Raw genomic sequence first — 57,671 nt, 5'->3', positions numbered from 1 at the left:
TGCGCACCGAGACCGAGGTCACCGAGGTACGGCGCCAGGCCATCCCGGCCGACACCTTCACCGTGCCCGAGGGCTATCAGCTCAAGGAGATCGGCATGGGGATGGCCCCCCCTGCCGAGCAGCCACAGGCGCAATGAGGCGTGCCCCGCGGCCGGCGACAGCCGGCTGCGGGGTCATGGCCTTCACCCCGTCCGAGCCAGCGAGGCAATCGCCACACGATCGTACTTACCCGAATCGAGCAGCGGCAGCGCCGCCACCCGCAGCCAGGTCCGCGGTCGCTCCGAGCCGGACAGGGGGCCGGCACACCACACCGCCAGCTCCTCGGCGCTCGCCTCACCACTGTAGACGGCCACCAAGCGATGTCCCCACACCGGCTCCTCGAGCGCGACCACGGCCAGCGCCCTGACCCCGGGCGCCCCGGCGAGCACCGCTTCGACCCGGGCGAGCGAGACATTGTTGCCGGCGATCACCCGCAGATCATCGGCGCGCCCCTGTACCCAGAGCACCCCATCATCGGCGACCCAGCCGAGGTCGGAGGTCTCGAACCAGCCATCGCGCAGCCCCTCGCCGGGGCGACGCTCGGGGTTGGCATAGCCCTGCATCAGCACTGGCCCACGCAGCCACAGCCGCGCCGGCGCCTCGGCCTTGCCGCCGCGCACTGCACAACCGGGTAGCAACGGCCCGATCCGTCCGGGCGACGGCGCCGCGCGCAGCCGCGCCGAGGTGGCGATCTGCGAGCCGGTCTCGGTCATCCCGTAGGTCACATACAGCGGCCAGCCGGCCTCGAGCGCGCGCGCGGCGAGCGCCGGGCTCAACGCCTGACCACCAACCATCACCACCCGCAGCGAGGCCGGCGGCCGCACGTCCTGATCGAGCAGACGCGCCAGCATCGGCGGCACCAGCGAGAGATGGGTGATGGCGTGCGCGTCGAGGTCGTGCGCCACCCGCTCGACGGCGAAACCCTGGTGCAGCACCAGGGCCGCACCGGCTAGGGCGCAACGATAGGCGATGGCAATGCCGCCGACATGACTGGTGCGCAGACAACACAGCCAGCGATCACCGCTCCCGAGCCCGAGGCTGCGGTTGCAACCGAGCGCCGAGGCAAGCAGGGCGTCGGCGCCGAGCATCGCCGCCTTGATGCGCCCACCGCTGCTACCGCTGGTGCGGATCAGCAGCGCCGGGGGACTCGCCGGGCGCCTCCCGGGCCCCAGACCGAGCCGTTCGAGCCGAGCGCCGAGCGGATCCCAGTGCCACTCGGCGGCGGCCAGCCGCGCCAGTTCGGCGCGGACCTCGGGGTCGAGCCCAGCACGATAGGGAAAGAGTGCGGCACCGAGACGCGCCAGGGCGTGCTGCATCAGTAGCAGGTCGAGTGCCGGGGCGTCGGCGGCGAGCACCAGCTCGCCGGCCTTCAGCCCCTGTGCGGCGAGCTGCCGGGCGCGGGCCCCGACCTCGACGTCGAGCCGATCGTAGTCCCAGCGTTGATCACCATGGACCAGCGCCAGCCCGGTGCCAGAGCACCAGGGGGCGGCAGAGAAGTCGGGGGCGGAGACGCGCGCCGGCACGCCCTGAGGGGCATGCGAGAGGGCGTCGGACATCGGCCTACCAGCGCACCTCGAAGACGCAGGCCTCGGCGCCCTTGGCCTGACAGGCGGTCTCGGTGACCTGCGCCTGACGCTGCACCAGCTTGCGATAGAGACGCTCGAAGGTACCGGTATAGAAGTCACAGAGTGGATGCTCGGCACGGGCGCCGGCGCAGAGCGGGCCGTCCTCGATGACGAAACGCGGCGGATAGGCGGGATGGATCTCGAAACGACCGGAGCCGGCAAAGGTCCAGGCATTGCGCTGGATCGCGGCCATCAGCACGCGGCTGGCCAAGGGAGCGGGCAGGATCTTGAGCAACCGCTGCGCCGGGCGCGGGATGCGGCGGGCAAGCAGATAATCGCCGGTACGGGCACCGGCATCGCGCGAGACCGCCTTGGCGCCCTCGACCCCGATCAGCTCGCGCAGTGCCACGTGGAGTCGGGTCACCTCGCGCTCGTCGACCATGGTCTCGGGCATGGCATCGAGATAGTGCGCCAGCCCCGCGGCCTCGAGCAGCGCCTCGACCCGCTCGCGTCCCTCGAAGGACTCGAGCGCCTCGGCGACACGGATGATGGCATTGGGGCCGACCCGTCCTGGGGCCGGAGCGGTGGTGTTGACTGGTTGATTCATTGAATTAGGATCGATCGCCACTGCGTACTAGCCCAGCCGCTCGTCCCCCCCCGCTCGACACAGAGCCCGTGGAGCAGATAGCGCCCCTCCGGGGTGACCCGGATACCGTCTTCGCCGACCTCGACCAGCCCCTGGCCGCCGTCGCGCAACAGACGATCCTGGCCCTCCTCCAGCGCGGTGGCCGAGGCGGCGGACAGCCGCATATTACACATCAGGGAGACCAACGCATCACGGCGCCGACGCTCCCGCTCACCCAGTCGCCGTCCAGCGGCGACTGGTAGTTGACCGGCCGCGACCCGCCCCAGCCAGGCGCGCAGATCGGGTTCGTTCTGCACCAGCACCTGCCCGAGCTCACCCACCCCACTGGGGCCGAAGGCGAGCACCTGCGCCGCCGGCAGCGGGGTATAGCCGATAGCGGTACGGTGGAGCTGGCCGGCGTGCTGGGCCACGGCCAGCTCATCGCCCTCGCGCACGAACAGGTCGAGCCCGATCCAGCGATAGCCGGCCTTGGTAAAGACCTCGACGGCCTGGCGAAACAGCGCGAGCTTGGCCGCGGCGCTCGGCAGCATGGCCGCGTCGATGGCGTGCTGATGGGGACGGTGCGCCGGATCGTGATTGTAACTGAAGCAGGAGATGCGGTCGGGGGCGAGTTCGACGACCTGGGCGAGGGTGGTGCGGAAGCCCTCGGCGGTCTGGAAGGGCAGCCCGTAGATCAGGTCGAAGCTGACGTTTTCGAAACCAGTGTCGCGGGCAGTGTGATAAACGTCGCGCACCATCCCCAACGACTGCAACCGACCGATGGCGCGCTGCACCTCGGTGTTGAGGTCCTGAACCCCGAAGCTGATGCGCTTGAAGCCGAGACCATGGATCAGATCGAGCTGTCCGGCCGAGGTCCGCCTGGGATTACACTCGATCGAGGTACAGGCGTCGGGGGCGAGGTTGAAATAACGCTCGACGATCTCCATCAACCGAGCAAGCTGTGGCTCATTGAGATGATTGGGGGTCCCGCCACCGACATGGAGCTGCACCACCCGCCGACCACGCCCGATCAGCCCGCTGACCTGCTCGAACTCACGTTCCAGGGCATCGAGATAACCGTCGACCTTCTCCTCACTGTGGGTGATGGTGGTATCGCAGGCGCAGTAGAGACAGCGGACGTGACAGAAAGGGACGTGGACGTAGATCGCCAGGTCGTCGTCCGGGGCGCCGGCCAGCTCGGCGAGCGCCTCCCGGTACAGGGTTTCGCAAAAGGATCGGTCGGAGACCAGACCCGAAGGGGAGAACGGACATCCGCTCGAGGATTGGCCATACCGATCGAGCAACTCGAACGGCACACTGGTAGAGAGAGGCGCCATGTGTCAAACCTGTTGTCAGGTTGCACTGCGAACATCCCGGGCGTCGACGCGACGGACCAGGCCGTAGCCACCCCAGTGTGCCGCAGTCTCGAATCCATCCATATCCGAACTCGGGATGTCCGGCGAATCCACGGCACCCTGAAAACAGGGCCCGCGAGCGCTGGACGGCCAACACGACTCGATGACATCCGCCCGAGGACCGGCAGCACTGGAGTCGTTCGCTACCCTAACATGGGGCTTGGCGAACACCGCAACCGCTTGTCCTGGCGTGATCTATCGGATGGATGAGAGGCACAGGCGAGCGGCCTGAAATGCCTCGATGTCCACACGACCGCGCCGCGCTCGCCATGGCTGGCACGGGGATTATACGTCGAGCGCCAAGGAAGCTCTACCTTGTCCCCAAGTCAGTCGAAAAAGTTCCCCACCACGGCGGGGCACGACCGCGCAACCGGGCTCACAGTCCCGAGGCCAGGCGCTCTCTACGATCGACATCGCCGCGCGTGACCGGCGGACGATGGCGGAGCAGGACCGAGAACAGCCCGCCCGAGCCGGCGTCCGAGCCCTGTTCACCCGCACTGTCGTCATGATGCCGGTTGGGCAATGCCCAAGACCACAACGCCTCATCCGGCAACGGCAGCACCAACAGCCAGTGCTCGAGCAGCGCCAGCGCCAGCAGCGTGGTCGCCAGAGTCAGGCGCACCGCCGCGGCGCCGGCCGAGTGCGGCGCAACCGCCTCGAGCACCATCAGCACCACCACCACGGTGGAGACGGTGATCGAGATCGGGAACAGCAGGTTCATGCCACGCTTGGGCATGTAGCTCTTGAGATAACGCAGATGTTCTGGCAGCCAGTCCTCGTTGAGGTTGGGCACGCCGAAGAAGAGGTTGAGCTTGGCGCTCCAGCGCATCAGCCACAGCACCGCGAAGGTCCAGACCCCGACCTGGTTGGGCTGCTCCCAGGCGACCAGGATCAGGAACACCGCAGTGGCGACGATCGCCAGCTCATGATAGAGGCTGGTGAGCACCGCCAGCCAGAAGCGCCGCCAGCCACGACAGTCCTGTGGACAGGCATGCTTGCGCGGTCCGGTGAGGAAGCCGGTGAAGTAACTCATCTCCAGCACCCCCCAGATCACCAGACCGCAGGTGAAGCCCACATAGGCAGCGAACCGCCCCTCGTGCAGGCTGCTCAGGGCGAAGCCGAAGATCGCCACCGCCAACACCACGATGCCGCCGAGCATGGTCCAGCGGAAGGTGCGACGCGGCAGGTTGTCCAGATAGAGCACCACGCCGGTGCCCAACCACCACAGCCCGAGCGCGTACAGGAGTGGGAAACCGAAGTCGGTCATGCGATGCGACCCATTCTGCTGCTGAGGCAGACCACGCCGTGGCCCGCCGATATCACCGAGGGCATCCGCTGTCGCGGCGTATCGCGCGATACACACACGCAGACGCGCCCCCTCGGCAGGGGCGCGTCACGAATGGACTCACTGGGAGACCGGGGCGGCGTCGAGGAGTTCGGCAAACACACCTTCGTTGCTCTCGCCGAAGGCGCGTAGCCGGATCAGGATCTCGGTTTCCGGATCCTCCAGGGTGATCGCACCGTCGGCACGACGCGCCACCTGGTAGGGAGCGTCCGCGTCGGCCTGATGCAGCATGCGCTCACGCCCCATGCTGCGCAGCACCCCACGTACGAATCCACCCTCGGCCGGTTCAAAGGTCTCGATCAACTCGCCGCTACCGGCGTCGTAGACGGCGAGTACCTCCTCGGGCTGGGACTCGAAACGCAGATCACGGGTCTCCACCGCCGGGGCCGCCGGGATCTGCTCGGGCGACATCCCGGTGAGGCGGGCGATGCTGATCATCAAGATGATCGAGCCGAGCAGGATCGCGACCGCGATCAGCACGCCCCGCGGAAACGGGCGTTCACCAAATGGATCACTCAAGATGAGACCTCGTCAGGAAGCGGCTGCGGGACTGGACTCGGCCTCGTCGTCGCGCGCGCCATCTTGGTCTTCACCGGTTTCGGCAAAGGCCTTGAGGGCATCGGCGAGCACCCCGGCGACCCGGTCGACGTCGGGGATCGCCCGCAGCATCGGCCGCGGCGGCGAGAAGGTCCAGGGGCGGACATGGGGCCAGAAGAGCACGTAGGAAGGACGCGCCGACTCGGCCAGCAGCAAGGGGATGTCCCCCGTGCCATCGGCGTAGCGACGCAGATCGACCGAGCGGATCTGGGCGAAGGGCAGATTCATCATCATCGGCAAGGCGACACCGATACGCATCACCAGCCGACGCGAGGTGATGGTATAGACGGTGGTCCGCGCCATCCCCCAGGCCAGCAGCGCCAGGGCGCCGATGGCCAACGCCGCCAGCAGGGCGATCCAGAGCGTCCCCTGAACCACGGCGGCAACGCCGCCCTGCTCCGCCCACCCGAATGCCAGCACGACGGCCAGCAACAGGAAATAAACGGCGATCTTCCTGACGTGGAAGGCGCGCCGCGCCAAAGTAGTCCAGCGCGGCGCTCCCTGCCAGAGCAGCTCCTCACCAGGAGGCAGCTGCTCGGGCAAACCCCGAATAGGCTCGAAGTCGTATTCCTTCACAGCAGAGGCTCGGCACGCTCTTCGGTGGCGTAGAGCTTACCTGCGGCATAGAAGGCGCAGACCTTGTCCTCTTCGTAGAGGGTGACCTGATCGGGGTTGGCGAGGGTCGGCACCTTGGCGAAGTGCTCGGCACGCAGCGACAGCACCTTGACCTTGCCTTCCTTCTTGTTGAAGCGGCAGAAGTTGATCGGCAGCAGCACCTGCTTGCCACCCTGAGCGGTCTTGATCTCGAGATAACGGATCTGCGGCTCGGCGCGATCGACCCAGACGTCGCTGATAGTCCCGCCGACGGCATTGTCGAGACCGACCACGGTCATGCCACGCGGATCCGGATCCTTGCTGGAGATGGAGAAGTCGGTGGCCACACGCATCGGCACGATCTTCGGACGGCCGTCCTCGGTGAGGTCGGGGTGCTTCTCACGGTTGGGCGAGGAGCCCGGACCGACACCAGCGGTCATCGGGTCGCCGACCGGCTCGAGCGGAGCGCCGAGGAAGGGGGCGATCGGCTTGGCCTTGAGATTGGTCTCCGGGGCCTTCGGGTTGGGCACCTGCACGGTACCGCCGTTGTGCGGCAGGATGAAGGTCTTGGGCGCGGGCAGGCCGGGGAAACCGACCACCTTGACGCGACCGCCGGAACGTTCGGTGCGATCGGAGTCGAGCGGATACCCCTCACGCTTGTCCTCCTGGCGCAGGTAGTAGATCAACCCGGCGAAGAAGAACCAGAATGCCCAGATCGTGAGCTGGGCGACATCGATGTATTCAGTGATGGCTGCAGACATGTTGTGACCTCCGTAGGACAAATGGCCAGCCGGCTAACCGGCCAGACCGAAGCGCGATGACCGCCTTGGACCAGGTCGATGGGCCAGACCCGCAAGCGGACCAGTGACGACCAACGTGGCAGATGAAAAAACGAACTCGCGTAGTGTGACGACTCCATAGCCGGTGGCTGAACCGGTCTTGACCGGACCCCTCCCCGCCCCTCGGCGCGGCCCGAGCACGCCGACACCCGTTGTAACGGACGCCGACGGTGCGCACTGCACCCCGGGGCGGGCACTCATGCCGGCACCAGCTCCAGGGCCTGAGAGGTGTAGAAGCCGACCATCACCCGATGAGTGCGTCCAGGCTTCCAGCCGCTGAGCCGAGGCTCGGCGGCGATCAGCGCCTGCAGCCGCTCCAGGGTCACCGGCACAATCGCCGGCGAACGGTCGCTGCGTGGGAACCACTTGCCGACGGCATGCATCAGTGCCAGCAAGGGGGTTCGCGGCGCGAAGGTGAACAGGATCGACCCACTGGTGCGCTCAGCGATCCCGGCGAGCACCTCCACCACGTCCTCGGGGCTGTAGTGGATCAGCGAGTCCATGGCCACCACGTGATCGAAGCGACCATGGGCCGGATCGAGCATGTCACCGGCCTCGAAGTGGACCGAGCCCGGCCCCAGGTCGGCCGGCAGACGCTCGCGCGCGACCTCGATCAGGGTCGGTGCCACATCGATGGCACAGACCTCGGCACCACGGCGTGCCGCCTCGACCGAGAGCATCCCGGTGCCGCACCCGGCATCGAGCAGGCGCGACCCGGCGAGATCGGCCGGCAGCCAGCTGAGCAAAGTGTTGCGCATGTCGTCGCGCCCGGCACGCACCGTCTCGCGGATGCGCGAGACCTTGGCATCCGAGGTCAGCTTCGACCAGGCCTCGGCGGCGGTGCGATCGAAGTAGGTCTTGATCTGACCGCGGCGCTGTTGATAGGAACCCTCGGTCATCAGTCAAACCCCAGAAAATCGAAGATGTCGCGATCGCGCATCGGCTGCGCCTCGAGCGGCTCGACCCCGTCCCAGAGCTGCTGGGCGAGCTGCAGATACTGCTGCTGCGCGGCCTCCAGCCCAGAGTCGGGCTCCGGCTGCATCTCGAACACGGTCGACTTCTTCAGCCGACTACGACGGATGATGTCGAGGTCGGGCAGATGTGCCAAGCGCTTGAGACCGACGGCGTCGATGAAACGATCGATCTCGTCGGTCTGACGACTGCGGTTGGCCACCACGCCGCCGAGACGCACCTTGTAGTGTTTGGCCTTGGCCTGGATCGCCGCGGCGATGCGATTCATCGCGAAGATCGAGTCGAAGTCGTTGGCGGTGACGATCAGCGCGCGGTCGGCATGCTGCAACGGCGCGGCGAAACCGCCGCAGACCACGTCGCCGAGCACGTCGAAGACCACCACATCGGTGTCCTCGAGCAGATGATGCTGCTTGAGCAGCTTCACCGTCTGACCGACCACGTAGCCGCCACAGCCGGTGCCTGCGGGCGGGCCACCGGCCTCGACGCACATCACCCCGTTGTAACCCTCGTAGACGTAGTCGGAGGGACGCAGCTCCTCGGCGTGGAAATCGACCGACTCAAGCACGTCGATGACCGTCGGCACCAGGCACTTGGTGAGGGTGAAGGTCGAGTCGTGCTTGGGGTCGCAGCCGATCTGCAGCACCCGCTTACCGAGCTTCGAGAAGGCGACCGACAGGTTCGACGAGGTGGTGCTCTTGCCGATCCCGCCCTTGCCGTAGACGGCAAAGACCTTGGCCGATTCGATCTGCAGGTTGGGATCGAGCTGCACCTGCATGCTGCCCTCTCCGTCCAGGTACTTCGTCACGCGGCAGCCTCCTCGACGACGCCTTCAAGCCGATCTTCAAGCTCTTCGCCCGCCTTGCGCAGGGCCTCGAGCGTCGCCTCGTCGGGCGACCAGTAGTTACGTTCGTGCGCCTCGATGAGTCGGTTGGCGACCTTCGCCGAGGCAGTGGGGTTCAACTGGGCCAGGCGGTTGCGCATCTCCTCATCGAGCACGAAGGTCTCGGTGAGCTGCTGGTAGACCCAGGGCGCGACCTGACCGGTGGTGGCCGACCAGCCCATGGTGTTGGTCACATGGACCTCGATCTGGCGCACGCCCTCGTAGCCGTGCTTGAGCATACCCTCGTACCACTTGGGGTTGAGCATGCGGGTGCGGGTCTCGAGCGCGACCTGCTCGGCCAGGGTCCGCACCACGCCGTCGCCACGGGTCTGGTCACCGATGTAAACCGGCACCTCGTCGCCCTTGAACTGGCCGACGCTCTTGGCGATGCCGCCGAGGGTGTCGAAGTAGTGATCGACGGTGGTGACGCCAAGCTCGACCGAGTCGAGGTTCTGATAGGCCAGCTGCACCTTGCCGAGCACGTCCTTGAGCAGCTCGGTCTGCTGCACCGGCTTGCCGGAACGGCCGTAGGCAAAGCTCTTGCGCCGGGTGTAGGTCTCGGCGAGCTCGCCGTCCTCGTCCCAGCTGCTGCTGTCGATGAGGTTGTTGACGTTGGCGCCATAGGCCCCGTCGGCGTTACTGAACACCCGCAGTGCCGCGGTCTCGAGGTCGCAGTCATGGGTCTCCATGTACTCGAGCACGTGCTTACGGATGAAGTTCTGCTCGACCGGCTCGTCGGCCTCGGCGGCGAGGAAGGCGGCCTCGGCAAGGAGCTTGGTCTGCAGCGGCAGCAGGTCGCGGAAGATGCCCGAGAGGGTCATCACCACGTCGATACGCGGGCGTCCCAGCTCCTCGAGCGGGATCAACTCCGCCGCGCACAAGCGGCCGTAGTTGTCGAAGCGCGGACGTGCGCCCATCAACGCCAGGGCCTGACCGATCGGACCACCCTCGGTCTTGAGGTTATCGGTCCCCCAGAGCACCAGCGCGATGCTCTCCGGGAAACCGTTGCCCTCGGCCTGGTGGCGTTCGATCAGCAGCTTGGCCTGCAACGCGCCGTCGCGCTGGGCAAAGCGGCTGGGCATACGGAAGGGATCAAAGCCGTGCAGGTTGCGCCCGGTGGGCAGGATCTCCGGAGTGCGCAGCAGATCGCCGCCGGGCGCCGGCGGGATGAAGTGACCGTCGAGCGCGGCGAGGATCGCCGGGGTCTCGGTGTCCTGCTGCAACTGCTGGTTGATCTTGGCCAGCTCGCGGAACAGCTCGACGTGCGCCTCGGAGGTCGCCATCTTGCCGGCCTTGAGCGCCTTCTCCGGCGACTTGCCAGCGACCAGGGCCGCGACCGCGTCACGCTCGGGGCGGATATCGCGGGTCGACTCGGCCACCGCCACCAGGGTGTCGATGCGTTCGTCGTCGGTCGGCGCCTCGCCGACCACGTGCAGACCGTGCGGGATCAAGGTGTACTCGAGTTCGAGCACCTCGTCGTTGAGACGGGTGATACGCGCGTCGATCTCGGTACCGGCCCACTGCGGCTCGAGGTCGGCGAGTTCGAGCTCGGCGGCCTGGGCCTGGATCAGCTCGGCGAGCTGAGCACGCTCGTCGGTCTCGCTCGGCGGCAGCGAACGCCACCGCTCCATCGATGCCTTGAGATCGACCAGCCCCTTGTAGAGGCCAGCGTGCGCGATCGGCGGGGTGAGATAGCTCACCAGGGTCGCGGCCGCGCGGCGCTTGGCGATGACCCCCTCGGAGGGGTTGTTCGAGGCGTAGAGATAGACGTTGGGCAGATCGTTGATGAGCCGATCCGGCCAGCAGGCGCCGGACAGGCCGGCCTGCTTGCCCGGCATGAACTCAAGCGCGCCATGGGTACCGAAGTGCAGCACCGCGTGGGCGCCAAAGTCCTCGCGGATGTAGCGATAGAAGGCCGAGAAGGCGTGGGTCGGGGCAAAGCCCTTCTCGAACAGCAACCGCATCGGGTCACCCTCGTAACCGAACGAGGGCTGGATGCCGACGAAGACGTTGCCGAACTGGACCCCGAGCACGAAGATCGAGGCGCCGTCGCTTTGCTGCTTACCCGGGGCCGGCCCCCAGTGCGCCTCGATCTCAGCGAGATAGGGCTCGCGACGGACGTGGTCGTCGGTGGCGATACGGGTGTGGACGTTGGCATGGGCACCGAAGCGCGCGGCGTTACCATTGACCACGCGCTCGCGCAGGTCGTCGACACTCTCGGGCAGCTCGACCGAGTAGCCGGCCTCCTTCATCGACACCAGGGTGTGATAGAGCGAGGAGAACACCGACAGATAGGCGGCGGTACCGGTGTTACCGGCGTTCGGCGGGAAGTTGAACAGCACCACCGCGACCTTGCGCTCGGCACGCTCGGCGCGACGCAGCCGCACCAGCTTGGCGACACGGGCGGCGAGCATCGCGGCGCGGTCGTCCTTGACGTGCATGTCACGGTTGGCATCCCCGCTGCCGTCGCCGGTGCGACCACCGAAGACCATCGGGTTGGCAGCACCGTCGAGTTCGGGGATGGCCACCATCATGGTCGACTCGACCGGCATCAGCCCCTGCTCGGAGCCTTCCCATTGATCGAGGGTCTGGAACTCCACGGCCAGGGTCGACATGTAGGGCACGTCGAGCTTCTTGAGCATCTCCTCGGCGGCCTTGGAGTCGTTGTAGGCGGGACCGCCGACCAACGAGAAGCCGGTGAGCGAGACCACCGCATCGACGGTCGCCTTGCCCTCCTTCATGAAGAACTTCTCGATCGCCGGGCGGGCGTCGAGACCGCTGGCAAAGGCCGGCACCACCTGCAGCCCGTGGGCCTCGATCGCCTTGATCACGCCCTCGTAGTGCCCGGAGTTGCCGGCGAGCACGTAGGAGCGCATCAGCAACAGGCCGACACGCCCCTTGAACCCGCCCTTACCGGGATTGGGGAGCTGGGCGAGCTGTTCGGTGATACGCCCCTTGACGGCGGGGTGGAAGAGCCCGACCTCGGGGTATTCGATGGGATCGCCGACCTTGAGGGTGCCGCGCAGATGGCGACGCTCGCCGTCGGCATAGCGATCGACCAGGAAGCGGACCATGTTGCCGAGGTTGTCGGCGGAACCGGCGAGCCAGTACTGCAGGGTGAGGAAGTAGGCACGCACGTCTTGCGCGGTACCGGGGATGAAACGCAGCAGCTTGGGGATGCGACGCAGCATCGACATCTGCTGGGCACCGGCGCTCTGCTGCTTGCGCTCCTTGTTGCCGCGCAGACGCTTGAGCAGCGCCATCGGGCCACCCTGGGCACTGCCGTCCATGGTGAAGCCGCCGAGCTTGGTCAGGCGCATCAGCTCGCTGGCCGACATGCACACGATCATCGCGTCGCAGTCGTCACGGCGCGCCTGCAGCGCCGGCAGGATCGGCCGGAAGTGCTCCTCCATCACCAGCATGGTGACCATGATGATGTCGCCCCGGGCGATATCGGCCTGGCAGCGTTCGAGCGAGGCCGGGTCGGCGGCCCAGTCGGTGGCCGCGTGCAGGCACAGCTCCAGACCAGGGAGGTCACGCTGCACCTCGGGTAGCGCACGCTCGGTGGTTCCCGCCAGATGCCCGTCGAGATTGATGATAACGACGCGAACCGGGGTCTGATCGGAGTTCTTGGCGCGCTGGTCAGCGGCCGAAATGCGCTTTGGCATCGTAGAGCGTCTCCACAGTAATGGTCTGGATCCCGCGTTCCGTGGCATAGCGCTCGGTGTTACGCCTGGCCTTGCCGCGCACGAAGAAGGGGATCTTTTTCAGTTCCTGCTCGGCCTCCGGTGCCCAAGTCGTTGCGGACGCGTCATCGCCCTCAGCGGGGGACGTCTCCTGCGGCTGCGCCGACACGGTGGTCTCGGGCACGCGCCCGGGGCTCGTGCCGTGGCCCAGATGCGATGGGGTCGATGCGTCGTTGAACTCGAAGTCCTCCCTGAACATGGTGATCAGGTGTTCCTCGAGGCCCATCATCAACGGATGGACCCAGGTATCGAAGAGGACGTTCGCACCCTCATAGCCCATCTGCGGTGCATAGCGCGCCGGGAAGTCCTGCACGTGCACCGGCGCTGAGATCACCGCGCACGGGACCCCCAGACGCTTGGCGATGTGGCGTTCCATCTGGGTGCCGAGCACCAGTTCCGGGTGCGCCTCGGCCACCCGCGCCTCGACCTCGAGATAATCGTCCGTGATCAGCGGCTCGACACCATACTGCTTGGCCGCCGCGCGAACCTCGCGGGCGAACTCGCGCGCATAGGTGCCGAGCCCAACCACGGTGAACCCCAGCTCCTCGCTGGCCACCCGCGCTGCGGCCACCGCATGGGTGGCGTCGCCGAAGATGAACACCCGCTTACCGGTCAGATAGGTCGAGTCGACCGAGCGTGAGTACCACGGCATTCTAGACCAGTCGGGCATCGCAATGCCGCTCGTATCGATCCCGGCGACCCGACCGACCTCGGCGATGAAGTCGCGGGTAGCGCCGATGCCGAGCGGCACCGTCTTGACCGTCGGCTGGCCGAACATGCGCTCGAGCCAGAGACAGGTCTGATCAGCGGTCTCGGGGTAGAGACAGATGTTGAAGTCGGCCTCGGGCAGACGCAGCAGGTCGGCCGGCGAGGCGCCGAGCGGTGCCACCACATGGACATCGACACCGATCATGTCGAGTAGGCGGGTGATCTCGGTGACGTCGTCACGACAGCGGAAGCCGAGCGAGATCGGGCCGAGCAGGTTGGCACGCGGACGCTGCCCCTCAGGGCGCGGCGGACGCGACTCACCGGGTGCCGGGCGGCGCTCGTGCAGCAGGCCACGGACCAGCTGATAGAAGGTCTCGTTGGCGCCCCACGACTCCTTGCGGGTATAGGCCGGCAACTCCAGCGGCAACACCGGGATCGGCAGTCCCATGCCCTGGGCGAGCGCGCCGGGCTGATCCTGGATCAACTCGGCGGTGCAGGACTCACCGATCAGCAACACCTCAGGCGAGAAGCGGTCGTAGCAGGACTGGATGGTGTCCTTGACCAGCTCGGCGGTATCGGCACCGAGCTCACGGGCCTGGAAGGTGGTGTAGGTCACCGGCGGACGCGAATCGCGCCGCTCGATCATGGTGAACAGGAGATCGGAATAGGTATCCCCCTGGGGTGCGTGCAGCACCAGGTGCACGCCCTGCATCGAGGCGGCGACGCGCATCGCGCCGATATGAGGCGGCCCTTCGTAGGACCAGAGCGTCAGCTGCATGATGTCAAACCTGTAACAGCGCACCGCGGGTGAGCGGGCGCGCGAACAATTCTGCGAGATCCGCCGCCTGGTCGAAACCGTGCACCGGCGAGAACACCAGCTCGATCGACCACTTGGTGCGCAACCCCTCGGCCTCGAGCGGGTTGGCCAGCCCCAGCCCACAGACGGTGAGATCGGGACGCGCGGCGCGCACCCGGTCGAGCTGGGTGTCGACGTCCTGCCCCTCGGTCAGGCGCACCCCCTCGGGCAGCAGCGCCAGCTCGTGCTCCATCAACTGGCGATCGATGAAGGGCGAGGCGACCTCGACCAGCTCCACCCCCAGCTCGCGCTGCAGGAAGCGCGCGAGCGGGATCTCGAGCTGGGAGTCGGGCATGAAGTAGATGCGCTTGCCGGCAAGCTGCTCACGATAGCGCGCGAGCCCACGGCGGGCACGGGCCACCGCCGGCGCGGCGACCTCGTCGACGCGCTCGGGGGCCACGCCCCAGGCCGCGGCGGCGGCCTTGAGCCAGGCCAGCGTCCCCTCGACCCCGAAGGGATAGGGGGCGGTGAGCAGGGTCGCGCCGCGCTTGTGCAAGGCGCGCGCGGTCTCGCCGAGGAAGGGTTGGGCGAGCAGCACCGAGGTACCGGGACCGACCGGGGGCAGCTCGCTGGCCTGACGCGGCGGCAGGAAGTGCACCGGGCCGATCTCGAGGGCATCGAACAGCCGTCGGAACTGATCCTCGACCACGTCGGGCAGGGTACCGAGCACCAGCAGCGAGCGCTCAATGCTGGGCAGTGCGGGCAGGCGCGGCACCAAGGCGCCGAGACAGGTGTCCTCGCCCTGGGTAAAGGTGGTCTCGAGCCCACTGGCCGAGTAGTCGATGACCTGCACCCGACCGCTGTAGTGCTCGGAGAGACGCTCGGCGGCCTTGCCCAGATCGAGCTTGATCACCTCGGAGGGACAGGAGCCGACCAGGAACAGGGTCTTGATGTCGGGACGACGCTCGAGCACGTCGGCGACCACCCGGTCGAGTTCCTGGTTGCAATCGGCCATACCGGCGAGATCGCGCTCCTGGAGGATGGCCGTGGCAAAGCGCGGCTCGGCGAAGATCATCACCCCGGCGGCCGACTGCAGCAGGTGCGCACAGGTGCGCGAACCCACCACCAGGAAGAAGGCGTCCTGAATCTTGCGATGCAGCCAGACGATACCGGCCAGGCCGCAGAAGACCTGGCGCTGGCCGCGCTCGCGGGCGATCTCGGGCAGCGCACACCCACCCTGCTTGGGTTCGCTCACCAGGCTCATTCGGCCACCTCGGCGAGCGCCGCCCGATTGCCCTCGAGCCGCGCCGCGCGCAGCTTGATCAGGAACTGTCCGGCATTGATCACATAGGCGGCATAGGCAGCAAGCGCGATCCACATCTGCCCGGTGGTGTCCACCCAACCGGTGGCGAGGGTGACGAGATAGGCGGTGTGCAACGCCAGCACCAACATGCTGAAGACGTCTTCCCAGAAGAAGGCGTGGGCGAACAGATAACGCCCGAACACGACCTTCTCCCAGATCGCGCCGGTGATCATGATGGTGTAGAGGATCAGGGTCTTGATAACGATGGAGACCGTCGCGGCCAGCTCACCCTCACCGGTTGACAGGTAGTGCAGCACTAAGTACAGACTAACCAGAAAGACCGCGAACTGAACGGGCGCAAGGATACCCTGAACCAGCGTCCAAGGCGATTCGTCCCGCCGCCTGCGCTCTTCTGGGGTATAAAGCGGCGGGCGCGGGATTTGCTTTGATTGACGGAGACTCATCGTTAGCCGGGCTCGCTCTCGATCCTTAGTCGTTATTTCATGCATGAGGAATCTAGTCCGCTTTCCAGGATGCGTCAACCAAACTTTACGTAAACCTGACTTGACAACCCGACACAAGCCACCACAATAGGGTTGCGAGCCCAACGAGGGTGCTCGCGGCGCCTCGGCGTCGGCGCGCACGGTGTGCCCGGGATGGCCCGTCCGGACCGGTTGATCACACCAACTCAGGGCTTGTGGATATATAAAGAGGGCGGGCCTCGATCCAGCGGTATCGATCTTACGGAACCGAGCCCGCGCGTCGCGCCCTGGCATTGGTTTCCGTCGAAACACCTGATTTCGGCAGCGAGCATCGCGCATCCGCCCCCGACTTGTCACCCCCTGCGTGCGCGCATCGGGGTGAAGGACGAGGCGGGAGTACGGTAGACGGGCCTCTCGCCCGCCCTGCCGAGAGGCTCGTCATTCAACTTGGGGATCTCGTTCGGTGAGCCTGCCACTGCGGCCCTGACGTGGAACCTGCTAATCGCGCCCATCGGCAGTGGAGGGTCTGGTCGCCGTGAGTCCGTTCAGAGACCCAAGGGAATCCCTGGGCGTCCTCAACGCCGAAACAGCGGCGCTGTTAATCGAAGGCACAGCGGACATCGCCATCGTGATCGACGACCAAGGCGTAGTGAGCGATATCGCATACGGGAGCGACGATCTCTCCTCGGAATTCAGCGACGACTGGATCGGGCAACCGTGGTTGGCCACCGTCGTCCCGGAGAGTCGCCCCAACCTCGAGGCGCTGCTCGCCGAGGCCGAGCACGACGCCATCACCCACTGGCGTCAGGTCACCCACCCGACCGCGCGCGGGACCGACATCCCGGTGCAGTACCGGGCGATGCGCCTAAGCGAGGGTGGCTCGGTGGTAGCGCTTGGGCGCAACCTGCAGGGCATCGCGGCGTTGCAACAGCAGCTCGTCGACGCCCAACAGGCACTCGAACGCGACTACTGGCGCTTCCGCCAGGTCGAGACCCGCTACCGACTGCTGTTTCGCATGGTCGCCGAGGCCATCCTCATCATCGACGCACCGACCCAACGCGTGGTCGAGGCCAATCCGGCCTCGGGGCAGCTGCTCGGCGAATCCCCGGCGCGGGTGATCGGACGCCCCTTCCCCGAGGGCTTCGATGCCGATAGCACCCAGGCGATCAACGGCCTGCTCGCCGGCGTGCGCGCCGCCGGACGTGCCGACGACGTGCGCGCCCGACTGCTCGACAGCGGCCAGGAGTTCCTGGTCTCGGCCTCGTTGCTGCGCCAGGAGAACGTCTCCTTCCTGCTCGTCAGGCTCTCGCCGCTGCCGGCCGACAGCAACTCGAGCATCACCCACCCGGAGACCAGCTCGCGCTACCTGCGGGTGCTCGAGAACGCCCCCGACTGCGTGGTCATCACCGATGGCGATGGGCGCATCCTCACCGCCAACGCCACCTTCCTCAACCTCGCCGAGGTGGCCACCGAGCAACAGGCCCGCGGCGAGTCGCTCGATCGCTGGCTAGGCCGCCCCGGGGTCGACCTCAACGTGCTGATGGCCAATCTGCGCCAGCACGGCACGGTGCGGCTATTCGCCACCACCCTGTGCGGCGAATACGGCTCGACCACCGATGTCGAGATCTCGGCGGCGGCCATCCGCAACGGCGAGCGGCCCTATTTCGGTTTCTTCATCCGCGACGTCGGGCGCCGGCTCGGTGCTGAACCGGCACCCACCCCGGAACAGCCGCGCTGGCTCGAGCAGCTCACCGAGCGGGTCGGTCGGGTGCCGCTCAAGGAGTTGGTGCGCGAATCGACCGACACCATCGAGCGACTCTGCATCGAGGCGGCACTCAAGTTGACCGGCGATAACCGCGCCTCGGCCGCCGAGCTACTGGGCTTGAGCCGGCAGAGTCTGTACGTCAAAATCGATCGCTACGGTATCACCGACCAAGCGTCCGAGGCCCCGGTGCCGGACAAGAAATAACGCCGACCTCGACACCCATGCAGCCCGACCCGATCAGCACCGCGCACATCGCCGGCGCCTCCCGGCATCGTCCCCATCCCGCCCCGGGTCAAGGCACGCACCCCGTTTTACCAACGACCGCATGGTGGCGCCCCGGCCGGGTCGTCGCCGCGCCCCCTGATAGGCTTTAGGTTTTCGGCATGAATCAATCGACGCTGTCCGCCACCCCCAAGCGCCCCGCCTTGCCCGCGGTACTCGAGGTCCTCCACCCCATCACCTGGTTCCCACCGATGTGGGCCTTCGCCTGCGGCGTGGTCTCCTCCGGTGCGCCGATCCTCGACCAGCTGCTGGTAGTGTTCGCCGGTATCCTCCTCGCCGGGCCGCTGATGTGTGGCACCAGCCAGGTGGTCAACGACTGGTACGATCGTCATGTCGACGCCATCAACGAGCCCGATCGCCCCATCCCCTCCGGACGCATCCCCGGCAACTGGGGCTTTTATCTGTCGCTGATCTGGACCGCCGTCTCGCTGCTGCTGGCCTATGCGCTCGGCCCATGGGTGTTCGGCGCCTCGCTGGTCGGCATGGCGCTGGCCTGGGCCTACAGCGCCCCGCCCTTGCGCCTCAAGGGGAACGGTTGGTGGGGTAACCTCGCCGTCGGCATCTCCTACGAGGGCCTGGCCTGGGTGACCGGCGCGGCGGTGATGATCGGCGGGGCCATGCCCGACTGGCAGATCCTCGTACTCGCCCTGCTCTACAGCATCGGCGCCCACGGCATCATGACCCTCAACGACTTCAAGGCGATCGAGGGTGACATCAAGATGAACGTACGCACCCTGCCGGTCCAGCTCGGCGTCGATCGCGCCGCCCAGCTCGCCTGCGTGGTCATGGGCCTGCCGCAGGCGATCGTGATCGCCCTGCTGTTCTCCTGGGATAAGCCCGCGCACGCCATCGCCGTCGGCGTGGTGCTGCTGATCCAGGTGGGGCTGATGGTCCGCTTCCTCGCTGATCCGCGCGCCCGCGCCACCTGGTTCAGCGGCCTCGGTGTCAGCGTCTATGTCACCGGGATGATGATCAGCGCCTTCGCGGTGCGGGCGCTGGCCGGCTGACCCGAGGACCCCGCGCCCCGCGCACCAACCTCAACCCGGGGCGCCGGTGCACCGCGAGTGGCGGGCACGGACGCCTCCCAACCAGGGTAGGACCCTCATGACTGAGCTCGAAACCTTCGACGTGGTGGTGATCGGCGGCGGCCCCGCCGGCGCCACCGCCGCCACCGACTTGGCCAAGCGTGGCCGTTCCGTGCTACTGCTCGACCGTCCCGGGCGAATCAAGCCTTGCGGCGGCGCCATCCCGCCGCAGGCGATGCGTGAGTTCGACATCCCCGAGGCACAGCTGGCCACCCGGGTCTACTCGGCACGCATGGTCGCCCCCTCCAATCGCAGCGTCGACATGCCGATCGACGGCGGCTATGTCGGCATGGTCGACCGCAAGGACTTCGACGAGTGGCTGCGCGAGCGCGCCGCCGAGCACGGCGCCACTCGGCTCGACGCCACCTTCGAGGCGATCGAGCGCGACGCCGACGGCACCGCCCTGGTGCGCTACCGTCCCGGCCAGGGCCGCAACTCGGGCGAACCGCTGCGGGTGCGGGCGCGCACGGTGATCGGCGCCGACGGCGCCCACTCGGCGGTGGCCAAGCAGTGCGTGCCCGGCGCCGAGAAGATGAAGTACGTCGCCGCCTATCACGAGATCGTGCGCACCCCTGAGGGGTTCGACGGCACCCGCTGTGACGTCTACTACCAGGGCGATATCTCCCCCGACTTCTACGGCTGGGTCTTCCCCCACGGCGACACCATCAGCATCGGTGTCGGCACCGAGGTCAGCGGCTTCTCGCTGCGCTCGGCCTGCACCGAGCTGCGCAAGCGCGCCGGACTGGCCGAGGTCGAGACGCTGCGCTGCGAGGGCGCGCCGATCCCGCTCGAGCCGCTGCGCTGCTGGGACAACGGTCGCGACGTGGTGCTCGCCGGCGATGCCGCGGGCGTGGTCGCGCCGGCCTCCGGCGAGGGCATCTACTACGCCCTGCTCGGCGGTCGCCTGGCCGGCGAGGCGGTCGAGGAGGTCCTGGCCACCGGCAAGGCCTCGGCGCTCAAGCTCGCACGCAAGCGCTTCATGAAGGATCACGGCAAGGTGTTCTGGATCCTCGGCATCATGCAGCGCTTCTGGTACGCCAACGACAAGCGTCGCGAGCGCTTCGTCAGCATCTGCGCCGACCCCGACGTGCAGTACCTGACCTGGGAGGCGTACATGAACAAGCGCCTGGTGCGCGCCAAGCCGACGGCGCACATCCGCATCTTCTTCAAGGACCTCGCCCACCTGCTCGGCGTCGTCTCGCCGCGCTGAGCACCGCAGCAAGCGCCGTGGCCTCACTATTCGACAATGCCCTGGTGATCGACCTGATCCTGGGGCTGGTCGCGCTTGAGGCACTCGCGCTCCTGCTCATCCACCGCTGGTTCGGCAAGGGACTGCCGCCAGCGGCGGTGATCGGCTTCCTGCTCTCGGGGGCCTTCCTGCTGCTGGCGCTGCGCGCCGCCCTCACCGACGCCTGGTGGGGCTGGATCGGCCTCTGGCTGACCGCCTCACTGTTCGCCCACCTCTTCGACCTGATCCGCCGCTGGCGCGACTGAGACCGACCGGCTCAATGCCGGCGCACGCCCTCGCCACCGCCTCCGGGCTCCTCAGCACCCTGGCGCTGGGCGGCATACCACAACAAGCGCTCGAGCAGCGTAGTGGTATGGCTGACCGAGTGCTCGACCCCCTCGACCATGGCCGGCACCCGCTCGAGATCGACACCATCGGCCAGCTCCAGCGCCGCCACCCGGGCATTGCCGATGATTGCCGCGAACAACTCGCGATAGCGCTCACCATGACCACCACAGGACGGGGCCTCGGCATGGCGCTGACGCGCGGCGATCCCGGCGTGGAAACGCTGGCGCGCATCCTCGGCGGCCTTGAGACCGGTCAGGTCGGTGAACAGGAACATGAAACCGAGCACCCGCCCCGGCGCCGAGAACACCGGGTCGCCACGCACCAGTACCGGGGTCTCGCCCCCATCGACGCCACGCACCTGGATCTCGGCGTGCCAGGGTTGATAGGCCTCGCGCAGTGCGTTCAGCGCCACCTGCACCGACTCGGGGTCGAGCACCAGGGCGGGCAGGGCATCGAGCGAGCCCAATCGCCCCTCGCCGAACAGTCGTTCGAGCGAGGCGGTGGCTAGCACCAGCCGCCCCTCGGGGTCGGTGATCAGCATCGGTTGATCGGAGATCCGCACCCGCGCCTGGGCCTCGGCGAGCTGCGCCTGGGCGATCAGTAATCGCACCGAGCGGAACTGTTGCAACACGTCGGCCACCGACTCGCCCAACAACCGCGCGGTAGCCGTCTGCCCCGAACTCCAGGGCAACGCCCGACCGCGCACCTCGCGCGGCCCACAGGCCAGGGTCGGGACCCGACTGAGTTCAGCACCATCGGCACAGAGCAGTGGACTGGCACCAAAGATCAGCGTACGCACCCGTTCAGGCCGGAACCACACCAGGTATTCACCACAACCACTCGACAGCGCCACCGCCAACACCCCGCTGGCGGTCTCCTTGAGCGCGGCGAAGCGGGCGTCCTCGCGCATCAACGAGGAGGTGGTGATTACCGCTGCGCGCGGTTGGCGATCGAGCCAGGCCCGGATACGCAGCAAGGCCCCCTGCTCGGGCACCTGCCCGAGCGTCTGCAGCTCACCGTCGCAGAACAACACCGCACCGCTCGCCCCCAGGGCCGAGAGCAGCACCTCACCATCCTCGACCAGGGCCGAGCGCCAGTCGCCCGTGCGCGAGATCGCCTCGATCATACCCTGCTCGAGCCGGCGCACCACCAGCTCGGCCTGCTCCTGGACGAAGCTCTCGAGCGCGGCGATGCGGGTGGAGACGGTCTCGGCGAGCAGCTCGCAGAGGGCGCGGATCTCGTAATGGACGAAACGGGGGCTGCGATGGTGACAGGCGATCAGCCCCCACAACCGCCCCCCGACCACCAGGGAGACGACCAGGGTAGCGCGCACGTCCATCATCTTGAGAATCTGGATGTGCAGCGGCGAGACACTACGCAGGGTACAGAGTGACATATCGAGCGGCGCGTCCAGGGGCTGCACCGGCTGCAGCGGCACCGGTACGCTGTCGACGTCGACCAGCAGTCGCACCCGCGGGCGCCGCCCCGGCTGGCGCGCCATCCGCGGCACGCAGGCCTCGGGATAGCACTGACCGAGATAGGGCGGCAGCGTCGGTTCGCGCGCCTCGGCGCAGACCTCACCGTGTCCGGCCTCGTCGAGGCGGTAGAGCATCACCCGATCATAACCGGTGAGCCGCTTGAGCACCCCCACCAGCTCGTCACCGAGCGCCGCCACCGAGGGCGCGGAGATGATGCGCTGCAGCACCTCCTCGACCCGCCCTGAGAACGCCAACGGCGGCCCGGCGGGTTCGAACTCCACCACCAGCAACCCGCCATTGGGTCGATGCACGACCACATCGAATTCGGTCGCCGCCGGTCCCAACCGGCACCGCAACGCCAATGGCACCGGGTTGAGCGGCGCACTGAGGTGCGGGCGCAGCCGTCTGACCAGGTCTGCTCCCAGCCAGGACAACGCCCGCCCCGGCAGGGGCCCATCGACTCCCAACATCCGTCGCGCATTGGTGCTCGCCTGGAGGATCTCGAGATCCGACTCGCGCACGGTGATCAGGGCGCCGTGGGGCTGAATGGCCTGGATCGAATGCAGGGATTCGGGATCACGACCCTCAGACCCGGCGATCGTGAACCTGGTCAAGGCGGAGAAACTGACACTCACAGACGGTAAACCTCCGTGCTCGGTCCCACGCGCCGCTGGCAACAAGCCATGACCGAGGACCTGCAGGCAGGCGTCGCGGGAGGGGGCGGGGAAAAACCACACCACCCCGAACGTCCGCCCGACGTCGGCGCCAAGGACGCGCGACCGGGATTCGCGCCCGGAGGACCTTCCCCTGTCAGGGGGCCCCGGGCCCGGGCATGATCGACGATGGTACGTGAGGGCGCGCGGGCATACCAGCCAGGGCGCGGCTGACGTGACCCCTCGCCGTGGGTTGGGTTACCATAGCTCCCCTTCTACGCCCTCGTAGCTCAGCCGGATAGAGCAATCGCCTCCTAAGCGATAGGTCACAGGTTCGAATCCTGTCGAGGGCACCATCCTCGCGCGCCCAGGACTCAGCCCGACCGCGCCGCCCCAGTATACCAGCCCATCCCCAGCGACCGGCGCAAGTGCCACCGACGCCCAAACCGCGCTAGTGTGTCCCACCGACCCGCGCCAGACCGCGCAGCACCAGATCGGGCACAGCCTCCCAGGGGCGCTCGAGCAGTGGCCCCAGGCGGGGTGCATCGCCCCCGGTCAACAGCAATCGCGGCGCGGTCCCGATCCGTGCGGCGAACTGGTCATAGAGCCGGGTCGCCACCCCCAACACCGCCTGCAGGCTGCCGGCGGCGACCGCCGTGCCGGTATCGCGCGCCCAGGGCTCCCCTACGGGCTCGGCGGTGATCCGCGGGATGGCGGTGCCGGCGAGCAGGCTCGCGCGCATCATCTCGATCCCCGGCAGGATCACCCCGCCGAGATGCTCGCCATCGGCGGCGAGCAGATCGAAGGTCACCGCGGTGCCGGCATCGAGGATGAGCTTGGCGCCCTCCCCCTCGGCCTCGGCCGCGACCAGCCCCAGCCAACGATCGACCCCGAGCCGACTGGGCTCGTCATAGGCGATCCGCAATCGCCCCCAGCGCGCTCGGGTGGCAGCGAACTCGGGCTCGATCCCCCAGTAGGCACGACTCACCCGGGTCAAGGCCGCGGCCACCGCCGCGCCCCCGACGTTGCTCACCAGCAACCGCCGGGGGCGCGGCGCCAGCCCCTCCCAGCTCGCCAGCAGATCGAGCGGGATACCGCCGTCGTGACGCACCACCCCGATCTCGCCGAAGCCCTGCTCGGTCCAGGGTGTCCAACGCAGATTGGTATTGCCGATATCGAGCAGCAGCATCATCGCCCCTCCTCCACGAGCGGACGCAGACTGACCTCACCGGCCTGGAAGCGTCGCAGCCCATCGGCGGTCTCCAGACGCAATGAACCATCGCTCTCGATGCCGTCATAGCGACCGCTGATCACCCGCTCACCAAAGTGCAACCCGACCGCTCGCCCGAGAAAGGCATCGAAGCGCGACCAGCGCTCGAGGAAGGGGTCGAGCCCAGCACGTTCGTAGTCGGCGAGCGCGGCGAGCAATGCCTCGGCAAGTCGTCCGGCCAAGACATTGCGCATCCCCTCGATCCCGTCGGGCAGCGCCTCGACGAGCGCCGCCCAGGGCTGGTCGATCGCCGTCCCCTGGGCCGCAGCCATGCGCAGATTGATCCCGATACCGACCACCAGATGGCTCGGACCCTGCGACTCACCAGCCACCTCGAGCAACAGCCCGGCGAGCTTGCGCCGCTCCCAGAGCACATCGTTGGGCCACTTCAACGCCACCCCCTCGACCCCGAGCGCGGCGAGCTGCTCGGCCACCACCACCCCGGCGACCAGGCTCGAGGCTCCGAGCGCGGCCGGGGCCAGCGGCGAGCGCCACAGCAGCGAGCCGTAGAGATTGACCCCGAAGGGCGAGACCCAGGTCCGCCCCCGCCGCCCACGCCCGGCGCTCTGCTGCTCGGCCAGACACAGGGTCGCCGAGTGTGCCCCGACGGCGGCCTCGCGCATCAGCCAGGCATTGGTCGAGTCGATCTGGTCGTGGATCTCAAGCCGAGCGAGCGCCGCGCGCCCCTGCTCGGACATCGCCGCGAGCAGGCGCTCACGCTCGAGCAACTCCAGCGGCTGAGCGAGGCGGTAGCCGCGCCCGCGCACCGACTCGAGCGCCAGACCGAAGCGCTCGGCGGCCTTGCGCAACGCCTTCCACACCGCCGCGCGGGTGATGCCGAGGTGCGCAGCGATGGCCTCGCCCGAGTGCACCTCACCGTCGGCGAGCAGCCGGATCAACGCGATCTGACGATCCATCCCCGCCCCCTCAGACACGGCTGGCCAGCCAGGCCGCGCGCGCGGCCTGCGCAGCGGCATCGGCCTCGGGCAGCAGGCACAGCTCGCAGGTGTCGGCCGGCGCCGGCTGCGGACGCACGGCCAGCTCGAGCAGTTCGTCGTCGCGGAAGACGTGCAGCGACACCGGCGCGTCCAGCGCACCGAGCGCGGCCACCGCGCAATCGAGGTCGTCGGCGCCGACCCGCAGCCCATCGAGCGCGACCAGCCGGTCGCCGGGGGCGAGCCCGGCGCGCTCGCCCGGCGAGCCGGCGAGGACATGACGCACCACCCCCTCGGGCACACCCGGCACCAGACGCACCCCGAGTGTGGCCGGGGCCTCGACCGGGTCGAAGCGCTCGACACAACCGCCGAGATCCTTGCCATCGCGCGCCGGGCGCAGCCGCATCTCGATCCCCAGGGAGGCGAACAGCGGCGCTAGCTCAAGCTCATCGGTGGAATCGAGCGCGGAGGTGAAGAAGTCCCCCAGGTCGAGCCCGCTGACCTCCTCGGCCAGGGCCTCGATACCGCGCTCGGCGACACCAACCCCGGTCCGCCCGTGGCGGGTCCAGAGCGCGCGCATCACCGTATCGAGCGAACAGCCCCCAGCACTGCGCTGGCGCAACGTCAGATCGAGTGCCAACGCCACCAGCGCGCCCTTGAGGTAGTAGCTGACGATGACGTTGGGCGCACTCTCGTCCTGCTTGTAGAAGCGAGTCCAGGCATCGAAGCTCGACGCGGCCAGGGTCTGCAGACGCCGCCCCGGGTTGCGCTGCAAGCGGGTGATGGCGTTGGCGAGCAGGCCGAGATAGGTCGCGGTGTCGATACGACCGCTGCGCACCAGCGCCAGCTCATCGTAGTAAGAGGTGATGCCCTCGAAGGCCCACAGCAGCCGGGTGTGGACCTCGCGCTCCAGACCGCCGTCGATCAGCGCCTGGGGGCGGATGCGCTTGACGTTCCAGAGATGAAAATACTCGTGACTGCACAGCCCGAGGAAGCGGACATAGCCCTCGCGCGGCGGGCGGCCACGCTCGGCGCGCCGCGGCAGGTCGGCGCGGGCGCACATCAGGCTGGTGGAGAAGCGGTGTTCGAGCCCCCCATAACCGGCGCCGGTGACACTGGTGAGGAACAGATAGCGGTCGAGCGGTAGCTCGCCGAACAGCGCCGCATGCTCGCGGCAGATGTGCTCAAGGTCCTCGGCCAGCCGCTCGCCGTCGGCGCGATGCTGGCCGCTGAGCACCATGCGATGGGGCACGCCGTCGACATCGAAGGGGATCTCGGTGAACCGGCCCATCTCCACCGGGTGATCGATCAGGTCGGCGTAGTCATCGGCCAGATAGCGCCCGAAGCCACACGCATCGACCGATTCGGGCCGGCAGGCACAGGCCAGGCGCCAGTCGGCACGCGCCACGCCCGGCGGCGGCAGCAGCTCGAGCGCGCAAGGGCGGTCATCGGCCCCGTCGACCTGCAGCAACAGCCCCGAGCCATTGAAGTAAGCGTGGTTGGCGTCGAGGTGGCAGCCGCGCACCGAGCGATCCCAGGCATGGACCCGATAGCGCACCTGCGCCGTGGCAACCGGCCGATCGGCAAGCCAGGTCTGCTTGTCGAGCTTCTCCAGGACCAGCGGCTCACCCTCGCCATCAGTGGCAGCGATCTCGACGAGATGGCGCGCGAAATCACGGATCATGTAGCTGCCCGGGATCCACGCCGGCAGGCTCAGGCGCAGCGGCATAGGCGCGGCCCGGCGCAACAGCAACTCGACCTCGAAGCGGTGGGCCTCGGGCTCGACGGGGCATACACGATAGGTCAATTCGACCGATTGGTTAGGGGTTTCTGGCATGGTGCGAAGGACAGCAGCGAATAAAGACGCCGCTACGGTAGCAGATGCTCAGGGTGTACGCAGCGCCCTGGTAGCGCGGGCGTGACGACGGCGAGAGAGCACCACCATCGGCAGATGCGTGCGGCGCGGTCGGCGAAGGAGCGGGCCTGGCCCGGGGATGCGTGCGAGGGGTGGGCGAACGGCCCGATTCGAGCAACGGATTAGGGGATGATCCGTCAGGCGCCTCACCAAGGGCGGTGAGACGCGCCGGGGGCGCTGCGCGAACGCAGCGCCCCCTTGGTAGCGCTTACCAGCGCGGCCCGCGGGAGGGACGCTCACCGCGCGGCTTGGCCTGATTGACCTTCATGTTACGCCCCTTCAGCGGGGTGTCGTTGAGGGCCTTGATGGCGGTATCGGCCTCGGAGTTGTTAGGCATCTCGACGAAGCCGAACCCCTTCGACTCCCCGGTGAACTTATCGGTGATCAAGTTCACGCTGGAGATCTCACCGTAGGCGGCGAACACGGCCTGAAGTTCATCCTGAGTCACGCCGTAAGCGAGATTGCCAACATAAATATTCATATTCGGGATATCCATACGAGTGCGCATTGAAGAGAAAGAGAACAGCCGAAAAATCAACACGCAACTGATTCGACAGTTTTTGTCTCCACCGTTGGAGACTAGGCCCAGCTTCATCGGTGCCGGCAACGGAACGCCCGGAGTACGCTCCTGAGACGATTGTCACGAGGCCGGCGCCCGATGTCTGGAGTGTCCGATCAACGGACAGCACTCAGACGGCATCGGCACGGATCCGATGCACGGGGCCTGGACGAGGGGTATCCCCTCACCCATACGGACCGATCAGGCCCGCGTCGATCCTCCGTGACCGAGCCGGACGCGCTTGGCGCCCTGCCCGGCTCGTGACTTGGACGCCGAGCGCCCGGTGCGCTCACGCGCCACGTTGTTGCCATTACCACGACCACCGCCATTGCGGTTGCCCGAGCGGCGGTGACGAGCGCCCCGTCCAGGCTCGGCGGTCTCGGTCGCGGGCGCCTCCGGCGAGGGCTCGAAACCAGCGACCGGCTGCAGCGTGATCTCACGCTTGATCAGACGCTGGATGCCATGGAGCAACTTACGCTCGTCGTGACTAACCAGGGAGAGCGCCTGACCGCCGGCCCCGGCACGCCCGGTGCGGCCGATCCGGTGCACATAGTCTTCGGCAACGGCGGGCAGCTCGAAGTTCACCACCTGGGGCAGACTGGCGATATCGATACCGCGCGCGGCGATGTCGGTGGCCACCAGTGCCCGCACCCGCCCCTGCTTGAACTCGCTCAGCGCCCGGGTCCGCGCCGACTGGCTCTTGTTGCCGTGGATCGCGGCAGCGGCAATCCCCTCGCGCCCCAGATACTCGGCCAGGCGATTGGCGCCGGCCTTGGTGCGGGTGAACACCAGAACCTGCTCCCAGCCCTCGCGGTGGAAGAGGTGGGCGAGCAGCTCACGCTTGCGCGACTTATCGACCGGGTGCGCGGCCTGCTCCACGGTCTCGGCGGCGGTATTACGACGCGCCACCTCGACGACCTTGGGCTGATCGAGCAAGCGGTCGGCCAGACGCCGGATCTCATTGGAATAGGTCGCCGAGAACAACAGGTTCTGACGTTGCTTGGGCAACAGCGCCAGGACCTTGCGAATGTCGTGGATGAAGCCCATGTCGAGCATCCGGTCGGCCTCGTCGAGCACCAGGATCTCGATCTTGGAGAGATCCAGGGTCTGGCGCGAGACATGGTCGAGCAGCCGCCCCGGCGTCGCCACCAGGATATCGACGCCGCGGCGCAACCGATCGACCTGCGGCTGCATGCCGACACCGCCGAAGATCACCGTCGAGCGCAGCGGCAATTCGCGGCCATAAGCATGGACCTGCTCACCGATCTGCGCCGCCAGTTCGCGGGTCGGCGACAGGATCAGCGCCCGCGGCAAACGTCCACGTCCCCCTCGACCCGCGAGCAACTGCAGCATCGGCAGTGCGAAAGCGGCGGTCTTGCCGGTACCGGTCTGGGCACCGGCGAGCAGGTCATGACCTGCCAGGACCGCGGGAATGGCCTGCGCCTGAATCGGGGTCGGGCGTGCATAGCCCAGATCTGCCACGGCACGCAGCAGATCGGCCCGCAGGCCGAGCGAATCGAATGACATGAAGACTCCTGAAACCAGCCTAACCCAACGTCGTATTGGGGCCGGTCTAGGCAAAAAGAGGGAGGGCGTTCGAGGGTGATGCCTTGATAACAAGGCCACTTCAGCCGCGAGACGACGCATCGACCGGTTGATGCGATGAGTGCAGTCTACGCGCTCGGCAGGACGAAAGCCAGCGAACGATTGAATTGTTTGCCCGCGAGGGCCGTCTACTCCACAACGCCTCCGTATCGTCCGCGGCCTGCGCGGAGACATCCGGCGACGCGGAAGCGACGGAGGCGCGGGGAGGGATCAGTTCTGCTTGACCTTCAGATAGGTCGATTTGAAGGTATCGCGATCTTCCTTCGAGGAAGGATCGAGACCCTTTTCGGTCATTTTGCTCTTCATCCAGCGCGGCAGCACCCCGCGGACATAGACGTTTTCCGGGTTCTCAGGGTCGAAGTACTCGGTGTACTGACGCGAGCCGGACGACTTACGCGAACCACCGCGGCGCGATTTCCTCGGCGCAAGCTCCTCAAGCATCTCCTCGAGCGTATAACCACGCTGCTCGATCAGGTCGCGCAGCTCCTGCGCCACCTCTTTCTTCGCCTCACGGCGACGGGTCTCGAGTGCACGCTTGAGCTCGTTCTGCTTGCTCTCGGCCTCTTCCAGCTGGCGCCGGATCTCTTCGACGCTAAGGTTAGCGTACTCCACGTGGTCTACCTCCAATGGGGTTGCGATGTTTGTTGTCTGATGAACGCAAAACACAGGCTCTGCGCGCACCGCGTAATGTATTCGATTTATTAGAAAAGTCAAGTAAAGACTATTTATTAGGCGGTCTTTAGTGTCATCACAATGGCAACCGCCAGAGCGCGACCAAGAACCCGGTCATAGATGTTCACCCAGACAGGCCCACCCTCCATTACGAGGCGCGCGAACGCAGTGCCGCACACACCCATGGTATAAGCCATCATGCGTCACGCATAAACAGGATTGAAGCGAAAAGACCAGGCCAGCATAACCGGCATCGCGCGTACACACTACGCATCGACACCAAACCTGTGGCCGTGGCGCATCTCATTCAATGAGTGGAGACTGACGCTGGGCGTCCTCACGCACGCAGGATAGGAACATGGCATCGCCATAGCTGAAGAAGCGATAGCGTTCGACCACGGCATGACGATAAGCGGCCATCATCCGCTCGTATCCAGCGAAGGCACACACCAGCATCAGCAGGGTCGACTCGGGCAGATGGAAATTGGTGACCATGGCATCGACCACCCGGAAGCGATAACCCGGACGAATGAACAGCCGACTCTCGCCCCGATAGGGACGCAGCTCACCAGTGGCGGCGGCCGTCTCCAGCGCACGCACACTGGTGGTGCCGACGGCGATCACACGACCGCCGCGGGCACGGGTCTCGGCCACCCGTGCGCACAATGCCTCATCGACCTCCAGCCACTCCGAGTGCATGTGGTGCTGATCGAGGTCATCGACCCGTACCGGGCGGAAGGTCCCGGCACCGACATGGAGGGTGATCTCGGCACGCTCGACACCGAGCGCATCGAGCCGCGTGAGCAATGTCTCATCGAAGTGCAACCCCGCCGTCGGCGCCGCCACCGCACCATCGCGACGGGCATAGACGGTCTGATAACGGGTCTCATCGGCGAGCTCGTCGGCGCGGGTGATATAGGGCGGTAGCGGCATGTGCCCGAAGCGCTCCATCAATACCGCGAAGTCGTCATCGAGCGCGCGCAGCCGGAACAGGTCATCCTCACGCCCGATCACCTCGATGCGCGGCACGCCATCGATCGAGAGCTGGGCGCCGGGCTTGGGCGACTTGCTCGCACGCAGGTGCGCCACCGCCACCCTGGGTTCGAGCACCCGCTCGACGAGCATCTCCACCCGCCCACCGGTCTCCTTGGCGGCGAACAGACGCGCGCGCATCACCCGGGTATTGTTGAACACCAGCAGGTCATGGGGTCTCAGCAATCCGGGCAGATCGGTGAAATGCCCATCACGGGGCTGCATCGCCCCGGCCTCGAGCACCAACAGGCGCGAGGCGGCACGCTCGGGGAGCGGATACTGGGCGATCAGCTCATCGGGAAGCTCGAAATGGAAGTCTGAACGGCGCATCGATTGGACACTGCAACAGGATCGAGGGCCGTCGCTCACCCGACGACCGGAAAACGGAGGCACGAGACGCCGTGACCACGGGTCTCGCACATATCACACAATCACGGGGACCGCCTCCGCGCCCGAGAGGGCTGGCGACATCCTTGCGGTCGGCTCACGGCATAGCGCCGCGACCGGGCTGCGCCGCCTGACACTCGGCGCAACGAAGGCACATCATTGTCGGTCATCTCGGCGCCCTTGTCCTTGGCAGGGATCAATCCATGGCCCGACCGAGCGGATCCGTAGGCGCTTAAGCGGTGCCTGGTCTAACATGCCCCACCATCACAACCCGCACCACCGAATCGAGATGATCAGCTACGGAATCGACCGCCTGCTCGCCGAGCCCGAGCTGCGCCGCCCACTGCGCGGCCGGCGCCTCGCCCTGCTCGGCCACGCCGCATCGCTGACCGCCAGCGGCCAGCACAGCCTCGACGCCCTGATGGCGCTCCCCGACCTCGACCTGGTGGCCGCCTTCGGCCCCCAGCACGGAATGCGCGGCGACAAGCAGGACAACATGGTCGAGACCCCGGACGAACGCGATCCGCGCCACGGCATCCCGGTCTACAGCCTCTATGGCGAGGCGCGCTATCCGACCACGCGGATGCTCGAGAGTTTCGACGTACTGCTGGTCGACCTGCAGGACGTCGGCACCCGTATCTACACCTATATCACCACCCTGGCCTACCTGATCGAGGCCTGCGCCCGTCACGGCAAGGCGCTGTGGGTGCTCGATCGCCCCAACCCCGCCGGGCGCCCGATCGAGGGCAGCATCCTCGAGGCGGGCTGGGAGAGCTTCGTCGGCGCCGGGGCGCTGATCATGCGCCACGGTCTCACCCTCGGCGAGCTGGCGCGCTGGTTCGCCGCGCGCGGTGGGCACGACCTCGAACTCGAGGTGATCGCGATGCAGGGCTATCGGCCCGACCAGGGGCCCGGGTTCGGCTGGCCGCTGCACCAGCGCCCCTGGATCAACCCCAGCCCCAACGCCGCCAGCCTCAACATGGCGCGCTGCTACCCCGGCACCGTGATGCTCGAGGGCACCACCCTCTCCGAGGGGCGCGGCACCACCACCCCGCTGGAGCTGGTCGGCGCGCCGGACCTCGACTTCAACCGCATCCTCGCGCGCATGGAGGCGCTGTGCCCGGCCTGGACCCGCGGCGCACTGCTGCGCCCCTGTTGGTTCGAGCCGACCTTCCACAAGCACCAGGGCTCACGCTGCGCCGGGGTGCAGATCCACACCGATCAGGCCGGCTACGACCACCAGGCGTTCCGGCCCTACCGACTGATCGCGCTGCTGTTCAAGGCGCTGCGTCTGGAGTCCCCGGACTATCCGCTGTGGCGTCACTTCGCCTACGAGTACGAGCACGAGCGCCTGGCCATCGACCTGATCTGCGGCGGCCCGCTACTGCGCGAGTGGGTCGACGACCCGGCGGCCACGCCCGCCGATCTCGAACAGCGCCTGTGCGCCGACGAGCGCGCCTGGCGCGCACAGGTCGAGCCGCTGCTGATCTACCCCTGACCCGGGAGGAGCCCCGCGTGCGCACCACCGTCGCCATCCTGCTGACCCTGCTGGGCCTCGCCGCCCCGACGCTCGCCGAGGCACGACCGGCGATCGGCCTGGCGCTCTCCGGCGGCGGCGCGCGCGGCGCCGCCCACGTCGGCGTGCTGCGCGAACTCGAACGCCGCCGCATCCCCATCGACTACATCGCCGGCACCTCGATGGGGGCGGTCGTCGGTGGACTCTATGCTATGGGGATGTCGCCCGACGAGATCGAGCGGACGATCGCGCACATCGACTGGACGGCGATCTTCCAGGACGAGCCGGCCCGCGCCACGCGACGGATGCAGCGCAAACTCGAGGACCGGAGCTTTCTGATCAAGAGTCGACCCGGGGTCGACGAGGAGGCCGGGCGGGTCAACCTGGTGCCGGCCCTGATCCAGGGCCAGCGGCTGGAACTGGCGCTGCGCGAGTATACCCTGCCGGCCACCGCGATTCACGACTTCGACCACCTGCGCATCCCCTTCCGCGCCATCGCCACCGATGTCGTCAACGGCGAGGCGGTGGTGCTCGGCGGCGGTGATCTGGCCACCGCGATCCGCGCCAGCATGGCCGTCCCTGCGGTGTTCGCGCCGGTCGAGATCGGCGAGCGACTGCTGGTCGACGGCGGGCTGGCGATGAACCTGCCGATCGGGGTGGTGCGCGAGATGGGCGCCGAGATCGTCATCGCCGTCGACATCGGTGGCCCGCGCCGCGATCGCGAATCGATCACCGACGTGCTGGAGATGCTCGATCAGGTCGCCAGCCTGGTGACCTGGCGCAACACCCAGGCCGAGATCGCCACCCTGGGTGCGCGCGACCTGCTGCTCACCCCGCCGCTCGGGCGCCGGGTGCTGGCCAGCGACTTCGACAAGATGCTCGAGGCGATCGCCATCGGCGAGCAGGACGCGCGCGCCACCGGTGCGCCGCTCGACGCCCTCGCCCTGTCACCGGCGCGCTATGCCAGCTACCGCCGCGCCCACCGCCCCGCCGACTACCGCCCCCCGGTGATCAGCCAGGTCAGCATCGACAACGACTCCGGGCTCGACGACGCCGTACTCGCCCGGCGCATCCAGGTCAGCCCCGGCGAGCGGTTCGACCCCGGTGCCCTCGCCGGGCAGCTCGAGCGGGTCTACGACCAGGACGTGTTCGAGACGGTACGCTATCGCATCGACCCCGAGCCCGGCGACGACGAGCGCGCCGCACTGCGCATCAGCGCGCGCGAGAAGCGCTGGGGCACCAGCTCGCTGCAGGGCGGGCTGGAGCTGAGTTCGAGCGGTGGCGGCAACTCCCGCTTCAACCTCGGCGCGGCCTATACCAAGGCCCCGCTCACCGACCTCAACGGCGAGTGGCGCACCGAGATCCGGCTCGGTGAGGAACCGGGTATCCTCTCCAGCCTCTATCTGCCGCTCGACCCCGCCGAGCGCTGGTTCGCCGGGCTGGGGGTCGGTTATCTCTCCGAGAGCCTGACCCTGTTCGACCCCAGCGCCCAGGACGCGCCGCTCGCCGAGTACCAGCTCAATCGCCTCGGCGCCCGTCTCGAGTTCGGCCGCAACCTCGGCGACTGGGGCCGGGCCGCGCTCGGCTACGCCCACTATCGCGGCGACGCCGACCTGCGCGTCGGCGATCCCGGCTTCGGCGGCTACAACTTCGACGTCGGCGCACTCGAATTCCGGCTCGACATCGACACCCTCGACAGCGCCAATTTCCCCGCCAGCGGCTGGGCCGCGAGCGCCTTCGGCGAGCACTCGCGCACCGCGCTCGGCGCCACCAGCGACTACGACCAGGCCGGGCTCGAGCTGGTGCACGCCCTGGGGCGCGGTCGTCACCGCCTGATCACCGCACTGACCCTGGCCGGCAACTTCGGCGGCCAGACCCCGCTGCACGCCTACTACCGGCTCGGCGGCTTTCTCAACCTCTCCGGCTTCAACCAGCTCGAACTCTCCGGGGCCAACCTCGGGTTGGCGCGCGCGATCTACCTCCACGCCTTCGACACCGGACTGGTACCGACCTATGCCGGCGCCTCGCTCGAGGTCGGCAACACCTGGGCCCGGCGCGGCGACATCGGCGCCGACAGCCTGCGCCTGGGTAGCAGCCTGTTTCTCGGCGCCGACACCCCGATCGGCCCGCTCTATCTCGGCTACGGCTATGCCGACGGCGGCAACGACGCGCTCTATCTGTTCCTCGGTCGCCCCTGGAATCGCACCCTGATCTCCGCCGAGCGCTAGACGGCGGCCGCGAAACACAGCCGCGCGCACAACCCGGGCCGGTTGTCCTCGAGCACCACCCGGGCCCGGTGCAGCTCGGCCACCGCCTGCACCAGGCTCAGTCCCAGCCCGCTGCCCGGGGTCGAGCGGCTGTCGTCGGCGCGAAAGAAGCGACTGAACACCGCCTCGCGCAGCGCCTCCGGGATGCCCGGCCCGTCGTCGGCAACGCTGATGCAGGGGGCGCCGTCGCGACGATCCAGGGTGATCACGATGGCGCCCGCGCTCGGGCCGTATTTGATGGCGTTGTCGACCAGATTGGCGAGTGCCTGGAACAACAGGTCGCGATCGCCGGCGAGCGTCACCGGGGCGGCAATCTCCAAGGTCAGGCGCTGACCGCGCTCGGCGGCCACCGGCTCGTAGAGCTCGCACAGATCCTCGAGCAGCGCCGCCAACGCCACCGGGGCGAAGGCCGCGCGCCGCCCGCCGGACTCGATCCGGGCGATACGCAACAGCGCGTTGAAGGTCGCCAGCAGCTCGTCGGCATCGGCGATCGCGGTCTCGGCCAGTGCCCGCGCCGTCTCGGGTTCGTCGAGCGCGGCGGCGAGCAGCTCTAGCCGGGTGCGCAGCCGGGTCAATGGGGTACGCAGGTCGTGAGCGATGTTGTCCGAGACCTGCCGCACCCCGGCCATCAGCCCCTCGATGCGCTCGAGCATCAGGTTGAGGTTGCGCGCGAGCTGGTCGAAGTCGTCGTCGCTGCCGCCGAGCGGGATGCGCCGGGCCAGATCGCCGGCCATGATCTCGCGGCTGGTGTGGTTGATCGCCTCGAGCCGCCGCACCACCCCGGCGCTCATCAGCCAGCCGCCGAGTAACGCCAGCGCGGCGGTCATCGCCACCCCCCAGTAGAGTGCCCGCTCGATCAGGGTACGCGTCGCCTCCAGCTCGCGGATGTCGCGCCCGACCAGCAGCCGCAAGCCGCCGCGCAGCCGGAATACCCGCGCGCGCGCGGCATGATCCTCGCCGGCATCATCCGGCCCGCGCTCGCGCAGCCGGAAACGCACCCAGCCCGACTCGTCCGGGGTGTCGACCGGCCAGCGGTCGAGGTTGCCGAGGATCCACTGGCGCCGGGCGTCGACCAGCAGATAGACGTTCGCCCCACTGGGGTCGCGCCGGATGCGCTCCTCGATCAACGTGCGCAGGCCGGCCAGCCCGCGCCGACGGTACTGCTCGGCCAACCCCCGCACCTCGGCGGCGATGGTGGCGTCGGTCTGGCGGTCCATGTACCCGGCCGTCGACCAGTAGATGAAGCCGAGCAGAATCGCCGCCGAGGCGCAGACGAGCAGCACGTGGAGCAGCGCCAGGCGGAAGATCGAGCTGTGGAGGATACGCCCGACCCGGCGCCGCGCCCGCGACCAGGTCGCCAACGCCAGACGCGCCGGGCTCATGCGGCGCGGATCATGTAGCCGGCGCCGCGTACCGTGTGCAGCAGCGGGGTCGGGAAGTCCTTGTCGATCTTCGCCCGCAGCCGGCTGACATGGACGTCGATGACATTGGTCTGGGGGTCGAAGTGATAGTCCCAGACGTGTTCGAGCAGCATGGTCCGGGTCACCACTTGACCGGCATGGCGCAGCAGGTACTCGAGCAGGCGGAACTCGCGCGGCTGCAGCGCGATCGCGCGCCCACCACGGGTCACCTCGCGGGCGAGCAGGTCCATCTCCAGGTCGCCCACCCGCAGCCGCGTCTCCGGCGCCTCGCCGCCACCACGGCGCAACAGCGCCTCGAGCCGGGCGTGCAGCTCGGAGAAGGCGAAGGGCTTGGTCAGGTAGTCATCGCCCCCGGCGCGCAGCCCCTCGACGCGGTCGTCGACCTCGCCGAGGGCGCTGAGGATCAGCGCCGGGGTGTGATCATCGGCGGCACGCAGGGTGCGCACGATCGCCAGCCCGTCGAGCCCGGGGAGCATGCGATCGACGATCAGCGCGTCATAGTCGCCGCCTGCCGCCTGCAGCAACCCCTCGCGACCATCATCGGCATGGTCGACCAGGGCGCCGATCTCGCCCAGCGCCTTGCGCAGATAGTCGGCCATCTGCGCATCGTCCTCGATCAGCAGGATCCGCATTCCCACGCCCGCCGCTCAGTCGGTCACCGGCAGGGCGACGAACAGCGCCGCGCCGTCGCGCTCGAGGCGCACCACCACCGAGTCACGCCCGGCCTCGAGCGCGGCCTCCAGGGCCGCGCGCAGCGCCGCCGGCGAGTCGACCGGTGCGTTGCCGAACATCGAGATCAAGGCCCCGGGTCGCACCCCGGCACGCGCCGCAGGTCCCCCCCGCACCACCTCGCTCACCACCACCCCGGCACGCTCGGGGCCAATGCCGAGTTCGGCGCGCAGCTCCGGGGTCAGCGCCCGGACCCGCAGCCCCAGATGTTCGAGCTCGAGCGGCGCGCCCGGCGTCGCCGTGACCGCCTGCGGGCTCGAGGCGGGCATCCGCCCGATCTCGACGCCGAGGGTCTGACTGCGCCCGTCGCGCCACACCTCGAGTTCGAGGGTAGTACCCGCGGGGGTTGCCGCCACCCGCTTGGGCAGGTCGCGATAATCCTCGATCGGCGCGCCACCGGCGCTGAGGATCAGGTCACCGGCGCGCAGCGCGCTCGCTGCCGCCGGCGTGCCCTCGAGCACCTCGGCGACTAGCACCCCATGGTCATCCTCACGCCCGAGCGCAGCGGCCAGCTCCGGGGTCACCGCCTGGATTCGCACCCCGAGCCAGCCGCGCTCGACATGGCCCTTGTCGCGCAGATCCTCGACCACCTGGCGCACCATCTCGGCAGGGATGGCAAAGCCGATACCGACGTTGCCCCCGGAGGGCGAGTAGATCGCGGTATTGACCCCGATCACCCGGCCACTGGCATCGAACAGCGGGCCACCGGAGTTGCCCCGGTTGATCGCCGCGTCGATCTGCAGGTAATCGTCATAGGGGCCGGAGTGGATATCGCGCCCCCGCGCCGAGATGATCCCGGCGTTGACCGAGCCGCCGAGCCCGAAGGGGTTACCCACCGCCAGCACCCAGTCGCCAACGCGCGCCTGCGCCGAATCGCCGAGCTCGACATGGGGCAGCGGCCCGTCGGCCTCGATCTTGAGCAGGGCCAGATCGGTCTTGTCGTCACGCCCCACCACCCGGGCCTCGTGGCTGCTGCCGTCGTTGAGTACCACGGTGACCTCGGTAGCACCGTCGACGACATGATTGTTGGTGACGATATGACCCTCGGGGTCGATCAGAAAACCCGAGCCCTGGCCGCGCACCCGGCGCGGTTGGGCGAGCCCGGGGGACTCGAAGAAGCGCCGGAAGAACTCCGGCACCGGCATCTGCTCGGGCCACTGCGGCAGCGCCTGTTGCAACCGCCGACCGGACTCGGCGACCACGGTGACGTTGACCACCGCCGGGACCACCCGCTCGGCGACATCGGCAAAGCTCGGTAGTCCCTGCACGGCGGCAGGGCCGGCCAGCGCCGGCGTCACGGCGAGCGTCATCGCACCACCACCGAGCAGTGCCGTACTCAGCGCCACGGCGAGCGCGGTACGTTTGACGGGGATCCGGGGATCAATGATTGCATGCATCTGGATCAACTCCTGGTCAGACCGTTCTCCACCCGTGCCGGCAGCAACGACCACGCCGGACGCAGGCAACACGAAGACTGTGGCCGGGGAGTATCGCCAAGGATGCCTTGCCAGCGCCTTGCGACAAGATTAACGATCGTTAAGGAATCAAGCGACGATCGCCCCAGCCCGAGGCGCCGCCCCGGGTTCGCGGTGACGGTACGGGGACCGACCCCTTGCGTCCGCCGCCATTCGCACCAATGCTTCAGGTGCAACCGGGACATGGGGACACAACATCGACACCCGGCACATGCGACCGCCACCACAGGAGATCACTTCATGATGAAGATCAGCCCCGCCAGCCTGACCCTCACCACGACCCTCGCGCTCGCGACCAGCGCCTTCGCGCCGACCGCACTGGGCGAGCTGCGCGACGTGCCGGTCACCGGCGCCGCAATCACCACCGAGCTGACCGGCACCGTCGAGGTGGTCAACCTCGACAAGCGCATGCTCACCATCCGCACCCCGGAGGGTGAGTTCGTGGTTCTGCACGTCCCCGAGGAGGTGACCCGGCTCGACGAGGTCAAGATCGGCAACACCCTCGATGTCAGCAAGACCGAGGCCGTGCTGGTCGATCTGCAAAAGGGCTCGGACGCCGGCACCGTGGGGATGACCGAGGAACGTGAGATAGCACGCGACCCGGGGGCCAAGCCCGCCGGCGCCATCATCGACACCCTCACCCTCTACGGCAAGATCGAGGCGGTCGACCGCGAGGCCTCGACCGTCACCGTACGCGGCCCCAACCGCACCCAGGTGTTCACCGTCGAGGATCAGGCGCTGCTCGACAGCGTCGCCCCGGGCGACGGGGTGATCGCCACCTATATCACCGCCATCGACGGTTTCATCACCTTCGAATAACCCCCTCTCAGGGCGTCGCTCGGGCGGGCCCTCAAGCACCACCGCCCTGCTGCATCCGCTCCAGGGCGGTGAGAATCGCCGCCGAGTCGAGTTCACCACCACCTGCGGCGAGCAGCGCGTCGAGATGGGCGGCGACCTGCGCGGCCAACGGCAGTTCGAGCCCCTGCTCGCGCGCGCGCTCCTCGACCAGACGCATGTCCTTGCGGTGCAGCCGCGCCTTGAAGCCGGGCCGGTAGTCGCCATCGAGCATGCGCTGGCCGTGCAGTTCGAGCACCCGGCTGGCGGCGAAGCCGCCGAGCAGCGCCTCGCGCACCTGCGCCGCATCCACCCCCGAGGCACGCGCCAGCAGCAGCGCCTCGGCCACCGCGGCGATGGTGGCGCCGACCACCACCTGATTGCACGCCTTGCACACCTGTCCGGCGCCATGCTCGCCGATATGGACGATGTTGGCGCCCAGCACCTCCAACAGCGGGCGCACCCGCGCGAACACCTCGGGGTCGCCGCCGACCATGATCGACAGCCGTCCCTCGCGTGCGCCGACGTCGCCCCCCGAGACCGGGGCGTCGAGCATCGCCACCCCGTGCTCGGCCAGCCGCGCGGCGATGGCGCGGGTGGCCGAGGCCGAGATGGTGCTCATGTCGATGACCACGGCGCCCGGTCGCGCGCCCTCGATCACCCCATCGGGCCCGAGCAGCACCTGCTCGACATCCTCGGTGTCGGAGACGATGGTGAACACCACGTCGACCGCGCCCGCCAGCGCCGCCGGGCTCGCACAGACCTCGGCGCCGGCCTCGCGCAACGGTGCCAGCGCCGTCTCGCGCCGCGCATACACCGCCAGCCGGTGACCGGCACGCAGCAGGTTCAGCGCCATCGGCGCGCCCATCAGGCCGAGGCCGATGAATCCAATCCGCTCTGTCATCTCTCAGGGGCCTCCTCGGGGGGCGCCGGGTCGAGCAGCTCCAGCCAGTGCACCACAGCCACCGAGGCGCCGGCGGCGAGCTGGAGCTGGCAGCCGACGTTGGCGGTGGCGATGAGTGCGGGCCGGCCGCTCTCCAGGGCGCCGAGCTTGTTCTCCAGCAGACGGCGCGAGAGCGCCGGCTGGGTGATCGAATAGGTCCCGGCCGAGCCGCAGCACAGGTGCGCATCGGGCACCGGGACGAGGGTGAAGCCGAGACGCTCGAGCACCCCCTCGACCACGCCGTCGAGCCGCAGCACGTGCTGCTGGCTGCAGGGCGCGTGATAGGCCAGCCGCCGCCCGGCGCCGGGTCGGCCCAACGGGGTCAGATCGGCGACGGCGAGCACCTCGGCCGGGTCACGGGCGAGCGCGGCGACCCGCGCCGCCCGCTCGGCGTAGTCCGGGTCGTCGGCCAACACCTCACCGTACTCGCGCACCATGCTCGCACAACCGCTGGCGGTCACCAGGATCGCCTCGCAGCCGGACTCGATCTCCGGCCACCAGGCATCGATCGCCTGGCGCATCCGCGCCCGCCCGCCGGCCTGATCGTCGAGATGATACGCCAGCGCACCGCAACAGCCCGCCGCGGGCGCGCCCACCAGCTCGATGCCGAGACGCGCGAACACCCGCGCCGCGGCGGCGTTGGTGCGCGGGGTCGCGCCCCCCTGCACGCAGCCTTCGAGCACCAGCATCCGCCGCTCCAGCCCGCGCGCGGTCGGCGCCGCCCCGGGCGCGACCCGCGACGGAATCCGCGCGGCCAGTCGCGCCGGCAACAACGGGCGCGCCAGCCGCCCGAGGGCGAGCAGCGCGCGCACCCGCCCCGCCCCCGAGAGACCGAGCACCAACGCCCGCCGCAGCAGACGCTGGTGCCAGGGACGGCGCACCTGGGCGGCGACCAGTCCCCGCCCGATCTCGGCCAGCCGCGCATAGCGCACCCCCGAGGGACAGGTGCGCTCGCAGGCGCGACAGCCGAGACAGCGATCGAGATGGCGCTGCACCACGGCGGTGGCCGGCGCACCCTCCATCACCCGCTTGATCTGATAGATACGCCCGCGCGGCCCGTCGAGCTCGTCGCCGAGCAGCTGATAGGTCGGACAGGTGGCGGTACAGAAGCCGCAGTGGACGCAGGCGCGGAGGATGGCGTCGGCCTCGCGGCCGGCGGCGGTGTCGAGCAGCTCGGGGAGCAGATCGGTACGCATGCGGACTCCGGGTCAAGGCGGCGACGCCCCGCTAGAACTCGGCATGGAAGCGCCCCGGATTGAGGATGCCGTGGGGATCGAAGGCCTGCTTGAGGTTGCGGTGCAGCGCGAGCAGCGGCGGCGACAACGGGGTGAAGGGGGAGTGCATCGCCTCGCCGCCGCGAAAACAGGTCGCGTGCCCGCCGAGCCGTGCGGCCTCGGCGCGCACCACCTCCGCGGGGTGGACCGTGCGCAGCCAGCGCTGCGCCCCACCCCACTCGATCAGCTGAGGGGCGTCGAGCGCCAGCGCCGGCGCATGCGGCGGCAGCGAGAGCCGCCACAGCGGCGCGCCCGGCGCGGTGAAGAAGGGATGGCGCTGCTCGCGGACCAGCGCGTCCCAGAAGTCCTCGGCCCGCCCCGGCTCGACGCGCTCGCCACCGATCTCGGCGGCGGCGGGGCCGAGCGCGCGCTCGGCCCCGGAGAGTCGCAGCCACAGCCGCTCGCCGTCGTGACAGCTCGCGCTCAGCGGCAGCGCTCGGCGCGCCAGCGCGCGCAGCCGGGCGAGCGCCTCGTCACCGGCGCAGTCGAGCACCAGGGTGCGCACCGCCTCGGGGCGCGGCAGCACCTTGAGGCTGATGTCGAGGAGGATGCCGAGGGTGCCGAAGGCGCCGGTCATCAGCCGGGCGATGTCGTAACCGGCGACGTTCTTCATCACCGCGCCGCCGAAGCGCAGCACCTCGCCGCGCCCGGTGAGCACCCGCGCGCCGAGCACCAAGTCGCGCGCCGCCCCGGCATGAGGGCGCGCCGGGCCCGAGAGGCCACAGGCGATGGTGCCGCCGAGGGTGGCGCCGGGGCCGAAGTGCGGCGGTTCGAAGGGGAGACACTGCCCGGCCTCGGCGAGCGCCGTCTCGATCTCACACAGCGGGGTACCGGCGCGGGCAGTGAGGGTGAGTTCGCGCGGCTGGTGATCGAGGATGCCGCGATGCCCGGCGAGCGCGAGCGGACGGCCCGCGCAGTGGCGACCGAGGAAGTCCTTGGTGCCGCCGCCACGCAGACACAACGGCGTGGCGGCGGCGATCGCCGCGGCCACGCTGGCGCACAACTCGGCGGTCAGGTCCTGGCTCATCCGGGGGCCTCGCGCATCCCTGGTCGTCGTCGCCACGAGCGACGATGGGGCCGGGCGCTGGCCGCACCCGGTCGACGATGCCCCCTTAGGTCAGGCCGGATTCACCGATCGCAATGCCACGCGGATGATCTCCTCGGAGGTCTTGGCGCCGTCGTCGGCGGCGCGTGCCATGCGCGTCGCATCGGCCGGACGGAAACCGAGCGCGACCAGGGCGCTGACTGCATCGGCGAGCGCCTGATCCGCACCGGGCGTATTCTCGTCGGCGGCCCCAACGCAGGGCGGGGTGGCGAGCATCTCGAGTCGGTCGCGCATCTCCACCACCAGGCGCTGAGCGGTCTTCTTGCCGATGCCGGGGAGCTTGGTGAGGGCGGTGACGTCCTCGTACTCGACACACTGGGCGAAGCGCGCCGCATCCATCCCCGAGAGGATTGCCAGCGCCATCCGCGCCCCCACCCCGGTGACCTTGAGCAGGTTGCGAAACAGCGCCCGATCCGACTCGCGGATGAAGCCGTAGAGCACCTGGGCGTCCTCACGCACCGCCAGATGGGTGATCAGGGTGACCGTCTCGCCCACCGCCGGCAGCTCGTAGAAGGTCGACATCGGCGCCTCGAGTTCATAGCCGACGCCACCGACGTCGAGCATCAGCCGGGGCGGCTGTTTGTGGACCAGCTGTCCACGCAAACGTCCGATCATGGGTTCAGGGTCTCCAATCGCGCCACGAGGCGGCCATGCGCTTGCGCCCGGGGATGCCCATCGAGTGGGCGTGACAGAGCGCGATGGCGAGCGCATCGGCCTCGTCCTCGCCGGGCGATGTCTCCATCGTCAGCAGCACCTGCACCATGTGCTGGACCTGCGACTTCTGCGCCCCACCGGTGCCGACCACCGCCAGCTTGACCGACTTGGGGCTGTACTCGTGCACCGTCAATTCACCGCGTAGCGCCGCACACAGCGCCGCGCCACGCGCCTGCCCGAGCTTGAGCGCGGCGCTGGGGTCGCGGGCGAAGATCAACTGCTCGACGGCCAGCTCGTGTGGACGGTGGGTGAGCACCAACTGCTCGACCTCGTCGAAGATCAACCGCAGCCGGTCCGGCCAGGGGGCCTTGTCGACACGGATGCAGCCACTGGCCACGCGGCGGCTGTGACGGCCGTCGGTATCGATGACCCCATAGCCGGTGAAGCGCGACCCCGGGTCGATACCGAGGATGCGGTGCGCCAGACGAGGCGGCGCCGTGCGGGGGGAGCGCGTCATCGCCTCAACGCCCGCACGCAAGGACCACGTCAGGCATCGAGCGCCGCCATGATCTCGTCGGAGATATCGGCGTTGTGATAGACCTCCTGGACGTCATCGAGGTCCTCGAGCGCGTCGATCAGCTTCAACAGCTTCTCGGCGGTGTCGCGATCGAGTTCGGCGGAGGTCGAGGCGTTGAAGGTGACCTCGGCGGCCTCGGTATCGAAACCGGCGGCGACCAGCCCGTCCTTGACCTCGGAGAAGGCCTCGGGGGTGGTGATCACGTCGAGCGAACCGTCATCGTTGGTGACCACGTCATCGGCGCCGGCCTCGATCGCCGCCTCCATCACCGCGTCCTCGTCGGTCCCGGGCTGGAAGCTGATGATCCCCTGCTTGGTGAACAGATAGGCCACCGAGCCGTCGGTGCCGAGGTTGCCGCCGTGCTTGGTGAAGGCGTGACGGACCTCGGAGGCGGTGCGGTTGCGGTTGTCGGACATGCAGTCGACCATCACCGCCACGCCGCCCGGGCCATAGCCCTCGTACCGGATCTCCTCGTAGTTGTCGCCATCGGTGCCACCGGCGCCGCGCTTGATCGCGCGCTCGACGGTGTCGCGCGGCATGTTGGCGCCGAAGGCCTTGTCCATCGCCAGGCGCAGGCGCGGATTGGCCGCCGGGTCGCCCCCCCCTGCACGCGCCGCAACCGTGACCTCGCGGATCAGCTTGGTCCAGATCTTACCGCGACGCTTGTCCTGCGCGGCCTTGCGGTGCTTGATATTGGCCCACTTACTATGACCTGCCATCGATTGGGTTGCTCCTGAGCTGAATACTGGGCCGATATTCTAGCATTCAGCCTCGATCCGTCGTTAAGCACCCCCCCAAGGACCGCCTCCAGACAGCCTCGCCAGGTCGACGAGACCGGGCCCACAAAAACACAAATCGTGCCCTAATGATCGATCTCAGGTTGGATATACTCTGCCCATAAACAAAATGTTCACGCCGCTAAAAACAGATCCTCGCAGAAGGAAGTGGCAGACAACCGATCGTAAAGAATCGGATTGATCGAAGCACACAGGCAAGGAGCAACCTTGCCATAGGATCAAAAAAGAAGTGACGCACACGCGCAGGTATCAGCCAAGCGACTCGCCGCCGTTCGCCGCAGTCGGCCTCGATATCGCTCCCCCCTCTGCCCGTTACCACATCACCTGGCTATCGATGCCGGGCTTGCGCCACTTCCCCCACCAGCAACCACATAGCGTCCGTGCTGGACGCTCGATATGCCGGACCGGCCCTACCCCGGTCCCTTCCACGACAAGTCAAAGAGCGAGAACAACCATGTCGGGATCCAACTCCTCGATGCGCGGCTTCACCCTGGTGGAGATGTCACTGGTGCTGGTGGTGATCGGGCTGATCCTCGGCGCCGTGTCCATCGGGCGCGACATGCAGCGCAGCGCCGAGTACGTGAAGATCAAGCAGAAGTTCGTCGATCAGTGGGTCTCGGCCTACAACAACCACTACTCGCGCACCGGCGTGGTCCTCGGCGACGACCAGACCGCGCCGCGCTATATGGTCAACGGCGCCGAGTACCAAAAGGATGCTGAATCGGGCGACATCATCTCCGGCGAGGACATGTCCGGTGAAGACGGCCCCGGACCGATCTGCAACGGGGACGCTCAAATCAGCGACATCAACTCGGCCCCCGTCACCGATACCCTGTTCCAGGAGATGCTGCGCCACGGCATCCAACTCCCACCCGGTCGTGCCGAGGGCTTCGAGGATCGCTACGTCTATCTCGACACCAACGGCAACCCGCAGGAGCTACGGGTGTGCTTCCAATGGAATGCGCCGGGCCAGGACGTCCCCTCCGGCAACGTCATGGTGATCTCCGGGCTGACCCCGGACCTGGCGCGCACACTCGATCAGATGATCGACGGCCAGGCCGATGCCTGTGAAGGCGTCTTTCGTCAAGAAGGGCTTACTGGCTGCGCCACGGATCGTACTCCGAGCAAGGAATGGCAGGGCGCCAACACCTTCGCCTATGGCGAGGCGCCCACTAATGACGACGACCTCGGGGCACGCCAGGACGAAGACCAGATCATGACCGTGGTCGCACACTACAAGATGAACCAATGAGCAGCCCCCGCCGGAGTCAGTCAATGCAACAGCACGCCCCTGTCGCCCGTCACCCCCAGGGCGGCTTCACCCTGGTCGAGTTGACCGTGGTGCTGGTGGTCATCGGCATGATCCTCGGTGGCATCGCCATCTCCAAGGACATCGTCCGTGAGGCCCAGTCGAAGCAGATCTTCCAGTTCGTCACCGGTTGGAAGCGCGCCTACGACATCCACTTCCAGCGCACCGGGGTGGTGGTCGGCGACAGTCAGATCGCGCCGACCTACATGGTCAGCGGCGCCGACGCCCGGCTCAACAACCGTCACGGCCAGGTCGCCGGCATCCCCGCCAACTACACCCGCACCGGGCAACGACTCTGTCATGGCCAGGGCTATCCGGCCAATTCGGTCGGGCTCGGCGACCCCGCCGCGCTCTCCGAGCAGAATCTCCATCACCTGATGGAGCGCGCCGGTATCGCCATGCCCGCCGGACGCGCCGAGGGTCAAGAGGATCGTTATCTCTACAACGACAGCAACGGCAATCCGGTAGAGCTGCAGATCTGCTTCCAGTGGAACCCGGACGGCACCGCCAGCGGCTCGGGCAACGTGATGGTGCTGCGCGGGCTGACCCCGGACCTGGCACGTAGCCTCGATCAGATGATCGACGGCGCGCCGGATGCGCGCGAGGGCCGCTTCCGCGAGCAGACCACGCTGAGCAATCGCGCCCAGACCAATGTTCGCGAACCCGGCTACGAGTGGGGCGGCAACAACACCTTCCAGCGCGACACCGGCCTCGAGGCGACCGCCGATGACATCGGCGAGAACCGCGACGAGGACGCGGTGATGTTGCTGACCGCGCACTGGCGGATGGACCAATGACCCGGCTCCCCATCAGCGGCACCGCCCAGGCCGTCGCGACCCTGGCCGCGGCCCTGCTGTTGGCGGCCAGCTCCTGGTATGCGAGCAGTGCCCAGCAACGGCTCGCGCAAGGACAACGCGACGCCCAGACCGCCCGCCAGGTACTCGCGAGCGCCGCCGGCGGGGTGGCCACGCTCGAGCGTTGGGAGCAGGCCGCCGGCGCCTTTGCGCAATGGCAACCGCTGATCGAGCAGCAGGCACTGCAGCGCTCGGCCTGGAGCGAACGCCAGCTACGGGTCGAGAACCGGATGCTCTCGCGCCAGCAGGTCGACGCCTACCTGTTGAGCACCGCCCCCAGCGCCGAGGGCTTCTTCATCACCGAGGCGCTGAGCATCCGCGCCAGCGGCGGCGAACCCGGACTGTTCACCCGTTATCAGGACGACGACGCCCCCCAGGCGCTGCGGTTCACCCTGCTCGGTACCTACTACTCACGCTAACCCCGACCAGGAGTCCGCCGTCATCAATTGGATCAAGGTCATCGATCTCGGTGGGCGCGCCCTGCGCATCGCCAACGACCGGGCCCAGCCGCTCGACCTCGACGCCCCGCCGACCGGCCCGTTATGGCTGCTCACCGACTACCAGCGCGCCACCTTCGGGGTGATGCTGGTCAACAGCCGGGTCGCCGACATCGCCCCGATCATCGAGAAGCGCCTACGCGATCACGGTGAGATCGACAGTTATTCACGGGTGATCGTCCACCAGCGCACCCGGCTGCGTGACGCCTACCGGGTGTTCTACACCGTGGTGCCGCTCGATGTCTGGACCCGTTACCAGAAGCGCGCCAAGGCCAGCGACCACTACCAGGTGCTGGTCCCGCTGGGCGCGGCAATGCTCGCCTGGACCCTGAAACGCGGGCGTGCGAGTCATCTGCTGGTGCTGCTCCAGCCCGACGACATCAGCTTCATGGTGGTGATCGACAAGCAGGTGATGCTCGCCGAGCGCATGCCGGTACTAGCCGGTTCCGACCCGGGCATGGTCGCCGAACGACTCTTCCGCCAGCTCAACGAGCAAGGCTTCGGGCGTACCTACCCGCTGCCACCACACGCGACCCTGATCGGCCACGGCGAATTCACCGAGGACACCGGCGCCCAGCTCGTCGAGGCCTTGAGGCGACGCTTCCCCGGGATCGACTGGACCCAGCTACCGGCAAGCTGCACGCTCGATCACGACCCCGACCTGCAGAGCGCCCTGCCGACCCTGCTCGAGACCAGCAGCGAGGCGATCGCCGACACCACCCCGGGGCAACGCGCCCAATTGTTGCTGCTGTCGATGCTGCCGTGGCTGGGTCTGAGCCTGCTGGTACTGACCCTGGCCCTCGTCTGGCAGGGAACGCGCTGGAACGGACAGGCGCTGGCGCTCGAACAGCGGCTCGCCGAGCAGCGCGTCGCGATCGCCGATCTCGACGAGATCGAGACACGCCTGCGGCGCAACCACCAGCAGTCGATCGTCACCGCCGAGCAGGCCAGCGACGTCCTCGCATTGCTCGACCTCCAGGCACGACGCGACCGCGTCCCACCGCTGCCACGGCTGGTACGCGACGTACAGCGCAGCCTCCCGGAGGGGCTCGAGTTGCGAGAACTCTCGGTGGTGGTCGAGGACGGGGTGGCGATGGTGGTCCTCACCGGCCGCAGTGAGGCCTTCTACCCCTCGATGGAGAAGGAGCGCCACCTCGTCGATGCGCTCACCCAGCACGGCTACCGGGTCATCGATCAGACCATCCAGGCCGGCAACAGCGGCGAGAACACCTTCAGCCTCGCCGCCCTCTGGGGTAACGCCCCCGGCGTCAGCGCCGGGGCGCGACAGGAGCCGCGGCCATGAACAAGCGCACCACCCTCATCTTCACCGCACTGATCGGCGCGACCCTGGTGGTCGCGGCCCTACCGCACCTCGACCGTTCACGCCAGGCGCTCACCCAACACCCCTCCGGGCAACAGCTGCAGCGGCTCGAGCGCGAACTCGCTGGGCGCCTGCGCCTGCTCGAACAGCTCGAGGACCGGCTCACCGCCACCGGGCTAACAGCGCCGCAGCCAACCACCGTGCAGACCCTGCTCGCAGGTGACGCACAACGACCGCGGTCGCCGCGCCAGGACAACCCCCGGCTCACCACCACGGCGACACCGCGCGCCGACGCCACCACGGCGACACCAAGACCGGGCGAGGCGACCTCACCGAGCGGCGGCAAGCCCACCCCCCCAGCAGAGATCGAACCCTGGTGGCTCGACTACGAGGTCGGGCTGATCTATGCCGGCCCGCGCAACAGCCATGCCTTGATCAATGGTCGACTCTACGCGCCCGGGGACATGGTCGATGCCCAGGTGCGGGTCGCGGCCATCGCCGCCGATGCCCTCTGGCTGAGCCGTGATGGGCAGCGTCAGCGCATCCCCTTCCGACTCGAGCCCACCGTGCTGACCCGCCCCGTCGCGGCCGGGAACGCCCGTCTCGAACCTTGAGCACCGCCACGCCCTCCCGGAGTACCGCGACATGAACAGCTCTTTCCAGTGGTCTCGACTCGCCCTGGCGGTCCTGCTCGGCGTGGCAACCGGCCTGACCCTGTGGTGGATCATCACCCCGCAGACCGACCTCGGGACCTTGGACACCATCCCTCACCAGCCACTACCGGCGACCACGCTGGTCCCGCCCCCCCAGCTCCCGGCACGCGACCCGCTGATCCAGCCGGCTCAGCCCTCCTCGCCTGCGACGCCCGCAGCAGCTGAGCTTGAGGTGCTGATGACGCGCTATCGCGAACTCACCGAGCAGATGCGCGAGATGCCATCGCTCGACGCCCCGGATGCGGGGTCAAGCGACCAGCAATCGCCCCGCAGCACGGACGACGGTCCGGTGGATGGGGCCCGCTCGTCGATCATCGACACCGTGACTGCTCGGCCGAGCGACCCAGCGCCAGCGCCGGCGTCACAGGATCCCGTGGATGCGATCTGTGACGAACTACTCGCCTATACCGGACGCAGTAGCGCACAGACCCCGCCCGACCTCGGCCACCTGGCCGATCTCGTCGACCGTCTCGACCAGGAGATCGAGCGACAGGACATCGACCCCGGGGTCGACTTCAAGGCCCTGTCCGGGGTGCTGCGCACCGCGCAGCAGATGCAGCAAATCGCCGAGGCCATGCAGAGCGAGGCCAGCAAGGGCGCGCAGGCCGATACCGCAAAACTGCAGCACTACTCCGAGGCGCTGGGAGAGATGGCGCCGACGCTGCAGATCCCGACCATCGTGACCACCCCGCTGGGCACACCACGCGATGATTGAGCATCCCGCCAACCCCACACGTAACCGCGGCTTCTCGATCCTCGAGATGGCGTTCTTCATCGCCATCGCCGGGCTGCTGATCTCGGCGAGCCTGGGACGCGCCCAGCTACCGAGTTATCCACGCGATGGCGATACGACTCAGGCACTGGCGGCATTGCAGCAACAGGTCACCGATGCCGTGATCGAGTACGCCAGGCGTTATCATCGCCTGCCCTGTGCCGACACCGATGGCATCACCGCCGAGGACGAGGGCGCGGCCGATGGCATCGAGGGGACCCAGAAAGATGGCTGTGGCGCCGCCTCCGAGAGCCGCTTCGGCTACGTGCCCTTCGCCACCCTCGGCCTACAGACACCGAACAGCCAACAGGCCGATTACTATCGCCGGCTGCGTTATGCCGTCTACCGCAGCGACCAGGCCGATCTGGTCAGGCCGTGGCACACCCTGTCAGGGAAGGCGGCACCAGCACCGGGCCCACAGCGCGCGCGCAATCTGCTGCTCTACACCCTGCGCATCGCCAGCACCCAACCGCTGGATCCGACCAATGCCTACTTGACCGGCGACGACGGGGCGTTGGGCACGATCGACTGCGCCAGCAACCCAGTGACCAATGTCGCCTTCCTGATCCTCAGCACCGGCGCGCGTGATGCCGACCGCCAAGACCTGTCCCCCGATATCGCCCTGTTCGACGGCCCACACCAACACCTGAGCGCCGAGGTACGCTGTTTCGCCGCGCCCAGCACCCCGACGACCGAACACTATGACGACACCGTGACGGCCATCGGCTTCAACCGGTTGGCCGGCGAGCTGCTGACGGTGGGGCGTCGCTGACCCGGTCCGATAAGACCCCGCAACGAATCGTTCTGCCCTGGAAAACCATGTACATGATCAACAAGACGGCGCCCCTGATTGCCTGCGCACTGCTCCTCGCCACCGGCTGCACCGGTCCGGCCAAGGTCGATCTCGACCGCACCACCGACATCGACGAGGCGTCGCAACGGGCCCTGCAGGAGCGCCTGGTGGCCGAGTCGCGCAAGCTCAGCGCCCTGCAGCGCGCGCTGCAGGAACGGGTCGAGGAGCGCTCAATCGCCCCGCCCCCCGCACCGGTCGCACCACGTTACAATCCGCTCGACGCCATCCGCGTGACCCTGGTGGTGGAGGACACCGACGCGCGCAGCATCCTCCAGGCGGTGGCGCGCCAGGCCGAGCTCAGTCTGGCGCTACCCGACTCGCTCGGCAACGAGCCGCGTTACCTGACCCTGGAGTTGCGCGACATGCCCGCCTCCAAGGTCCTGCAGGTGGTGCTCGACAAGATCGACATGTCGGCGCGGGTCAATGACCGCTTGATCGAGGTCTACGAGCACGACAACCGGGTGTTCCACCTCGGCTTCCTGCAGACCGTCTCGACGGCCAGCTTCAACGCCGGTGGCGACGTCTTCGGCGCCAGCGCCATGAACGACATCGGCAGTAGCAGCAACAGCGGCAGCGGTTCCTCCGGGATCACTAGCAGCTTCAAGCTCGACGGGCGCAACACCAATACCGCCGATCCCTATGACCAGATCGAGGCCATGCTCGGGGTGATCCTCGGCACCGCCCCGGGCGTCACCGACCCCGAGACCAGCACGAGGCCGCACTACACCCTCAACCGCAACACCGGGGTGCTGTTCGTCCGCGCCCGTCCCTCTCAGCTCGAGGCCGTCGAGGACCTGATCTCGCGCTACAAGCGGGTGATGCAGCGCCAGGTGCTGATCGAGGCGCAGCTGATCGATGTCGAGCTCAGCGACAAGTTCCGCTTCGGCGTCAACTGGTCTCAGCTCGAGAACGACATCGCCGCACTCTACGGCGCCGAGGCCATCGGGCTCGGCTCGATCGACTCGACCCTGCCCAACGACGGCGGTCTCGGGCGTGCCATCACCATCCCCGGCACCAGCATCGGCGGCAGCGGCAACCCGGGGCTGGGACTGGTCGCCGGCAACGACAGCTATAGCGTCGCGGTCAACCTGCTGCGCACCTTCGGCAACGTCCACGTGCTCTCCAACCCCTCGCTGCGGGTCAAGAACACCCAGCCGGCGCTGGTCAGCGTCGGCAGCAACTCGAGCTTCCTCAAAGAGGTCTCACGCACCTCGCTGGGCACCGCCGACAACCCCGAGAGCACCTGGGAGACCAAGACCGGCAACGTCTTCGACGGCGTGCTGCTCGGGGTCATCCCCTTCATCGCCGATGACGGCACCATCAGCCTGGTGATCAACCCGATGCAGACCCAGGTCGAGCCGGGCAGTACCGACCCGGTCGACATCGGCAACGACCAATCGATCTCGCTGCCCAAGGTCAGCTTCAAGGGCATGACCACCTCGTTGAACATGCGCGACGGCGACCTGGTGATCCTCGGCGGCATGATCAGCGAGACCGGCAGTCGTTCGAAGGACGGCATCCCGCCGTTCACCGAGATCCCCGGCGTCGAGTACCTGTTCGGTGGCCATGGTCACTCCACCACCGCCCGCGAGCTGGTCATCGCGCTGCGCGTCACCCTGCTATGAGCCTGGTCTTCACCGGCCTGCGCAGCCGCGAGGCCCCGCACCTGAGCGCCTTGGGCGATGTCGCGCAGCGGCGCGCGCGGCGTCGGCGCGGCTGGCTGCTCGGCACCGGCGGCGTGGCACTGGTTGGCGCCGGCGTATTGCTGTGGCCAGTAGTCGGCAGCCAGCTGACAGGCCCCATGCCACCGCCGTCACTGGCGATCGCGACCCCGGTTCCGGCTCCGGTGACGGTGACGCGCGCACCGCACCAACCGCCAGCCCCCCTGTCGGCACCCAAGCAGACGCCGGCAACCGCCCCGGCGCCGACGCCCGACAGCGGGGCGATCGAATCGCCGCTGTTCGACACCCCCGACCCGGCGCTATTGGCAATGCGCCAGATCGCCGCCGACTTCGCCCGCGCCTGCGCGACCGATCGGCTCGACGCGGCCGCACACCAACTCGCCCAGGCCGAGGCGATGATCGGCCCGGACAGCCTGGCGGTGGTGCGGATGCGCGCCTTCCTGCAGCTGCGCCGCGGTGAGCTGGAGGCGGCCCGGCAGGGCTATCTGGAGGTGCTCGGCTATGACGACGACGACCTCGAGGCCAATCTCAACCTTGCCGCCATCGACTGGCGCGAGGGCGCACTCGCCAAGGCCCGGCAACGGGTCGCGCGCCTCTACACCCGTTACCCGAACAACCCCGACGTCAGGCAGTACCACCACGCCTATGGCTACTGAACGCAACGGCGCCCCCCCCTATCTCGACGAACTCGGGCTCGACACCGACCCCTTTCCGGTGACCCCGACCCTCACCCGTTTCTTTCCCAGTCGGCGCACCTACCAGGGCTATCGTGAGCTGCTGCACCTGATCGAGCGGCGCAAGGGCTTCATGCTGGTCACCGGCGAGGTCGGGGTCGGCAAGACCACGCTGATGCACCGGCTGATGCACGACCTCGAGCGCGCCGGCGAACGGGTTGCACTGATCCTCCACGGCGTGCCCCAAGAGCGTGAGCTGATCGCCGCCATTCATCATGGCTTCGGACTCGCCGAGCTACCACCGCCACAGTTCGGTATCCAGCCCTACTTCGAGGCCCTGCACCGCTTCTTCAGCGCCGAGCAGGCAGCCGGGCGCAACTGTGTGTTGATCCTCGACGACGCCCAGAACCTCGACGCTGCGACCCTGGAACTGGTGCGCCAGCTCTCCAACCTCGAGACCAGCGACACCAAGCTGGTGCAGGTGGTACTGGTCGCTCAGCCCGAGATCCTCGACCTACTCGGACGCTTCGAGATGCGCCAACTCAACAGCCGCATCACCCTCCACGTCCAGCTCACCCCGCTCGACCGGGCGGAGACCCGGGGCTATGTCCTCAACCGCCTCGACCAGGCCGGTGCCGCCCAACGCATCACCCTGACAGGCGCGGCGTTGCGGCGACTGCAGCACGCCAGCGGCGGTCTGCCCAGACGCATCAACCTGATCATGGACCGCTGTCTCTACGGCCTGCTGCAGCGACCACGACTCCGCATCGACCGTCGGCTGATGACGCTCGCCATCGCCGAGACCGAGACCGGACTGCGCACCCATCGCGCAGCCGTCGCGCACGCCCCGCGTTGGCGCCTCGCACTCCTGCTGACACTGTTGCTCGGTGCGCTCGCCGCACTCGGCTGGAGCCGTCAGCAACAACTCCTCCCCTGGCTGGAGACGCAGCTCATGCCCCAGCTCGCGGCACTCGGTGCGCGTCTGCCCAGCACCGACGCCGAGGCGACGGCGCCACAGGGCACCACAACCGACACGGAACCGGCAGCCAGCATCGACACCGATGTCGCGATGCCCATGCCCGCCCCCCAGACCAGCCCCGCTGACACCGACACGCAGCCGGCGTCACCCGCCGTCGCGGATGCGACCGGCGCCGATCTCGCGGCCCTGATCGCAGCCTACCCGACGCTGTTCGGCATGGACGCCACTGAGGACGCCGGGGAGGCCGGAGACGGGCCGATGTGGGTCGCCTGGCGCAGCCACGAGACGATCACGGAGAACTGTCAAGGGCGGCCTGCGCTCACCCTCGGTGACGGCGAGCGACTGTCCTTCTATCGCACCGGGATCGCCGCCACCCAACCCACCTTCGGCGAGCGCTCGCCAGCCGCGCGCCAGCTCCAGGAACGGCTCGCCGCACTCGGCCACCTCGCGCCCGACGCCGTCGACGGCATCATGGGCCGCTCGACCCTGGCCGCGCTACGCGCCTTCCAGTCTGCCCGGGGCTTGGCCGCAAGCGGGGTGATCGACCCGCCGACCCGCTACCAACTGAGCTGTCCCTCACCCTGAGTCGCGCCATGCACTATTTCCTCTATCGCTATGCCGACGACCTCGGCCGCCCCGGATGGCGGCTCGAGAAGTTCCAGTTCAGCGACGCCCTGACCGCGCGTGCGGTGATCGAGCAACGCCACGACGACACCGTGCTGCGGCTGTGGCGCCTGCCCGGGCTGGCCAGCGGGCTGATCGATCTGCTCATCAGCATGAGCCGACGCCCGGTACCGACCGAGGTCCTCGCCGAGTTCCTGCACAACCTCGGGGTGATGCTGCGCTGCGGCCTGCCGATCGACCAGGCGCTGGTCGAGTTGCGCGAGGAGAACCGGCGCAGCGCCATGGCGCGGGTGATCAGCGAGCTGCACACCGGGGTCAGCGGCGGCAGCGCACTGAGCGCGGTGATGGCGCGCCACCGCGAGATCATCCCCGGGACTGTGCTGTCGCTGATCGCTATCGGCGAGCAGTCGGGCAACCTCGATCGGGTGCTGCTCGACGGCGCGGCGCACCTCAACCGGGTGCGCGGCATCCGTCAGGACGTCCAGAAGGCGTTGATCTATCCGGTCTTCGTCACCCTGGTGGTGGTGCTCGCGGCGCTGTTCTGGATCGACTACGTGCTGCCCAACATTCAGCAGATGTTCCTACAGATGAACGCCCACCTGCCGCCACTGACCATCAAGGCGATGGCCGTCGCCGGCTGGATCGGCGACCTCGTCCACGATCGTTTCTGGGCGTTGCTCGGCGGACTGACGCTGCTGTTGTTGCTCGTCACCCGCACCGCCTGGCTACGGCAACGGATGTTCGCGCTACTGTGGCGGCTCCCGATCTCGGGGCGCCTGATCCGCGACTCGGCGCTGGCCTTCATGACCGAGTACCTGAGCCTGCTGATCCGTGCCGGCGTCAACCTCAGCGAGGCGTTGGCGGTGCTCGAAGAGGCGATGCACAACCCACACTACCGCGGCCATCTGCAGCGGGTGCGTGAGGGTATCCGTAACGGCAGTCGGCTCAGCGACGAGCTTCAGGCCACCGGCGTCTTCCCGCGGTTGATGATCCGTCTGGTGAGTGTCGGCGAGCAGTCGGGCAATCTCGACGAACAGCTCGACTATCTCGCCGTGGAATACCGCCGCCGGCTGCACCACACCGTCGATTCGTTGGCCGAGATCCTCAAGCCGTTGATGATCTCGATCGCCGGCGTCTTCTTCATCTTCGTGGTCGCCGTCTTCCTGCTGCCGGTCTACCAGCTGATCTCGCAGACCACGACCTCCATGTATTGATCCAGGCCGCACCATGACCCCTCACCGCACCGCCCAACACCCCCCAGGCCCACGACACCATCGGCGTGCCCGCGGCTTCGGGTTGGTGGAGATGCTGCTGATCCTGACCTTCACCGCCAGCGCGGTCTGGGGGGTGATGTATCTCACCCAGCAGACCCGCGATCGCAACGCCCAGGTCCAGGGCCAGGCGTTGCTCGAACTCGCCGACCGCCAGTTGTTGCAGTTCATGGTGCGCGAACGCCGCCTGCCCTGTCCCGATCGCGATGGCGACGGCGAAGAGGACTGCAGCGGCGGCCATGCCAAGGGCTACCTCCCCTACCTCACCCTCGGTATGGCGGCACGCCGCTACAGCCCCGGCGAGGTCCCGTTGCTCTATGGTGTCTACCGCAGCGGCGGCAATGACCTGGCGCGGCGTACCTCCAGGTTCAGCCCCACCGACAGCGATGGCAAGGTCTATCCCCCACCCCAGGTCGAGGGCGACGACGACCCTTACGCCAACCTACTCGATTACTGCATGGCGCTCGATAGCGCCAACCCCACATCGGACACCGAGGTGTCACGCAATGCCCTGCACAGCCTCGAGGCCGATGGCAGGGCCAGCAATATCGCCTACGCCCTCGCCGCCCCCGGTCGACTCAATGCCGACGGACAGGGTACGGGGCAGCTCGGTCCGTACGACGGTATCAACTCGGATCTCGCCACTCCGGCATTCGCCTCGCCCGACACGCCACTCGTACGCGATGCCTACGATGACGCCACCCTGGTGCGCGGCTTCACCGAGATCGAGGACGTCCTCACCTGCGACATCGTGCGACGCAGCCTCAACCTGATGGCCGATGGCATGGCCTTTCAGCAAGAGGTCTGTGACCTCACTGCAGATAATGCGGATAACGCAGACCTCGGCGTCAAACTTGCAGCGGTCGGCACAGCGCGCAGCGCTGCCGATATCGCGCTCAATGCGATTACCGTCAGCGGCTCGGGCAAGGAAATCGCCAAGGCAACCACGGCACTCACCGCAGCCACAGCAAGCTGCGCCGTGCTCGTCGGTTGCGGGCTGATCCCGGTCTACAGCACCGCGCTCTCCATCGCCGGGGTCTCGCAAGGGTTGTCGGCAACCGCCCTCGGACTCTCAGCGGCAACGACCGCCGCCTATGTCATCTACACCCTGCGCTACGACCGGATCAAAACAAAGATCGATGCGGCAAACGCATTGTGCCAACAGGATTCGATTAGCGATGACAACCCCCCCCCTGAAATCAACTTCACAAAAGAGATCGCCGCGCTCAACGTCAAGCTCCTAGCACTCGACAACGAAAAGGCAGACGCAGAACAAGCATTGAAAGACAGCCAAGTACCTGCCGCTGAAGCAGAAACAGCATGGCTGGATGCCAAAGACACTCTCGAGAACGCCATCGAGGCGCTACCCTCCGACACCGAGGCGGAGCAGGCCCGAAAGGCCGCGCTCGT

At 68.0% G+C, this 57,671-nt stretch carries 50 protein-coding genes and 1 tRNA gene (2 of these 51 running past the window's edge); 21 read left to right on the top strand and 30 right to left on the bottom strand.

Going from position 1 to position 57,671, the window contains the following annotated elements:
* Positions 1–137: the 3' end of a DUF4412 domain-containing protein gene (locus tag HF203_RS04250; RefSeq protein WP_168666889.1), read on the top strand. Its footprint begins 637 nt before the window's first position; only the last 137 of its 774 coding nucleotides appear in the window; its start codon lies beyond the left edge, outside the window; the stop codon is at positions 135–137.
* A 45-nt stretch (positions 138–182) separates the two neighbouring features.
* On the opposite strand, the gene HF203_RS04245 is transcribed toward HF203_RS04250, so the two are convergent.
* From HF203_RS04245 to bchF, 13 genes are all read right to left on the bottom strand, one after another.
* On the bottom strand, positions 183–1,595 hold the full coding sequence (locus tag HF203_RS04245) for an AMP-binding protein (protein ID WP_168666887.1): 1,413 nt from the start codon (positions 1,593–1,595) through the stop codon (positions 183–185).
* A 4-nt stretch (positions 1,596–1,599) separates the two neighbouring features.
* Positions 1,600–2,211, bottom strand: a complete 612-nt coding sequence (gene bchJ / locus HF203_RS04240; RefSeq protein WP_168666885.1) for a bacteriochlorophyll 4-vinyl reductase — start codon at positions 2,209–2,211, stop codon at positions 1,600–1,602.
* A complete protein-coding gene (gene hemN, locus HF203_RS04235) occupies positions 2,208–3,566 on the bottom strand; it encodes an oxygen-independent coproporphyrinogen III oxidase (protein ID WP_168666883.1) in 1,359 nt (452 codons plus the stop codon). The genes bchJ and hemN overlap by 4 nt, the downstream gene beginning before the upstream one ends.
* A 454-nt stretch (positions 3,567–4,020) precedes the next feature.
* On the bottom strand, positions 4,021–4,911 hold the full coding sequence (gene puhE / locus HF203_RS04230) for a putative photosynthetic complex assembly protein PuhE (RefSeq protein WP_168666881.1): 891 nt from the start codon (positions 4,909–4,911) through the stop codon (positions 4,021–4,023).
* A 138-nt stretch (positions 4,912–5,049) separates the two neighbouring features.
* On the bottom strand, positions 5,050–5,508 hold the full coding sequence (gene puhC, locus HF203_RS04225) for a photosynthetic complex assembly protein PuhC (RefSeq protein WP_168666879.1): 459 nt from the start codon (positions 5,506–5,508) through the stop codon (positions 5,050–5,052).
* Positions 5,509–5,520: 12 nt separating this feature from the next.
* The gene (gene puhB / locus HF203_RS04220; protein ID WP_168666877.1) at positions 5,521–6,162 is read right to left on the bottom strand and encodes a photosynthetic complex putative assembly protein PuhB; all 642 of its coding nucleotides are present in this window, start codon (positions 6,160–6,162) and stop codon (positions 5,521–5,523) included.
* A complete protein-coding gene (puhA, locus tag HF203_RS04215) occupies positions 6,159–6,941 on the bottom strand; it encodes a photosynthetic reaction center subunit H (protein ID WP_168666875.1) in 783 nt (260 codons plus the stop codon). The genes puhB and puhA overlap by 4 nt, the downstream gene beginning before the upstream one ends.
* 275 nt (positions 6,942–7,216) lie before the next feature.
* Complete coding sequence (gene bchM / locus HF203_RS04210) at positions 7,217–7,918, bottom strand: magnesium protoporphyrin IX methyltransferase (RefSeq protein WP_168666873.1); 702 nt, start codon at positions 7,916–7,918, stop codon at positions 7,217–7,219.
* Entirely contained in the window at positions 7,918–8,766 is an 849-nt protein-coding gene (bchL, locus tag HF203_RS04205) for a ferredoxin:protochlorophyllide reductase (ATP-dependent) iron-sulfur ATP-binding protein (RefSeq protein ID WP_210424632.1), read from the bottom strand. Before bchL ends, bchM begins: the two co-directional genes overlap by 1 nt.
* A gap of 26 nt (positions 8,767–8,792) precedes the next feature.
* On the bottom strand, positions 8,793–12,539 hold the full coding sequence (locus tag HF203_RS04200; RefSeq protein WP_168666869.1) for a magnesium chelatase subunit H: 3,747 nt from the start codon (positions 12,537–12,539) through the stop codon (positions 8,793–8,795).
* A complete protein-coding gene (gene bchB / locus HF203_RS04195; RefSeq protein ID WP_168666867.1) occupies positions 12,514–14,103 on the bottom strand; it encodes a ferredoxin:protochlorophyllide reductase (ATP-dependent) subunit B in 1,590 nt (529 codons plus the stop codon). The genes HF203_RS04200 and bchB overlap by 26 nt, the downstream gene beginning before the upstream one ends.
* A 4-nt stretch (positions 14,104–14,107) precedes the next feature.
* On the bottom strand, positions 14,108–15,385 hold the full coding sequence (locus HF203_RS04190; RefSeq protein ID WP_168666865.1) for a ferredoxin:protochlorophyllide reductase (ATP-dependent) subunit N: 1,278 nt from the start codon (positions 15,383–15,385) through the stop codon (positions 14,108–14,110).
* On the bottom strand, positions 15,382–15,888 hold the full coding sequence (bchF, locus tag HF203_RS04185; RefSeq protein ID WP_168666948.1) for a 2-vinyl bacteriochlorophyllide hydratase: 507 nt from the start codon (positions 15,886–15,888) through the stop codon (positions 15,382–15,384). Before bchF ends, HF203_RS04190 begins: the two co-directional genes overlap by 4 nt.
* A gap of 553 nt (positions 15,889–16,441) precedes the next feature.
* On the opposite strand from bchF, the gene ppsR reads away from it, so the two are divergent.
* From ppsR to HF203_RS04165, 4 genes are all read left to right on the top strand, one after another.
* Entirely contained in the window at positions 16,442–17,875 is a 1,434-nt protein-coding gene (gene ppsR / locus HF203_RS04180; RefSeq protein ID WP_168666863.1) for a transcriptional regulator PpsR, read from the top strand.
* A gap of 179 nt (positions 17,876–18,054) precedes the next feature.
* The gene (gene chlG, locus HF203_RS04175; protein ID WP_168666861.1) at positions 18,055–18,960 is read left to right on the top strand and encodes a chlorophyll synthase ChlG; all 906 of its coding nucleotides are present in this window, start codon (positions 18,055–18,057) and stop codon (positions 18,958–18,960) included.
* Between the two features lie 97 nt (positions 18,961–19,057).
* Positions 19,058–20,248 carry a geranylgeranyl diphosphate reductase gene (locus tag HF203_RS04170; RefSeq protein WP_168666859.1) on the top strand — a complete coding sequence of 397 codons (1,191 nt, stop codon included), beginning with the start codon at positions 19,058–19,060 and terminating at the stop codon, positions 20,246–20,248.
* A 17-nt stretch (positions 20,249–20,265) separates the two neighbouring features.
* Positions 20,266–20,532: a hypothetical protein gene (locus HF203_RS04165; protein WP_168666857.1), complete on the top strand. Its 267-nt coding sequence runs from the start codon at positions 20,266–20,268 to the stop codon at positions 20,530–20,532.
* Between the two features lie 11 nt (positions 20,533–20,543).
* Here the strand turns inward: HF203_RS04165 and HF203_RS04160 are convergent, their stop codons facing one another.
* Positions 20,544–22,706, bottom strand: a complete 2,163-nt coding sequence (locus HF203_RS04160) for a GAF domain-containing protein (RefSeq protein WP_246221637.1) — start codon at positions 22,704–22,706, stop codon at positions 20,544–20,546.
* A 318-nt stretch (positions 22,707–23,024) separates the two neighbouring features.
* Between HF203_RS04160 and HF203_RS04155 the strand changes: the two genes are divergently transcribed.
* Positions 23,025–23,101 (top strand) — tRNA-Arg (locus HF203_RS04155).
* 95 nt (positions 23,102–23,196) lie between these two features.
* On the opposite strand, the gene HF203_RS04150 is transcribed toward HF203_RS04155, so the two are convergent.
* From HF203_RS04150 to queA, 7 genes are all read right to left on the bottom strand, one after another.
* Positions 23,197–23,937 (bottom strand): type III pantothenate kinase, encoded by a 741-nt coding sequence (locus HF203_RS04150; protein ID WP_168666852.1) that lies wholly within the window; start codon positions 23,935–23,937, stop codon positions 23,197–23,199.
* Entirely contained in the window at positions 23,934–24,932 is a 999-nt protein-coding gene (gene birA, locus HF203_RS04145; protein WP_168666850.1) for a bifunctional biotin--[acetyl-CoA-carboxylase] ligase/biotin operon repressor BirA, read from the bottom strand. Before birA ends, HF203_RS04150 begins: the two co-directional genes overlap by 4 nt.
* Before the next feature lie 10 nt (positions 24,933–24,942).
* Positions 24,943–26,787 carry a M61 family metallopeptidase gene (locus tag HF203_RS04140; RefSeq protein WP_168666848.1) on the bottom strand — a complete coding sequence of 615 codons (1,845 nt, stop codon included), beginning with the start codon at positions 26,785–26,787 and terminating at the stop codon, positions 24,943–24,945.
* Between the two features lie 286 nt (positions 26,788–27,073).
* Complete coding sequence (locus HF203_RS04135; protein ID WP_168666846.1) at positions 27,074–27,346, bottom strand: RNA recognition motif domain-containing protein; 273 nt, start codon at positions 27,344–27,346, stop codon at positions 27,074–27,076.
* A 279-nt stretch (positions 27,347–27,625) separates the two neighbouring features.
* Positions 27,626–28,951, bottom strand: coding sequence for a DEAD/DEAH box helicase (locus HF203_RS04130; RefSeq protein ID WP_168666844.1), 1,326 nt, complete (start codon positions 28,949–28,951; stop codon positions 27,626–27,628).
* Positions 28,952–29,239: 288 nt separating this feature from the next.
* Complete coding sequence (locus HF203_RS04125) at positions 29,240–29,641, bottom strand: H-NS family nucleoid-associated regulatory protein (RefSeq protein ID WP_168666842.1); 402 nt, start codon at positions 29,639–29,641, stop codon at positions 29,240–29,242.
* A gap of 363 nt (positions 29,642–30,004) precedes the next feature.
* The gene (gene queA, locus HF203_RS04120) at positions 30,005–31,063 is read right to left on the bottom strand and encodes a tRNA preQ1(34) S-adenosylmethionine ribosyltransferase-isomerase QueA (RefSeq protein ID WP_168666840.1); all 1,059 of its coding nucleotides are present in this window, start codon (positions 31,061–31,063) and stop codon (positions 30,005–30,007) included.
* A gap of 346 nt (positions 31,064–31,409) precedes the next feature.
* Here queA and HF203_RS04115 point away from each other — a divergent pair, with 346 nt between their 5' ends.
* The gene (locus tag HF203_RS04115) at positions 31,410–32,618 is read left to right on the top strand and encodes an exo-beta-N-acetylmuramidase NamZ family protein (RefSeq protein WP_168666838.1); all 1,209 of its coding nucleotides are present in this window, start codon (positions 31,410–31,412) and stop codon (positions 32,616–32,618) included.
* A gap of 17 nt (positions 32,619–32,635) precedes the next feature.
* Entirely contained in the window at positions 32,636–34,864 is a 2,229-nt protein-coding gene (locus HF203_RS04110) for a patatin-like phospholipase family protein (RefSeq protein WP_168666836.1), read from the top strand.
* Here the strand turns inward: HF203_RS04110 and HF203_RS04105 are convergent.
* Genes HF203_RS04105 through HF203_RS04095 form a run of 3 tightly spaced genes read right to left on the bottom strand, consistent with a single transcriptional unit; the run spans position 34,861 to position 38,450 of the window.
* Complete coding sequence (locus HF203_RS04105; protein ID WP_168666834.1) at positions 34,861–36,285, bottom strand: sensor histidine kinase; 1,425 nt, start codon at positions 36,283–36,285, stop codon at positions 34,861–34,863. The genes HF203_RS04110 and HF203_RS04105 overlap by 4 nt on opposite strands.
* Positions 36,282–36,956, bottom strand: a complete 675-nt coding sequence (locus tag HF203_RS04100; protein WP_168666946.1) for a response regulator transcription factor — start codon at positions 36,954–36,956, stop codon at positions 36,282–36,284. The genes HF203_RS04105 and HF203_RS04100 overlap by 4 nt, the downstream gene beginning before the upstream one ends.
* Positions 36,957–36,971: 15 nt before the next feature.
* Positions 36,972–38,450, bottom strand: coding sequence for a Do family serine endopeptidase (locus tag HF203_RS04095; protein WP_168666832.1), 1,479 nt, complete (start codon positions 38,448–38,450; stop codon positions 36,972–36,974).
* Between the two features lie 318 nt (positions 38,451–38,768).
* On the opposite strand from HF203_RS04095, the gene HF203_RS04090 reads away from it, so the two are divergent.
* A complete protein-coding gene (locus HF203_RS04090) occupies positions 38,769–39,347 on the top strand; it encodes a copper-binding protein (protein WP_246221636.1) in 579 nt (192 codons plus the stop codon).
* Between the two features lie 31 nt (positions 39,348–39,378).
* Here the strand turns inward: HF203_RS04090 and HF203_RS04085 are convergent, their stop codons facing one another.
* The 6 genes from HF203_RS04085 to HF203_RS04060 all read right to left on the bottom strand — a co-directional run bounded on the left by HF203_RS04085 (position 39,379) and on the right by HF203_RS04060 (position 44,634).
* On the bottom strand, positions 39,379–40,266 hold the full coding sequence (locus HF203_RS04085; protein WP_168666830.1) for an NAD(P)-dependent oxidoreductase: 888 nt from the start codon (positions 40,264–40,266) through the stop codon (positions 39,379–39,381).
* A complete protein-coding gene (gene glcF, locus HF203_RS04080; protein WP_168666828.1) occupies positions 40,263–41,501 on the bottom strand; it encodes a glycolate oxidase subunit GlcF in 1,239 nt (412 codons plus the stop codon). The genes HF203_RS04085 and glcF overlap by 4 nt, the downstream gene beginning before the upstream one ends.
* A gap of 31 nt (positions 41,502–41,532) precedes the next feature.
* Positions 41,533–42,606 carry a glycolate oxidase subunit GlcE gene (gene glcE, locus HF203_RS04075; protein WP_168666826.1) on the bottom strand — a complete coding sequence of 358 codons (1,074 nt, stop codon included), beginning with the start codon at positions 42,604–42,606 and terminating at the stop codon, positions 41,533–41,535.
* Positions 42,607–42,696: 90 nt separating this feature from the next.
* Positions 42,697–43,299, bottom strand: a complete 603-nt coding sequence (gene ruvA / locus HF203_RS04070; RefSeq protein ID WP_168666824.1) for a Holliday junction branch migration protein RuvA — start codon at positions 43,297–43,299, stop codon at positions 42,697–42,699.
* A gap of 4 nt (positions 43,300–43,303) precedes the next feature.
* Positions 43,304–43,855: a crossover junction endodeoxyribonuclease RuvC gene (ruvC, locus tag HF203_RS04065; protein ID WP_168666822.1), complete on the bottom strand. Its 552-nt coding sequence runs from the start codon at positions 43,853–43,855 to the stop codon at positions 43,304–43,306.
* A 29-nt stretch (positions 43,856–43,884) separates the two neighbouring features.
* Positions 43,885–44,634, bottom strand: a complete 750-nt coding sequence (locus HF203_RS04060; protein ID WP_168666820.1) for a YebC/PmpR family DNA-binding transcriptional regulator — start codon at positions 44,632–44,634, stop codon at positions 43,885–43,887.
* Positions 44,635–45,166: 532 nt separating this feature from the next.
* Here HF203_RS04060 and HF203_RS04055 point away from each other — a divergent pair.
* From HF203_RS04055 to HF203_RS04000, 12 genes are all read left to right on the top strand, one after another.
* Complete coding sequence (locus tag HF203_RS04055; protein WP_168666818.1) at positions 45,167–45,964, top strand: type II secretion system protein; 798 nt, start codon at positions 45,167–45,169, stop codon at positions 45,962–45,964.
* 23 nt (positions 45,965–45,987) lie between these two features.
* Positions 45,988–46,818 (top strand): prepilin-type N-terminal cleavage/methylation domain-containing protein, encoded by an 831-nt coding sequence (locus tag HF203_RS04050; RefSeq protein ID WP_168666816.1) that lies wholly within the window; start codon positions 45,988–45,990, stop codon positions 46,816–46,818.
* A complete protein-coding gene (locus HF203_RS04045) occupies positions 46,815–47,294 on the top strand; it encodes a hypothetical protein (RefSeq protein ID WP_168666814.1) in 480 nt (159 codons plus the stop codon). The genes HF203_RS04050 and HF203_RS04045 overlap by 4 nt, the downstream gene beginning before the upstream one ends.
* 163 nt (positions 47,295–47,457) lie before the next feature.
* Entirely contained in the window at positions 47,458–48,675 is a 1,218-nt protein-coding gene (locus HF203_RS04040; protein ID WP_168666812.1) for a hypothetical protein, read from the top strand.
* Complete coding sequence (locus tag HF203_RS04035; RefSeq protein WP_168666809.1) at positions 48,672–49,307, top strand: general secretion pathway protein GspB; 636 nt, start codon at positions 48,672–48,674, stop codon at positions 49,305–49,307. Before HF203_RS04040 ends, HF203_RS04035 begins: the two co-directional genes overlap by 4 nt.
* 31 nt (positions 49,308–49,338) lie before the next feature.
* Positions 49,339–50,121, top strand: a complete 783-nt coding sequence (locus tag HF203_RS04030) for a hypothetical protein (protein WP_168666807.1) — start codon at positions 49,339–49,341, stop codon at positions 50,119–50,121.
* Positions 50,114–50,950, top strand: coding sequence for a type II secretion system protein (locus HF203_RS04025; protein WP_168666805.1), 837 nt, complete (start codon positions 50,114–50,116; stop codon positions 50,948–50,950). The genes HF203_RS04030 and HF203_RS04025 overlap by 8 nt, the downstream gene beginning before the upstream one ends.
* A 47-nt stretch (positions 50,951–50,997) precedes the next feature.
* Positions 50,998–52,656: a pilus (MSHA type) biogenesis protein MshL gene (gene mshL, locus HF203_RS04020; RefSeq protein ID WP_168666803.1), complete on the top strand. Its 1,659-nt coding sequence runs from the start codon at positions 50,998–51,000 to the stop codon at positions 52,654–52,656.
* A complete protein-coding gene (locus HF203_RS04015; RefSeq protein ID WP_168666801.1) occupies positions 52,653–53,369 on the top strand; it encodes a hypothetical protein in 717 nt (238 codons plus the stop codon). The genes mshL and HF203_RS04015 overlap by 4 nt, the downstream gene beginning before the upstream one ends.
* A complete protein-coding gene (locus HF203_RS04010; RefSeq protein WP_168666799.1) occupies positions 53,359–54,951 on the top strand; it encodes an ExeA family protein in 1,593 nt (530 codons plus the stop codon). The genes HF203_RS04015 and HF203_RS04010 overlap by 11 nt, the downstream gene beginning before the upstream one ends.
* A gap of 8 nt (positions 54,952–54,959) precedes the next feature.
* Positions 54,960–56,204 (top strand): type II secretion system F family protein, encoded by a 1,245-nt coding sequence (locus HF203_RS04005; RefSeq protein ID WP_168666798.1) that lies wholly within the window; start codon positions 54,960–54,962, stop codon positions 56,202–56,204.
* Between the two features lie 91 nt (positions 56,205–56,295).
* Positions 56,296–57,671: the 5' portion of a coiled-coil domain-containing protein gene (locus HF203_RS04000; RefSeq protein ID WP_168666796.1), read on the top strand. The gene runs 838 nt beyond the window's last position; the window shows 1,376 of its 2,214 coding nt (coding positions 1–1,376); the start codon lies at positions 56,296–56,298; the stop codon falls past the right edge of the window.

This window comes from Marichromatium bheemlicum, from assembly GCF_012276755.1.
Lineage (GTDB): Bacteria > Pseudomonadota > Gammaproteobacteria > Chromatiales > Chromatiaceae > Marichromatium > Marichromatium bheemlicum.
The sequence above is the reverse complement of the archived record's forward strand: the minus strand, read 5'-3'. Positions and strand labels throughout refer to the sequence as shown.

Bases quoted from the DNA above. Each gene is read 5' to 3' on its own strand.
- HF203_RS04245 (WP_168666887.1), bottom strand. From the start codon at position 1,595: ATGTCCGACGCCCTCTCGCATGCCCCTCAGGGCGTGCCGGCGCGCGTC.
- bchJ (WP_168666885.1), bottom strand. From the start codon at position 2,211: ATGAATCAACCAGTCAACACCACCGCTCCGGCCCCAGGACGGGTCGGC.
- hemN (WP_168666883.1), bottom strand. From the start codon at position 3,566: ATGGCGCCTCTCTCTACCAGTGTGCCGTTCGAGTTGCTCGATCGGTAT.
- puhE (WP_168666881.1), bottom strand. From the start codon at position 4,911: ATGACCGACTTCGGTTTCCCACTCCTGTACGCGCTCGGGCTGTGGTGG.
- puhA (WP_168666875.1), bottom strand. From the start codon at position 6,941: ATGTCTGCAGCCATCACTGAATACATCGATGTCGCCCAGCTCACGATC.
- bchM (WP_168666873.1), bottom strand. From the start codon at position 7,918: ATGACCGAGGGTTCCTATCAACAGCGCCGCGGTCAGATCAAGACCTAC.
- bchL (WP_210424632.1), bottom strand. From the start codon at position 8,766: ATGCAGGTGCAGCTCGATCCCAACCTGCAGATCGAATCGGCCAAGGTC.
- HF203_RS04200 (WP_168666869.1), bottom strand. From the start codon at position 12,539: ATGCCAAAGCGCATTTCGGCCGCTGACCAGCGCGCCAAGAACTCCGAT.
- bchB (WP_168666867.1), bottom strand. From the start codon at position 14,103: ATGCAGCTGACGCTCTGGTCCTACGAAGGGCCGCCTCATATCGGCGCG.
- HF203_RS04190 (WP_168666865.1), bottom strand. From the start codon at position 15,385: ATGAGCCTGGTGAGCGAACCCAAGCAGGGTGGGTGTGCGCTGCCCGAG.
- bchF (WP_168666948.1), bottom strand. From the start codon at position 15,888: ATGAGTCTCCGTCAATCAAAGCAAATCCCGCGCCCGCCGCTTTATACC.
- chlG (WP_168666861.1), top strand. From the start codon at position 18,055: ATGAATCAATCGACGCTGTCCGCCACCCCCAAGCGCCCCGCCTTGCCC.
- HF203_RS04170 (WP_168666859.1), top strand. From the start codon at position 19,058: ATGACTGAGCTCGAAACCTTCGACGTGGTGGTGATCGGCGGCGGCCCC.
- HF203_RS04150 (WP_168666852.1), bottom strand. From the start codon at position 23,937: ATGATGCTGCTGCTCGATATCGGCAATACCAATCTGCGTTGGACACCC.
- birA (WP_168666850.1), bottom strand. From the start codon at position 24,932: ATGGATCGTCAGATCGCGTTGATCCGGCTGCTCGCCGACGGTGAGGTG.
- HF203_RS04140 (WP_168666848.1), bottom strand. From the start codon at position 26,787: ATGCCAGAAACCCCTAACCAATCGGTCGAATTGACCTATCGTGTATGC.
- HF203_RS04135 (WP_168666846.1), bottom strand. From the start codon at position 27,346: ATGAATATTTATGTTGGCAATCTCGCTTACGGCGTGACTCAGGATGAA.
- HF203_RS04130 (WP_168666844.1), bottom strand. From the start codon at position 28,951: ATGTCATTCGATTCGCTCGGCCTGCGGGCCGATCTGCTGCGTGCCGTG.
- queA (WP_168666840.1), bottom strand. From the start codon at position 31,063: ATGCGCCGTTCAGACTTCCATTTCGAGCTTCCCGATGAGCTGATCGCC.
- HF203_RS04115 (WP_168666838.1), top strand. From the start codon at position 31,410: ATGATCAGCTACGGAATCGACCGCCTGCTCGCCGAGCCCGAGCTGCGC.
- HF203_RS04105 (WP_168666834.1), bottom strand. From the start codon at position 36,285: ATGAGCCCGGCGCGTCTGGCGTTGGCGACCTGGTCGCGGGCGCGGCGC.
- HF203_RS04100 (WP_168666946.1), bottom strand. From the start codon at position 36,956: ATGCGGATCCTGCTGATCGAGGACGATGCGCAGATGGCCGACTATCTG.
- HF203_RS04095 (WP_168666832.1), bottom strand. From the start codon at position 38,450: ATGCATGCAATCATTGATCCCCGGATCCCCGTCAAACGTACCGCGCTC.
- HF203_RS04090 (WP_246221636.1), top strand. From the start codon at position 38,769: ATGATGAAGATCAGCCCCGCCAGCCTGACCCTCACCACGACCCTCGCG.
- HF203_RS04085 (WP_168666830.1), bottom strand. From the start codon at position 40,266: ATGACAGAGCGGATTGGATTCATCGGCCTCGGCCTGATGGGCGCGCCG.
- glcF (WP_168666828.1), bottom strand. From the start codon at position 41,501: ATGCGTACCGATCTGCTCCCCGAGCTGCTCGACACCGCCGCCGGCCGC.
- glcE (WP_168666826.1), bottom strand. From the start codon at position 42,606: ATGAGCCAGGACCTGACCGCCGAGTTGTGCGCCAGCGTGGCCGCGGCG.
- ruvA (WP_168666824.1), bottom strand. From the start codon at position 43,299: ATGATCGGACGTTTGCGTGGACAGCTGGTCCACAAACAGCCGCCCCGG.
- ruvC (WP_168666822.1), bottom strand. From the start codon at position 43,855: ATGACGCGCTCCCCCCGCACGGCGCCGCCTCGTCTGGCGCACCGCATC.
- HF203_RS04060 (WP_168666820.1), bottom strand. From the start codon at position 44,634: ATGGCAGGTCATAGTAAGTGGGCCAATATCAAGCACCGCAAGGCCGCG.
- HF203_RS04055 (WP_168666818.1), top strand. From the start codon at position 45,167: ATGTCGGGATCCAACTCCTCGATGCGCGGCTTCACCCTGGTGGAGATG.
- HF203_RS04050 (WP_168666816.1), top strand. From the start codon at position 45,988: ATGCAACAGCACGCCCCTGTCGCCCGTCACCCCCAGGGCGGCTTCACC.
- HF203_RS04045 (WP_168666814.1), top strand. From the start codon at position 46,815: ATGACCCGGCTCCCCATCAGCGGCACCGCCCAGGCCGTCGCGACCCTG.
- HF203_RS04040 (WP_168666812.1), top strand. From the start codon at position 47,458: ATGCTGGTCAACAGCCGGGTCGCCGACATCGCCCCGATCATCGAGAAG.
- HF203_RS04035 (WP_168666809.1), top strand. From the start codon at position 48,672: ATGAACAAGCGCACCACCCTCATCTTCACCGCACTGATCGGCGCGACC.
- HF203_RS04030 (WP_168666807.1), top strand. From the start codon at position 49,339: ATGAACAGCTCTTTCCAGTGGTCTCGACTCGCCCTGGCGGTCCTGCTC.
- HF203_RS04025 (WP_168666805.1), top strand. From the start codon at position 50,114: ATGATTGAGCATCCCGCCAACCCCACACGTAACCGCGGCTTCTCGATC.
- mshL (WP_168666803.1), top strand. From the start codon at position 50,998: ATGTACATGATCAACAAGACGGCGCCCCTGATTGCCTGCGCACTGCTC.
- HF203_RS04015 (WP_168666801.1), top strand. From the start codon at position 52,653: ATGAGCCTGGTCTTCACCGGCCTGCGCAGCCGCGAGGCCCCGCACCTG.
- HF203_RS04010 (WP_168666799.1), top strand. From the start codon at position 53,359: ATGGCTACTGAACGCAACGGCGCCCCCCCCTATCTCGACGAACTCGGG.
- HF203_RS04005 (WP_168666798.1), top strand. From the start codon at position 54,960: ATGCACTATTTCCTCTATCGCTATGCCGACGACCTCGGCCGCCCCGGA.